Annotated in this window: 57 protein-coding genes and 18 tRNA genes (1 of these 75 running past the window's edge); 72 read left to right on the top strand and 3 right to left on the bottom strand. The window is 42.3% G+C overall.

Features of this window, described 5'->3' with window-relative positions; all coding sequences use genetic code 11:
• Positions 1-111: 111 nt before the first annotated feature.
• The 35 genes from K1I56_RS06400 (at position 112) to purH (ending at position 20245) form a co-directional block, all read left to right on the top strand.
• Positions 112-184: transfer RNA gene (locus K1I56_RS06400), tRNA-Val, on the top strand.
• 2 nt (positions 185-186) lie between these two features.
• A tRNA-Asp gene (locus tag K1I56_RS06405) sits at positions 187-259 on the top strand.
• Positions 260-283: 24 nt separating this feature from the next.
• Positions 284-356: transfer RNA gene (locus K1I56_RS06410), tRNA-Lys, on the top strand.
• A gap of 6 nt (positions 357-362) precedes the next feature.
• A tRNA-Leu gene (locus K1I56_RS06415) sits at positions 363-444 on the top strand.
• 17 nt (positions 445-461) lie between these two features.
• Positions 462-534: transfer RNA gene (locus K1I56_RS06420), tRNA-Thr, on the top strand.
• A gap of 23 nt (positions 535-557) precedes the next feature.
• Positions 558-629 (top strand) — tRNA-Gly (locus tag K1I56_RS06425).
• A 7-nt stretch (positions 630-636) separates the two neighbouring features.
• A tRNA-Leu gene (locus tag K1I56_RS06430) sits at positions 637-722 on the top strand.
• Positions 723-741: 19 nt separating this feature from the next.
• Positions 742-815: transfer RNA gene (locus K1I56_RS06435), tRNA-Arg, on the top strand.
• 36 nt (positions 816-851) lie between these two features.
• Positions 852-925 (top strand) — tRNA-Arg (locus K1I56_RS06440).
• Between the two features lie 19 nt (positions 926-944).
• A tRNA-Pro gene (locus tag K1I56_RS06445) sits at positions 945-1018 on the top strand.
• A gap of 6 nt (positions 1019-1024) precedes the next feature.
• Positions 1025-1098, top strand: a tRNA-Met gene (locus K1I56_RS06450).
• A 16-nt stretch (positions 1099-1114) separates the two neighbouring features.
• A tRNA-Ile gene (locus K1I56_RS06455) sits at positions 1115-1188 on the top strand.
• 10 nt (positions 1189-1198) lie between these two features.
• A tRNA-Ser gene (locus K1I56_RS06460) sits at positions 1199-1288 on the top strand.
• 9 nt (positions 1289-1297) lie between these two features.
• Positions 1298-1371: transfer RNA gene (locus K1I56_RS06465), tRNA-Met, on the top strand.
• Positions 1372-1374: 3 nt separating this feature from the next.
• Positions 1375-1447 (top strand) — tRNA-Phe (locus tag K1I56_RS06470).
• Between the two features lie 16 nt (positions 1448-1463).
• Positions 1464-1534: transfer RNA gene (locus K1I56_RS06475), tRNA-Gly, on the top strand.
• 33 nt (positions 1535-1567) lie between these two features.
• A tRNA-Ile gene (locus tag K1I56_RS06480) sits at positions 1568-1641 on the top strand.
• 4 nt (positions 1642-1645) lie between these two features.
• Positions 1646-1733: transfer RNA gene (locus K1I56_RS06485), tRNA-Ser, on the top strand.
• Positions 1734-1795: 62 nt separating this feature from the next.
• Positions 1796-2614, top strand: a complete 819-nt coding sequence (mreC, locus tag K1I56_RS06490; RefSeq protein ID WP_195529595.1) for a rod shape-determining protein MreC — start codon at positions 1796-1798, stop codon at positions 2612-2614.
• A 1-nt stretch (position 2615) separates the two neighbouring features.
• Positions 2616-3116 carry a rod shape-determining protein MreD gene (gene mreD / locus K1I56_RS06495; RefSeq protein WP_195529594.1) on the top strand — a complete coding sequence of 167 codons (501 nt, stop codon included), beginning with the start codon at positions 2616-2618 and terminating at the stop codon, positions 3114-3116.
• Positions 3117-3209: 93 nt separating this feature from the next.
• On the top strand, positions 3210-4451 hold the full coding sequence (gene pcsB, locus K1I56_RS06500; protein ID WP_223325566.1) for a peptidoglycan hydrolase PcsB: 1242 nt from the start codon (positions 3210-3212) through the stop codon (positions 4449-4451).
• Positions 4452-4629: 178 nt separating this feature from the next.
• The gene (locus K1I56_RS06505) at positions 4630-5604 is read left to right on the top strand and encodes a ribose-phosphate diphosphokinase (RefSeq protein ID WP_003002322.1); all 975 of its coding nucleotides are present in this window, start codon (positions 4630-4632) and stop codon (positions 5602-5604) included.
• A gap of 48 nt (positions 5605-5652) precedes the next feature.
• A complete protein-coding gene (locus K1I56_RS06510) occupies positions 5653-5793 on the top strand; it encodes a hypothetical protein (RefSeq protein ID WP_176744607.1) in 141 nt (46 codons plus the stop codon).
• A gap of 222 nt (positions 5794-6015) precedes the next feature.
• On the top strand, positions 6016-6636 hold the full coding sequence (abpA, locus tag K1I56_RS06515) for an amylase-binding adhesin AbpA (RefSeq protein WP_223325567.1): 621 nt from the start codon (positions 6016-6018) through the stop codon (positions 6634-6636).
• 89 nt (positions 6637-6725) lie between these two features.
• Positions 6726-7574 carry a class B sortase, LPKTxAVK-specific gene (srtB, locus tag K1I56_RS06520; RefSeq protein ID WP_223325568.1) on the top strand — a complete coding sequence of 283 codons (849 nt, stop codon included), beginning with the start codon at positions 6726-6728 and terminating at the stop codon, positions 7572-7574.
• A 154-nt stretch (positions 7575-7728) separates the two neighbouring features.
• Positions 7729-8910, top strand: a complete 1182-nt coding sequence (locus K1I56_RS06525) for a pyridoxal phosphate-dependent aminotransferase (protein WP_223325569.1) — start codon at positions 7729-7731, stop codon at positions 8908-8910.
• Positions 8894-9673, top strand: a complete 780-nt coding sequence (recO, locus tag K1I56_RS06530) for a DNA repair protein RecO (protein ID WP_223325570.1) — start codon at positions 8894-8896, stop codon at positions 9671-9673. Before K1I56_RS06525 ends, recO begins: the two co-directional genes overlap by 17 nt.
• Positions 9670-10665 (top strand): phosphate acyltransferase PlsX, encoded by a 996-nt coding sequence (gene plsX, locus K1I56_RS06535; RefSeq protein WP_223325571.1) that lies wholly within the window; start codon positions 9670-9672, stop codon positions 10663-10665. Before recO ends, plsX begins: the two co-directional genes overlap by 4 nt.
• A gap of 3 nt (positions 10666-10668) precedes the next feature.
• Positions 10669-10917, top strand: coding sequence for an acyl carrier protein (locus tag K1I56_RS06540; protein WP_021154192.1), 249 nt, complete (start codon positions 10669-10671; stop codon positions 10915-10917).
• Between the two features lie 150 nt (positions 10918-11067).
• Positions 11068-11775, top strand: a complete 708-nt coding sequence (gene purC, locus K1I56_RS06545; protein ID WP_070594691.1) for a phosphoribosylaminoimidazolesuccinocarboxamide synthase — start codon at positions 11068-11070, stop codon at positions 11773-11775.
• Between the two features lie 63 nt (positions 11776-11838).
• Positions 11839-15564, top strand: coding sequence for a phosphoribosylformylglycinamidine synthase (locus tag K1I56_RS06550; protein ID WP_223325572.1), 3726 nt, complete (start codon positions 11839-11841; stop codon positions 15562-15564).
• A 12-nt stretch (positions 15565-15576) separates the two neighbouring features.
• On the top strand, positions 15577-17016 hold the full coding sequence (gene purF / locus K1I56_RS06555) for an amidophosphoribosyltransferase (protein ID WP_003009289.1): 1440 nt from the start codon (positions 15577-15579) through the stop codon (positions 17014-17016).
• A gap of 29 nt (positions 17017-17045) precedes the next feature.
• Positions 17046-18068 (top strand): phosphoribosylformylglycinamidine cyclo-ligase, encoded by a 1023-nt coding sequence (gene purM / locus K1I56_RS06560; protein ID WP_223325598.1) that lies wholly within the window; start codon positions 17046-17048, stop codon positions 18066-18068.
• A complete protein-coding gene (gene purN / locus K1I56_RS06565; RefSeq protein ID WP_223325573.1) occupies positions 18068-18622 on the top strand; it encodes a phosphoribosylglycinamide formyltransferase in 555 nt (184 codons plus the stop codon). Before purM ends, purN begins: the two co-directional genes overlap by 1 nt.
• A 75-nt stretch (positions 18623-18697) precedes the next feature.
• A complete protein-coding gene (gene purH, locus K1I56_RS06570; protein WP_223325574.1) occupies positions 18698-20245 on the top strand; it encodes a bifunctional phosphoribosylaminoimidazolecarboxamide formyltransferase/IMP cyclohydrolase in 1548 nt (515 codons plus the stop codon).
• A 182-nt stretch (positions 20246-20427) separates the two neighbouring features.
• Here purH and K1I56_RS06575 read toward each other — a convergent pair whose 3' ends face one another.
• The gene (locus tag K1I56_RS06575) at positions 20428-20970 is read right to left on the bottom strand and encodes a TetR/AcrR family transcriptional regulator (RefSeq protein WP_134974827.1); all 543 of its coding nucleotides are present in this window, start codon (positions 20968-20970) and stop codon (positions 20428-20430) included.
• Between the two features lie 167 nt (positions 20971-21137).
• Between K1I56_RS06575 and K1I56_RS06580 the strand changes: the two genes are divergently transcribed.
• Positions 21138-21647 carry an HXXEE domain-containing protein gene (locus K1I56_RS06580; RefSeq protein WP_223325575.1) on the top strand — a complete coding sequence of 170 codons (510 nt, stop codon included), beginning with the start codon at positions 21138-21140 and terminating at the stop codon, positions 21645-21647.
• 176 nt (positions 21648-21823) lie between these two features.
• Here the strand turns inward: K1I56_RS06580 and K1I56_RS06585 are convergent, their stop codons facing one another.
• Positions 21824-22843, bottom strand: coding sequence for a GBS Bsp-like repeat-containing protein (locus tag K1I56_RS06585; RefSeq protein WP_223325576.1), 1020 nt, complete (start codon positions 22841-22843; stop codon positions 21824-21826).
• A 182-nt stretch (positions 22844-23025) separates the two neighbouring features.
• On the opposite strand from K1I56_RS06585, the gene purD reads away from it, so the two are divergent.
• The 7 genes from purD to purB all read left to right on the top strand — a co-directional run bounded on the left by purD (position 23026) and on the right by purB (position 28946).
• Positions 23026-24288: a phosphoribosylamine--glycine ligase gene (gene purD / locus K1I56_RS06590; RefSeq protein ID WP_049473297.1), complete on the top strand. Its 1263-nt coding sequence runs from the start codon at positions 23026-23028 to the stop codon at positions 24286-24288.
• Between the two features lie 189 nt (positions 24289-24477).
• Positions 24478-24966: a 5-(carboxyamino)imidazole ribonucleotide mutase gene (gene purE, locus K1I56_RS06595; protein ID WP_003015335.1), complete on the top strand. Its 489-nt coding sequence runs from the start codon at positions 24478-24480 to the stop codon at positions 24964-24966.
• Complete coding sequence (gene purK / locus K1I56_RS06600; RefSeq protein ID WP_049473298.1) at positions 24953-26044, top strand: 5-(carboxyamino)imidazole ribonucleotide synthase; 1092 nt, start codon at positions 24953-24955, stop codon at positions 26042-26044. Before purE ends, purK begins: the two co-directional genes overlap by 14 nt.
• Position 26045: 1 nt before the next feature.
• Entirely contained in the window at positions 26046-26303 is a 258-nt protein-coding gene (locus K1I56_RS06605; protein WP_223325599.1) for a hypothetical protein, read from the top strand.
• Between the two features lie 103 nt (positions 26304-26406).
• Positions 26407-27357 (top strand): ketopantoate reductase family protein, encoded by a 951-nt coding sequence (locus K1I56_RS06610; RefSeq protein WP_223325577.1) that lies wholly within the window; start codon positions 26407-26409, stop codon positions 27355-27357.
• A gap of 8 nt (positions 27358-27365) precedes the next feature.
• Positions 27366-27593, top strand: coding sequence for a hypothetical protein (locus K1I56_RS06615; protein WP_045613324.1), 228 nt, complete (start codon positions 27366-27368; stop codon positions 27591-27593).
• 54 nt (positions 27594-27647) lie between these two features.
• Positions 27648-28946 carry an adenylosuccinate lyase gene (gene purB, locus K1I56_RS06620; RefSeq protein ID WP_061604446.1) on the top strand — a complete coding sequence of 433 codons (1299 nt, stop codon included), beginning with the start codon at positions 27648-27650 and terminating at the stop codon, positions 28944-28946.
• A 338-nt stretch (positions 28947-29284) separates the two neighbouring features.
• Here the strand turns inward: purB and K1I56_RS06625 are convergent, their stop codons facing one another.
• The gene (locus K1I56_RS06625; RefSeq protein WP_223325578.1) at positions 29285-30001 is read right to left on the bottom strand and encodes a GntR family transcriptional regulator; all 717 of its coding nucleotides are present in this window, start codon (positions 29999-30001) and stop codon (positions 29285-29287) included.
• A 132-nt stretch (positions 30002-30133) separates the two neighbouring features.
• On the opposite strand from K1I56_RS06625, the gene K1I56_RS06630 reads away from it, so the two are divergent.
• The 29 genes from K1I56_RS06630 to K1I56_RS06770 form a co-directional block, all read left to right on the top strand.
• A complete protein-coding gene (locus K1I56_RS06630; RefSeq protein ID WP_223325579.1) occupies positions 30134-31921 on the top strand; it encodes a glycoside hydrolase family 35 protein in 1788 nt (595 codons plus the stop codon).
• Positions 31918-32394, top strand: coding sequence for a PTS sugar transporter subunit IIB (locus tag K1I56_RS06635; protein WP_003009322.1), 477 nt, complete (start codon positions 31918-31920; stop codon positions 32392-32394). The genes K1I56_RS06630 and K1I56_RS06635 overlap by 4 nt, the downstream gene beginning before the upstream one ends.
• 26 nt (positions 32395-32420) lie before the next feature.
• Positions 32421-33335: a PTS mannose/fructose/sorbose/N-acetylgalactosamine transporter subunit IIC gene (locus K1I56_RS06640; RefSeq protein ID WP_223325580.1), complete on the top strand. Its 915-nt coding sequence runs from the start codon at positions 32421-32423 to the stop codon at positions 33333-33335.
• Positions 33322-34140 (top strand): PTS system mannose/fructose/sorbose family transporter subunit IID, encoded by an 819-nt coding sequence (locus K1I56_RS06645; RefSeq protein WP_223325581.1) that lies wholly within the window; start codon positions 33322-33324, stop codon positions 34138-34140. The genes K1I56_RS06640 and K1I56_RS06645 overlap by 14 nt, the downstream gene beginning before the upstream one ends.
• A gap of 11 nt (positions 34141-34151) precedes the next feature.
• Positions 34152-34556 (top strand): PTS sugar transporter subunit IIA, encoded by a 405-nt coding sequence (locus K1I56_RS06650; protein ID WP_061455916.1) that lies wholly within the window; start codon positions 34152-34154, stop codon positions 34554-34556.
• Between the two features lie 82 nt (positions 34557-34638).
• Positions 34639-35808: an SIS domain-containing protein gene (locus K1I56_RS06655; RefSeq protein WP_223325582.1), complete on the top strand. Its 1170-nt coding sequence runs from the start codon at positions 34639-34641 to the stop codon at positions 35806-35808.
• Positions 35809-35889: 81 nt separating this feature from the next.
• Complete coding sequence (locus K1I56_RS06660; RefSeq protein WP_195190034.1) at positions 35890-36930, top strand: aldose epimerase family protein; 1041 nt, start codon at positions 35890-35892, stop codon at positions 36928-36930.
• Between the two features lie 499 nt (positions 36931-37429).
• On the top strand, positions 37430-38428 hold the full coding sequence (gene ruvB / locus K1I56_RS06665) for a Holliday junction branch migration DNA helicase RuvB (RefSeq protein WP_021154208.1): 999 nt from the start codon (positions 37430-37432) through the stop codon (positions 38426-38428).
• Between the two features lie 6 nt (positions 38429-38434).
• Entirely contained in the window at positions 38435-39001 is a 567-nt protein-coding gene (locus tag K1I56_RS06670) for a nucleotidyltransferase family protein (RefSeq protein WP_223325583.1), read from the top strand.
• 173 nt (positions 39002-39174) lie between these two features.
• Complete coding sequence (locus tag K1I56_RS06675) at positions 39175-39600, top strand: low molecular weight protein-tyrosine-phosphatase (protein ID WP_223325584.1); 426 nt, start codon at positions 39175-39177, stop codon at positions 39598-39600.
• A 28-nt stretch (positions 39601-39628) separates the two neighbouring features.
• Entirely contained in the window at positions 39629-40033 is a 405-nt protein-coding gene (locus K1I56_RS06680; protein ID WP_070586627.1) for an MORN repeat-containing protein, read from the top strand.
• Positions 40023-41825, top strand: a complete 1803-nt coding sequence (locus K1I56_RS06685; protein ID WP_049472667.1) for an acyltransferase family protein — start codon at positions 40023-40025, stop codon at positions 41823-41825. The genes K1I56_RS06680 and K1I56_RS06685 overlap by 11 nt, the downstream gene beginning before the upstream one ends.
• 402 nt (positions 41826-42227) lie before the next feature.
• Positions 42228-44879 carry a bifunctional acetaldehyde-CoA/alcohol dehydrogenase gene (adhE, locus tag K1I56_RS06690; protein WP_223325585.1) on the top strand — a complete coding sequence of 884 codons (2652 nt, stop codon included), beginning with the start codon at positions 42228-42230 and terminating at the stop codon, positions 44877-44879.
• 252 nt (positions 44880-45131) lie between these two features.
• Complete coding sequence (locus tag K1I56_RS06695) at positions 45132-45689, top strand: hypothetical protein (protein ID WP_223325586.1); 558 nt, start codon at positions 45132-45134, stop codon at positions 45687-45689.
• A 13-nt stretch (positions 45690-45702) separates the two neighbouring features.
• A complete protein-coding gene (locus tag K1I56_RS06700) occupies positions 45703-46008 on the top strand; it encodes a hypothetical protein (protein ID WP_049472664.1) in 306 nt (101 codons plus the stop codon).
• Positions 46008-46331, top strand: a complete 324-nt coding sequence (locus K1I56_RS06705; protein WP_223325587.1) for a hypothetical protein — start codon at positions 46008-46010, stop codon at positions 46329-46331. Before K1I56_RS06700 ends, K1I56_RS06705 begins: the two co-directional genes overlap by 1 nt.
• A gap of 163 nt (positions 46332-46494) precedes the next feature.
• Entirely contained in the window at positions 46495-47547 is a 1053-nt protein-coding gene (locus tag K1I56_RS06710) for a zinc-dependent alcohol dehydrogenase family protein (RefSeq protein WP_223325588.1), read from the top strand.
• Positions 47548-47626: 79 nt separating this feature from the next.
• Positions 47627-48538: a helix-turn-helix domain-containing protein gene (locus tag K1I56_RS06715; RefSeq protein WP_223325589.1), complete on the top strand. Its 912-nt coding sequence runs from the start codon at positions 47627-47629 to the stop codon at positions 48536-48538.
• 163 nt (positions 48539-48701) lie between these two features.
• Positions 48702-49025: a hypothetical protein gene (locus K1I56_RS06720; RefSeq protein ID WP_195487718.1), complete on the top strand. Its 324-nt coding sequence runs from the start codon at positions 48702-48704 to the stop codon at positions 49023-49025.
• 74 nt (positions 49026-49099) lie between these two features.
• Positions 49100-49594: a DUF6568 family protein gene (locus K1I56_RS06725; protein WP_205012044.1), complete on the top strand. Its 495-nt coding sequence runs from the start codon at positions 49100-49102 to the stop codon at positions 49592-49594.
• A 108-nt stretch (positions 49595-49702) separates the two neighbouring features.
• Positions 49703-50089: an ABC transporter permease gene (locus K1I56_RS06730; protein ID WP_223325590.1), complete on the top strand. Its 387-nt coding sequence runs from the start codon at positions 49703-49705 to the stop codon at positions 50087-50089.
• 170 nt (positions 50090-50259) lie between these two features.
• Complete coding sequence (locus K1I56_RS06735) at positions 50260-50958, top strand: N-acetylmannosamine-6-phosphate 2-epimerase (protein ID WP_003009406.1); 699 nt, start codon at positions 50260-50262, stop codon at positions 50956-50958.
• Between the two features lie 161 nt (positions 50959-51119).
• Complete coding sequence (locus K1I56_RS06740; protein WP_045760113.1) at positions 51120-51572, top strand: NanQ anomerase/TabA/YiaL family protein; 453 nt, start codon at positions 51120-51122, stop codon at positions 51570-51572.
• 113 nt (positions 51573-51685) lie between these two features.
• Positions 51686-53035: an ABC transporter substrate-binding protein gene (locus tag K1I56_RS06745; RefSeq protein WP_045760114.1), complete on the top strand. Its 1350-nt coding sequence runs from the start codon at positions 51686-51688 to the stop codon at positions 53033-53035.
• 53 nt (positions 53036-53088) lie between these two features.
• Entirely contained in the window at positions 53089-53973 is an 885-nt protein-coding gene (locus K1I56_RS06750; RefSeq protein WP_006595263.1) for a carbohydrate ABC transporter permease, read from the top strand.
• On the top strand, positions 53973-54806 hold the full coding sequence (locus tag K1I56_RS06755) for a carbohydrate ABC transporter permease (protein ID WP_201089639.1): 834 nt from the start codon (positions 53973-53975) through the stop codon (positions 54804-54806). Before K1I56_RS06750 ends, K1I56_RS06755 begins: the two co-directional genes overlap by 1 nt.
• 25 nt (positions 54807-54831) lie before the next feature.
• Positions 54832-55938, top strand: coding sequence for a Gfo/Idh/MocA family protein (locus K1I56_RS06760; protein WP_201089627.1), 1107 nt, complete (start codon positions 54832-54834; stop codon positions 55936-55938).
• Positions 55939-55969: 31 nt separating this feature from the next.
• A complete protein-coding gene (locus K1I56_RS06765) occupies positions 55970-56887 on the top strand; it encodes a dihydrodipicolinate synthase family protein (RefSeq protein ID WP_037608222.1) in 918 nt (305 codons plus the stop codon).
• 15 nt (positions 56888-56902) lie between these two features.
• On the top strand, positions 56903-57671 hold the 5' portion of the coding sequence (locus tag K1I56_RS06770; RefSeq protein ID WP_201089625.1) for an ROK family protein. The gene runs 119 nt beyond the window's last position; the window shows 769 of its 888 coding nt (coding positions 1-769); the start codon lies at positions 56903-56905; its stop codon lies beyond the right edge, outside the window.

Genomic DNA, 57671 nt, shown 5'->3' on the forward strand with positions numbered 1-57671 from the left:
CCGAACACAGCAGTTAAGCCCTAGAACGCCGGAAGTAGTTGGGGGTTGCCCCCTGTGAGATAAGGTAGTCGCTTAGCAAGAGATTGAGCCTAGTAGATACTAGGCTCATTTGGGAGTTTAGCTCAGCTGGGAGAGCATCTGCCTTACAAGCAGAGGGTCAGCGGTTCGATCCCGTTAACTCCCATAGGTCCCGTAGTGTAGCGGTTATCACGTCGCCCTGTCACGGCGAAGATCGCGGGTTCGATTCCCGTCGGGACCGTTAAGATAATGAAAATTATTTTAAGACTCGTTAGCTCAGTTGGTAGAGCAATTGACTTTTAATCAATGGGTCACTGGTTCGAGCCCAGTACGGGTCATATTTTGCGGGTTTGGCGGAATTGGCAGACGCACCAGATTTAGGATCTGGCGCTTTACGGCGTGGGGGTTCAAGTCCCTTAACCCGCATAGAAGAATAATAATGAGCCGGCTTAGCTCAGTTGGTAGAGCATCTGATTTGTAATCAGAGGGTCGCGTGTTCAAGTCATGTAGCCGGCATTTTTTTATATAAAGAAAGCAATGCGAACGTAGTTCAGTGGTAGAACACCACCTTGCCAAGGTGGGGGTCGCGGGTTCGAATCCCGTCGTTCGCTTGAGGAGGCCGGGGTGGCGGAACTGGCAGACGCACAGGACTTAAAATCCTGCGATTGGTAACGATCGTACCGGTTCGATTCCGGTCCTCGGCATAGACAAAGGTTGAAAGAAGCACCCTTAGCTCAACTGGATAGAGTACCTGACTACGAATCAGGCGGTTAGAGGTTCGACTCCTCTAGGGTGCATGGTCGCAAGGCTATGTAATAATTGAATAGGAACGAGCACCCTTAGCTCAACTGGATAGAGTACCTGACTACGAATCAGGCGGTTAGAGGTTCGACTCCTCTAGGGTGCATAAAGCGGTAGCTTTAGATCGGGAAGTAGCTCAGCTTGGTAGAGTACTTGGTTTGGGACCAAGGTGTCGCAGGTTCGAATCCTGTCTTCCCGATATTATGGCGGTGTAGCTCAGCTGGCTAGAGCGTCCGGTTCATACCCGGGAGGTCGGGGGTTCGATCCCCTTCGCCGCTATATTGTTGATCTTGTTGGACCTTTAGCTCAGCTGGTTAGAGCTCTCGGCTCATAACCGAGTGGTCGTAGGTTCAAGTCCTACAAGGTCCATTATTATCTTGGAGGATTACCCAAGTCCGGCTGAAGGGAACGGTCTTGAAAACCGTCAGGCGTGTAAAAGCGTGCGTGGGTTCGAATCCCACATCCTCCTTAATATTAACGCGGGATGGAGCAGCTCGGTAGCTCGTCGGGCTCATAACCCGAAGGTCGTAGGTTCAAATCCTGCTCCCGCAATTTGGCTCGGTAGCTCAGTTGGTAGAGCAATGGATTGAAGCTCCATGTGTCGGCGGTTCGATTCCGTCTCGCGCCATTTCTTTTAATAATAAGCGGGTGTAGTTTAGTGGTAAAACTACAGCCTTCCAAGCTGTTGTCGCGAGTTCGATTCTCGTCACCCGCTTTGAACATAGATTCATTACCAAGTTTTTAACTTGGGCGCGTAGCTCAGGTGGTTAGAGCGCACGCCTGATAAGCGTGAGGTCGGTGGTTCGAGTCCACTCGTGCCCATTTTGGAGAATTACTCAAGAGGCTGAAGAGGACGGTTTGCTAAATCGTTAGGTCGGGTAACTGGCGCGGGGGTTCGAATCCCCCATTCTCCGTATAATTTCGAAGTTTGAGATGTCATCTCAAACTATTTTTTATATTTTTGAAGGTTTTGTCTATGTTCTTGAATCGATTCTTTAAAATTTTTAGTTTTGTGTTTGTTTTAACTGTTTCAGGAATTTTATTTCTTTTTCCATCTGTTAGAACTTCGATTGTTTTAAAATCTTCTGATCTATTAGCTATTGTTGATAAGACAGTATCGGTACCATTTGTTTTTGTGGAATCTAAGGCAAAGGATTTAAAGAATTTATCTGAATTAAATGATGAAAACCGTTCGTTAAAATCACGTCTTTATCAAAAGGATATAGACCAGTCAAAACTTAACCGTTTGGAATCAGAAAATAGAGAATTAAAGGATTTGATGTCAATCAAGAATTCTGTATCGGGTTCTAAACAAGTCGTTAGTGAGATTATTGACCGTAATTATGGTTCGTGGGATCAGGAATTTGTTATTGATAAAGGTAGTTCAGATGGAATTTCTGATTCTATGTTTGTTCTTTCGTCTGGTGGCGTCATTGGTGTGGTAGAAAGTATAGAGAAACATTCTAGTAAAGTAAAATTATTAGTCGAAGATACTATTTCTTCACAACACCTGACGTTTAAAATTGAGAGTCAAGGTCAATCTATTTTTGCCTTATTAAATGGTTATGATGAGAAGACGGGTGAGTTTCGGTTGTTGCAAATTGGAGATCCAGTTGAAATTAAAAAAGGATCTCTGGTTTCAACAAGTGGTTTAGGAAAATATAAGAGTAGTGACTTACCTCTTGGTACAGTGACTTCTACTCAAAAGGCATCTGATCAGTTAGGGCAAGAAATTCGTGTGAAACCAAAGGCTAATTTAGATGTCAATCGTTATGTACTATTGATCGGAGAGTAGTGTGAAAGTCATACGTAAGTACCATTTTTTCCCTTTAATCTTATTCTTATCTTTATTTGTTGACGGGCAGATCTCTCTTCTTATTTCTCGTTTTTGTCCAAACTCCTTTGAACCTACTTCATTTTTATTTCTATATGGTTTTATGTTATTGAGTCTCTATTTCTCTGAGATAGCTAGTATTTGGTGGGGAGTCTTCTTTGGTTTTTGTTTTGATGTGTATTTTTTACACACTCTAGGAATTGCCTTCCTAGTATTTCCTTTACTTCAGGTGATTTTTTATCGGTGTAATCAGATTATTTTAGTCAATCGATTGACTCGTTTTTTTACATTTTTATTAACGATTCTATTATTTCAGATTTTAACAAACCTTCTTTTGGTTCTTTTTATCGGTATAAAATTTAACTGGATTACACTAATTATTTACCAAATTTCCCCAAGTTTAATTTTGAATGTACTTCTATTATTAGTATTACAGCCTTTACTTGAAAAGATTTATTTATAAACTCGCAATAAAAATGTAACAATAGCGTAATATAAAATTTCAAAAAATTTGTTATACTAGTTAGTGTCTTATTAGAAAGGGAAAATTTATCTAATGAAGAAAAAATTATTTGCCACAATCTTATTGAGTACAGTTGCTTTATCACAAGGTGCTGTCGTAGCTGGTGTATCAGCTGATTCAACAGATGATAAGATTGCTGCTCAAGATAACAAAATCAATAGTATTAATCAACAACAACAAAGCGCACAAGCTCAGGTAGATCAAATTCAAGGTCAAGTATCTGAAATTAAAAAACAACAAGAAATTCTTCAAGCTGAAAATGATCGTTTGAATGAAGAATCTGAACGATTGTCAGCTGAGATCGATGAGTTGTCAAAAAATATTGTTGCTCGTCAAGAATCACTTGCAAATCAAGCACGTAGTGCTCAAACAACTGGGACTGCAACAAGCTATATTAATGCGATTGTTAGCTCTGGATCTTTGACAGAAGCTATCTCACGTATTTCTGCTATGAATGAAATTGCAGATGCTAACAACAAAATGTTGCAAGAGCAAAAACGTGATAAAGAAGATATTGCACAAAAACAAAAAGAAAACAACGATGCTATCAATACTGTCATTGCAAACAAACAGCAATTAGAAGATGATGCGCAAGCTTTGTCAACAAAAGAAGCTGAGTTGAAAGTAGCACAATTGAACTTGGCTGCTGAAAAATCAACTGCTGAAAACGAAAAGAATGCTTTGTTGCAACAGAAAGCTGAAGCTGAAAAAGCAGCAGCAGCAGCGGCAGCAGCTGAAGCAGCTTACCGTGCAAAACAAAAAGAGCAACAAGCAGCTGTAAAAGCTTCTGCTAATACAACTCTTCAAGCACAAGTTCAGGCAGCGGCTCAAACACCTGCTGCAACACCAGCGGCGGCACAAACTCAAGCAGCAGCTCAACCTGCTGTTCAAACTCAAGCAGCGGCTGCACCAGTAGCAACTACTTCTCGTCCAACTTATAGTACATCTGCATCATCTTATCCAGTTGGTGAATGTACATGGGGTGCGAAGACATTGGCTCCATGGGCCGGTGATTACTGGGGTAATGGTGGACAATGGGCAGCAAGTGCAGCAGCAGCAGGATTCCGTACAGGATCTCAACCACAAGTTGGTGCCATTGCATGTTGGAATGATGGTGGATATGGACACGTAGCAGTTGTTACAGCCGTTCAATCTACAACAAGCATCCAAGTTTCTGAGTCTAACTATAATGGTATCCGTAGTATTGGTAACTACCGTGGTTGGTTTAACCCAACAACAGCACAAGGTACTGTTACTTATATCTATCCAAACTAAGAATTATACTGAAGCAGAACATTTGTTCTGCTTCTTTTTTGATAGAATTTAGGTAGTGATAGATTTTGTAATTTCCATAAATTAATATTTGAATATTTGCTTAAAAAGCGATAAAATGATTACAGGAGAAATTTGTGCTGACTGTACAATATGGTTTTAGATTTTACTGGAGGAAATCATGTCATTTTCTGATTTAATGCTCTTTGCTTTGTCGTCAAATCAAGAATTGGCTCAACGTGTGTCTCGAGAAATGGGACTACCGCTTGGAAAGTCAACGGTTCGTCAATTTTCTGATGGAGAAATTCAGGTTAATATTGAAGAATCAATCCGTGGGAAAGATGTTTATATTTTGCAATCCACTAGCTCACCGGTTAACGATAATCTAATGGAAATTTTGATTATGGTAGATGCGTTGAAACGGGCTAGTGCGCAATCCATTAATGTGGTGATGCCATATTACGGCTATGCTCGTCAAGACCGGAAAGCTCGGGCTCGTGAACCAATTACTTCTAAGTTAGTAGCCAATATGCTTGAGGTTGCTGGAGTTGATCGTCTGTTGACAATTGATTTGCACGCTGCTCAAATTCAAGGTTTCTTTGATATTCCCGTTGACCACTTGATGGGTGCGCCTCTGATCGCCGACTATTTTGAACGTCGCGGGATGATTGGAAAAGACTATGTTGTTGTCAGTCCAGACCATGGTGGGGTGACTCGTGCTCGGAAATTAGCTGAATTTTTGAAGACACCGATTGCGATTATTGATAAACGTCGAAGTGTTGATAAGATGAATACGAGTGAAGTGATGAATATCATTGGGAGTGTTGAAGGCAAGACTTGTATTTTGATTGATGATATGATTGATACAGCTGGTACAATCTGTCATGCCGCGGATGCCCTTGCAGAAGCAGGTGCTGTTGAAGTCTATGCGAGCTGCACTCACCCTGTTTTATCAGGTCCAGCGATGGATAACATCCAAAAATCAGCCATTAAGAAGTTGGTCGTATTGGATACGATTTATCTATCGGAGGATCGTTTGATTGACAAAATTGAGCAAATTTCGATTGCGAAACTTCTAGCTGAGGCTATTGTTCGCATTCATGAAAATCGTCCTCTTTCCCCTCTATTTGAAATCGGAAATGCCAAAAAATGTTAATAATAAGGAGGCTGGAGACCAGCCTCTTTTGTATAGGAGGAAATACAAATGGAAATCAGAAAATGGTTGGAAAATCTAAAAAAAGAAAAGAAAAGGAAAAAACTAGTTCGAGCAGCTAAAGAACTAGAAGCAAAGGCTGATCCTAGTTTGCCCAAGAAACGATTGCCAAAAAATGGGGTGGTAAAATAGGATAGAAAAGATTTCTATTTTTTAAATACATTTTTATATATGAATAAAGTGTCTTTCCAAGATGGTTTTAAATCCGTAGTTCTATATCTCAAATGGATCAAAAGCTTAAACTTTTTTAAAAAAAAAATGGAAAAAGTCTTGACATAGGCAGAATATCCTAGTATACTAGTCATAGTTACGAAGTAACGAATAATTTTTGAAAAGAAAAAAGGAGATAAAACAATGAAAAAAGTTTTATTATCATCAGTAGCAGCTCTTGCAGTATTTGCTGCAGCAGCACCAGTTCTTGCCGAAGGTGGAGTCAACGGTGGAGCTAACAATCCTAGAGGACCTCAAGATACTGACGTCGCTTCAAAATACTATGATCAATCTGAATTTGTAAGTGCTCGTACAGTTGAAGAATACCTTAACGGTCACATGGGAGAAATCCAAGCTGAAGCAGCTCAAGATCCAGCGGTAGTAGCAGCTAAAGCAGCTTTGGATGCAGTTGAAGGTGGAGACCACAAGTATACTGCAATTAAAGCAGCATACGATGAAGCATATAACAATGCATTCTTAAAAGTACGTAACGTATATGTACAAAAATTCCAAACTGTTCAAAACACAGCTAAGAAAGCTGAAGGCCGTTACTATATCTTGAATGAAACTCCAGAACAAGCTAACGCTCGTTACTTGAAAGAACATGGAATTAATCCAGAACAAGCTAACGCAGACGCAGCTAAAGCAGATGCAGCTAAAGCTGACGCAGCTAAAGCAGAAGAAGCAGCTAAAAAAGCAGAAGCTGGTAAAGCTGGTTCAAAACAAGCTGGTAAAGCTCTTCCAAAAACAAGCGCAGTTAAATAATTTGGTGATTAATTAGCTCGTAAAATATCACTGGACCTTCGGGTTCAGTGTTATTTTTTAGAAAAAATTATCAAAAGGAGATCAACTAAATGAAAAGAGCTGGGAAAAAAAGTTCAACTAAATTGGGTCTTGTGATTGCTGCTCTTGTTGCAGTTGTTGTTCTTGTTGCTGGATTTATTTTCTTTAATCCATTTGGAGGAACTAAGTCATCTAGCACGGCTAAAAAAACAACTGGAACAAGTTCAACCAAGCAAGAAACTAAATATGAACCAAGTCAAGAAGAAAAAGATTACTTGAAAAATCGTTTTGCTCAGTTAGCAGCTGTTAACCCTGAGACAATTGCTTATGTCTATGCACCGGGTACTGAGTTGGATGAACCTGTTGTACAAACCACTGATAATGAAACTTATTTGAATAAGACGTTTGATGGTGGAAATGAACCATACATGGGGACAGTCTTCATGGATATGGACAACAAGAAAGACTTCAGTGATCGTTTGACTTGGCTGTTTGGTCATGCTCGTGGTAGTAAGGTCGGCGATCACCGTATGTTTAACGATGTCAACTACTATGACAAACAAGAGTATTTGGACCAACATCCGTATGTTGTGATTGAGACACCAGAGCGGAAATACTACTATGAAGTAATGGGCTTGGTTATTGTCCCTGAGGATACTGCTTTCTACCGTACAAGCTTTAAAGATGATAAAGATTTCACCACTCAGTTGAAGAATATCTATGAGTCAGCTCGTACGAAGAATCCTAATATCAAGATCAAAGCATCTGATAAGTATTTAGTATTGTCAACTTGTCGTGAAGAGGATGAAACGATTCGTTCTAACCTCTACCTTCGTCGAATTCCTGATTCAGAAATGAAGGATTTTGTAGCAAAACATGCGGATCAATTGAAATATGTGGCAACACGTGGTCAACAATAATGGCTTGAAAGACTTAGCATTGCTAAGTCTTTTTTTCATGGAAGGATTTTTGAAATGTCCTTTGGTGGTAAGCAAAAGGTGGGGATCTGGCTTGTTCTTTTGCGATGGGGTCCTATTTATAGTATAATGAATATAAGTGTTTTGGAGGTGTTCTATGGATTTAACGAAACGTTTTAATAAAAATCTGAATCGGATCGAAGTTTCTTTGATTCGTCAGTTCGATCAATCAATTTCTTCCATTCCTGGTGTCTTGCGTTTGACTTTGGGGGAACCGGATTTTACAACTCCTGAACATGTAAAAGAAGCAGGAAAGGCTGCCATTGATGCGAATTTTAGCCATTACACTGGGATGAGTGGTTTGCTGGCTTTGCGTGAGGCTGCGAGTCAGTTTGTGGCTGATAAATATGGTATTTACTACCGTCCTGAAGATGAGATATTAGTGACGATCGGTGCGACTGAAGCCCTATCTGCCACCTTGACAGCAATCTTGGAACCTGGAGATGTAGTACTTCTTCCAGCACCGGCCTACCCTGGTTATGAGCCGATTATAAATTTGGTGGGAGCAGATGTTGTCGAAATTGATACGACAGCAGATCGTTTTGTCTTGACTCCTGAAAAGTTGGAAAAGGCGATTCTAGAGCAGGGTGAAAAATTGAAGGCTGTTATTCTCAATTATCCAGCTAATCCAACGGGTGTTACTTATTCGCGCGAACAGATGGCGGAATTGGCTGCTGTCTTAAAAAATTATGCAGTCTTTGTGATTTGTGATGAAGTCTATTCAGAGTTGACTTATACTGGAGAAGCGCATGTCTCAATGGCCTCCTTCATTCCTGAACAGACCGTTGTTATTAATGGCTTATCTAAGTCTCATGCCATGACAGGCTGGCGGCTTGGTTTTATCTTTGCGCCTGCTGCATTGACAGCCCAACTCATCAAGAGCCATCAATATTTGGTTACGGCTGCTGGAACCATGAACCAGTATGCTGCGATCGAAGCTTTGACGGAAGGTCGGGATGATGCGGAGCCGATGAAGAAGGAATATGTGAAGCGTCGCGATTATATTATTGAACAGATGTCCGCGCTTGGGTTTGAGATGATTAAGCCAGATGGAGCTTTTTATATTTTTGCTAAAATCCCAGCTGGTTATAATCAAGATTCCTTTGCTTTCTTGCAGGATTTTGCGCGTGAAAAAGCGGTTGCTTTCATTCCTGGTGCTGCTTTTGGTCAATATGGTGAAGGCTATGTGCGTTTGTCGTATGCAGCCAGCATGGAGGTTATCAAGGAAGCTATGAAACGCTTGAAGGAGTATATGGAAGAACATGCTGGAGTCAATTGAGACCCGGGGAATTGTCCTGTATAATCGGGAGTTTCGTGAGGATGACAAGCTGGTCAAAATCTTCACAGAGAAGTCAGGGAAGCGGATGTTTTTTGTGAAACATGCGGGAAAATCACGGTTGAATCCCATGTTGCAACCTTTGGTAACGGCAGATATGTTGTTGAAAATCAATGATGATGGGTTGAGTTATATTGATGATTTTCAAGATGTGCAGATTTATAAGAAAATTAATGCAGATCTTTTTGCCCTTTCTTATGCGACCTATGTTCTGGCGCTTGCAGATGCAAGTATTCAGGATAATCAGGTGGATCCGGCCCTGTTTGCTTTTTTGGAAAAGACCTTGTCTTTGATGGAAGAGGGACTGGATTATGAGGTTTTAACCAATATTTTTGAGATTCAGATTCTATCACGATTTGGAGTTGTCTTGAATCTGCATGAATGCTGTTTCTGTCATCGGGTTGGACTTCCTTTTGATTACTCTTTTCGCTATAGTGGGGTCCTTTGTCCGGATCATTATGATCTGGATGAGAGACGTGCCCACTGGCATCCGAATGTTCTCTATTTATTGGATCAGTTTCAAGCAGTACGATTCAGTGAGTTAGAGACGATTTCCCTACAAGCGGATATGAAAGTAGCTCTACGTCAGGCAATCGATCAGTTGTATGAGGAGTATGTAGGGATCCATTTAAAAGCTAAAAAGTTTATCGATTCCTTGAGTGATTGGGGAGCGATTATGAAAGATTCATCTGGAGGTGAAACATGAAAAAAATTGCAGTAGATGCAATGGGGGGCGATAATGCACCTCAAGCCTTGGTAGAAGGTGTGAATCAAGCTATTCGTGATTTTGATGATATTGAGATTGTCTTGTATGGTGATGAGGCAAAAATTAAAAACTATTTAACCGCTACAGAGCGTGTATCAATTGTTCATACGGAGGAAAAAATCGATTCAGATGATGAGCCGGCACGTGCTATTCGTCGGAAGAAACAGGCCTCTATGGTCTTGGCTGCCAAGGATGTGAAGGCTGGTGAGGTCGATGCCATGCTTTCTGCAGGGAATACAGGTGCTTTGTTGGCAGCAGGCTTCTTTATTGTTGGCCGTATCAAAGGGGTGGAACGCCCTGGATTGATGTCCACACTTCCGACAGTTGATGGTCGCGGGTATGACATGTTGGACTTAGGTGCCAATGCGGAAAATACACCAGAGCACTTGCATCAGTATGCTGTGATGGGGTCTTACTATGCGGAAAACGTTCGTGGGATTCAAAAACCGCGCGTGGGTCTATTGAACAATGGGACAGAAGCTAGTAAGGGAGATCCTTTGCGCAAGGAAACCTACCAATTGTTATCTGAGGATGAGTCGATTCATTTTGTTGGAAACGTGGAAGCGCGTGACTTGATGGATGGCGTTGCTGATGTCGTTGTGGCGGATGGTTTCACGGGAAACGCTGTCTTGAAAACGATGGAAGGAACGGCTTTTGGGATCTTGAAGCAATTGAAACAAGCAATTGCCACAGGAAACTGGAAGGCGAAATTAGGAGCTTTTCTGCTCAAGGACCGTTTGAAATCATTGAAGCAAACCTTGGATTTCTCAGATGTTGGAGGAGCGGTCTTGTTTGGTCTTCAAGCACCTGTTGTTAAAACGCATGGTTCGAGTGATGCCAAAGCTGTCTATAGCACGATTCGTCAGATTCGGACCATGTTAGAGACAGATGTTGTTGGAAAATCAGTGAAGGAATTATCGAAGGAAGGGTAATGTATGAGTAAACAAAACGAAATTTTAGTTACAATTGAGGAATTTCTCAAAGATCGCAAGGGTCCAGACTTTCAAGTATCTTTGGAATCTGACTTACGTAAGGATTTACAGGCGGATTCTGTTGAATTGATGGAATTTATTATCAATCTTGAGGATGAATACCAAATTGAGATTCCGGACAAGGCTATTGATGAATTTAACACAGTAGGGGATGTTGTCGACTATATCGAAAAACGAACTGCTGGTCACTAATGAAAAAGGGATCGTTCAGAGATTATTCTGGATGATCTTTTTTTCTGTCCTTTTTATTCGGATTCTGCTTATATTGTACGGAATTTTATTGAAAATACACTTTGTATGTGATAGAATGAAGGTGATAAAATACGAAAGGCGAACAAAGTCATGACCAATCAACTGATTTATACTGGAAAAGCTAAGGATATCTATACTACTGAGGACGAAAATGTGATTAAGTCGGTCTATAAGGACCAGGCAACCATGCTTAATGGGGCTCGTAAGGAGACTATTAAGGGAAAAGGTGTGCTAAATAATCAGATTTCGTCTCTTATTTTTGAAAAATTGAATGCTGCGGGTGTAGCTACTCACTTTATCGAACGTATTTCTGACACAGAACAACTCAACAAGAAAGTAAAAATTATTCCTTTGGAGGTGGTTCTTCGTAATGTGACTGCGGGTTCTTTCTCTAAACGTTTTGGCGTGGAAGAAGGTTTGGACTTGAAAACTCCAATCGTTGAATTTTACTACAAGAACGATGATTTGGATGACCCATTCATCAATGATGAGCATGTGAAGTTCTTGGATATTGCCAATGATGAGCAAATTGCCTATATCAAGGAAGAAACACGTCGCATCAATGAATTGTTGAAGGATTGGTTTGCACAAATTGGTCTTCGCTTGATTGATTTCAAATTGGAATTTGGTTTTGATAAGGATGGCAAGATCATCTTGGCAGATGAATTCTCTCCAGATAATTGCCGCCTTTGGGATGCTGAAGGGCACCATATGGACAAGGATGTTTTCCGTAGAGATTTGGGTAGCCTAACGGATGTATATAAGGTTGTGTTAGAGAAGTTGCAAGACTTGAAATAATTTGGTTGAAACGGAAAACCTTCGTCTTCAAGAGCATTTTTGAATAGAAGTAAAGGAACTAAAATGGATAAACGTATTTTCGTTGAGAAAAAAGCTGATTTTCGTGTGAAATCGGACTCTTTAGTAAAAGAATTACAGCATAATCTTCAGTTGAAAACCTTGAAGGATCTTCGGATTGTTCAGGTTTACGATGTTTTTGGTTTGGCAGAGGATTTGTTTGCGCGTGCGGAAAAACATATCTTCTCTGAGCAAGTGACCGATACTGTTCTGGATGAAGCTGCGGTTCAGGCTGATTTTGAGAAATATGCTTTCTTTGCGATTGAAAGTTTGCCGGGCCAATTTGACCAACGTGCGGCATCTTCACAAGAAGCTTTGCTTTTGCTTGGTAGTTCAAATGACGTAACAGTGAATACAGCGCAATTGTACTTGGTTAACAAGGATATCGATGCGAATGAGTTGGAAGCTGTTAAAAACTACCTTTTGAACCCAGTGGATTCTCGTTTCAAAGATATCACTGTTGGTATTGCGAAACAGGATTTCTCTGAGTCTGACAAGACCATTCCAAGCTTGGATTTCTTTGAAACTTATACGGCAGAAGATTTTGCCAAGTATAAGGCTGAGCAAGGCTTGGCAATGGAAGTGGATGACCTTCTCTTTATTCAAGATTACTTCAAATCTATTGGACGTGTACCAACTGAGACTGAACTTAAGGTTTTGGATACTTATTGGTCTGACCACTGCCGTCACACAACTTTCGAAACTGAGTTAAAAAACATCGACTTCTCAGCTTCTAAATTTGAAAAACAATTGCAAGCGACTTATGACAAGTATATTGCCATGCGTGATGAGTTGGGACGTACAGAAAAACCTCAAACCTTGATGGATATGGCGACTATTTTTGGCCGTTATGAGCGTGCTAATGGTCGTTTGGATGACATGGAAGTGTCTGATGAAATCAATGCCTGCTCAGTTGAAATTGAAGTGGATGTCAATGGTGTCAAAGAACCATGGCTTCTCATGTTCAAGAACGAAACGCACAACCACCCAACGGAAATCGAACCATTTGGTGGAGCGGCTACTTGTATCGGTGGTGCCATTCGTGACCCATTGTCAGGTCGTTCATACGTTTACCAAGCCATGCGTATCTCAGGTGCTGGTGATATTACAGCTCCAATTTCAGAAACCCGCGCTGGTAAATTGCCGCAACAAGTGATTTCTAAAACAGCAGCTCACGGTTATTCTTCATACGGTAACCAAATTGGTCTTGCCACAACCTATGTTCGAGAATACTTCCACCCAGGTTTCGTTGCAAAACGTATGGAGCTAGGTGCAGTTGTCGGTGCGGCTCCTAAGGAAAATGTGGTCCGTGAAAAACCTGAAGCAGGTGATGTGATTATCTTGCTCGGTGGTAAAACTGGACGTGACGGTGTCGGTGGTGCGACAGGTTCTTCTAAAGTTCAAACGGTTGAATCTGTTGAAACAGCTGGTGCTGAGGTTCAAAAAGGGAACGCCATCGAAGAACGTAAGATTCAACGTCTTTTCCGTAATGGGGAAGTGACGCGTCTGATCAAAAAATCAAATGACTTTGGTGCTGGTGGTGTCTGTGTGGCTATCGGTGAATTGGCAGATGGTCTTGAAATTGATTTAGACAAAGTGCCATTGAAATACCAAGGTTTGAACGGTACAGAAATTGCCATTTCTGAGTCTCAAGAACGGATGGCTGTGGTGGTTCGTCCAGAAGATGTAGACGCCTTCGTTGCTGAATGTAACAAAGAAAATATTGATGCTGTTGTCGTTGCAACAGTAACGGAGAAACCAAATCTTGTCATGCACTGGAATGGTGAAACAATCGTTGATTTGGAACGTCGTTTCCTTGATACAAACGGTGTACGTGTGGTTGTAGATGCTAAGGTGGTTGACAAGGATGTCAAGCTTCCAGAAGAACGTCAAACATCTGCTGAAACCCTTGAAGCGGATACTCTTGAGGTCTTGGCTGACTTGAACCATGCCAGTCAAAAAGGGTTACAAACCATCTTTGATAGCTCAGTTGGTCGTTCAACAGTCAATCACCCACTTGGTGGTCGCTACCAAATCACACCAACGGAAGCTTCTGTACAGAAATTACCAGTCCAACATGGCGTGACAACAACCGCTTCTGTTATGGCGCAAGGATTCAACCCTTATGTAGCAGAATGGTCTCCATATCATGGTGCTGCCTATGCGGTCATCGAAGCAACCGCTCGTTTGGTTGCTGCTGGTGCAAACTGGTCTAAGGCTCGCTTCTCTTATCAAGAATACTTCGAGCGGATGGATAAACAAGCAGAGCGTTTTGGTCAACCAGTAGCAGCTCTTCTTGGATCCATTGAAGCTCAGATTCAACTTGGTTTGCCATCTATCGGTGGGAAAGACTCTATGTCTGGTACCTTTGAAGAATTGACAGTACCACCAACCTTGGTTGCTTTTGGGGTGACAACTGCAGATAGCCGTAAGGTCCTTTCTCCAGAATTTAAAGCTACTGGTGAAAATATCTATTACATCCCAGGTCAAGCTTTGGCACAAGAAATTGACTTTGATCTTATCAAGTCTAACTTTGCTCAATTTGAAGCCATCCAAGCTGATCACAAAGTAACAGCAGCATCAGCTGTCAAATATGGTGGTGTGGTTGAAGCTCTTGCCCTTGCAACATTTGGTAACCATATCGGAGCTAATGTTGAATTAGATAATCTTGACACTAGCTTGACAGCCCAATTGGGTGGATTCGTTTTCACTTCGCCTGAAGAAATTGCAGGTGTTGCTACGATCGGACAAACAGTAGCTGACTTTACACTTACTGTCAATGGTGTAACGCTTGATGGACACAAACTTGACAGTGCTTTCCAAGGTAAATTGGAAGAAGTTTACCCAACGGAATTTGCACAGGCAACTGAGTTGGAAGAAGTACCAGCTGTGGCATCAGATGCTGTGATCAAAGCTAAAGAAACAGTTGATACACCAGTGGTTTACATCCCAGTATTCCCAGGTACTAACTCAGAATATGACTCCGCTAAGGCCTTCGAAAAAGAAGGTGCCAAAGTTAACCTGGTACCATTTGTCACACTGAATGAAGAAGCGATTGTCAAGTCTGTTGACACCATGGTTGACAACATCGAAAAAGCTAATATTATCTTCTTTGCAGGTGGCTTCTCAGCAGCGGATGAACCAGATGGATCAGCTAAATTCATCGTAAACATCTTGCTCAATGAAAAAGTGCGTGCAGCTATCGATCACTTCATCGAACGTGGTGGTTTGATTATTGGTATCTGTAACGGATTCCAAGCCCTTGTTAAATCAGGTCTTCTTCCATACGGTAACTTTGAAGATGCAAGCAGCACGAGTCCAACCCTCTTCTACAATGATGCCAACCAACACGTGGCTAAGATGGTTGAAACACGTATTGCCAACACCAACTCACCATGGCTTGCCGGAGTAGAAGTTGGTGACATCCATGCCATCCCAGTATCACACGGTGAAGGTAAATTTGTCGTGACAGCTGAGGAATTTGCAGAGCTTCGTGACAATGGTCAAATCTTTACCCAATATGTTGACTTCGAAGGGAAACCAAGCATGGATTCAAAATACAATCCAAATGGTTCTGTCAATGCGATCGAAGGTATTACAAGTAAGAATGGTCAAATTATTGGTAAGATGGGTCACTCAGAACGATTCGAAGACGGTCTCTTCCAAAATATTCCAGGAAATAAAGATCAACATCTCTTTGCATCAGCGGTTAAATACTTTACTGGAAAATAAAAGGTATACAAAATGACATACGAAGTTAAATCTCTTAATGAAGAATGTGGTATTTTTGGGATCTGGGGACACCCAGATGCTGCAAAACTGACTTATTTTGGATTACACAGTCTTCAACACCGTGGTCAAGAAGGGGCGGGGATCCTTTCGAATGATGCGGGTCAACTAAAACGGTATCGTGATACGGGTCTTCTCTCAGAAGTATTTCGAAATCCTGCTAACTTGGATAAGTTAACAGGAACGGGAGCGATTGGCCATGTTCGCTATGCGACAGCTGGGGAAGCTTCGGTGGATAACATCCAGCCCTTCCTCTTTCGCTTTCATGATACCCAGTTTGGACTGGCCCACAACGGGAATTTGACCAATGCTAAGTCCCTCAAACGGGAGTTGGAAAATAACGGAGCGATCTTTAGCTCAACTTCTGATTCAGAAATCTTGGCTCACTTGATTCGTCGGAGCCACAACCCTTCTTTCATGGGTAAGGTGAAAGAAGCCTTGAATACGGTGAAAGGTGGATTTGCTTACCTTCTCATGCTGGAAGATAAGCTGATTGCAGCCTTGGATCCAAATGGTTTCCGTCCTCTTTCGATTGGGAAAATGGCCAACGGAGCTATCGTGGTTTCATCTGAAACCTGTGCCTTTGAAGTGGTTGGAGCAGAGTGGATTCGGGATGTAAATCCGGGTGAAGTCGTGATCATCGATGATAACGGCATCACTTACGATAACTATACAACGGACACCCAATTGGCTGTTTGCTCAATGGAGTATATCTACTTTGCCCGCCCGGACTCCAATATTCAAGGGGTCAATGTCCATACAGCTCGTAAACGTATGGGGGCTCAATTGGCACGTGAATTCAAACATGAAGCAGATATTGTGGTCGGTGTACCGAACTCTTCACTTAGCGCAGCTATGGGATTTGCGGAAGAATCCGGCCTACCAAATGAAATGGGCTTGATTAAAAACCAATATACCCAACGGACCTTTATTCAACCAACACAAGAACTACGGGAGCAAGGGGTTCGGATGAAGCTCTCTGCCGTATCCGGTGTCGTGAAAGGCAAACGGGTTGTCATGATTGATGATTCTATCGTACGTGGGACAACATCACGTCGAATTGTGAAGTTATTGAAAGAAGCAGGAGCTACAGAGGTCCACGTAGCAATCGGTAGCCCAGCCCTTGCCTACCCATGTTTCTACGGGATCGATATTCAAACACGTAAGGAATTGATTGCTGCCAATCATACAGTAGAGGAAACACGCGATATCATTGGTGCAGATAGCTTGACGTATTTGTCAATCGATGGCTTGATTGATTCTATTGGAATCGATACAGATGCCCCAAATGGCGGTCTTTGTGTGGCTTACTTTGATGGAAAATATCCAACACCTTTGTATGACTACGAAGAACGCTATGTGGAAAGTTTGAAAGAACATACTTCTTTCTATTAAGATCAGTGCAGAAGAAAAAAGAGGAAAAAATTATGTCTAAAAATGCTTATGCCCAATCGGGTGTGGACGTTGAAGCAGGTTATGAAGTTGTTGAACGGATCAAAAAACACGTGGCTCGTACGGAACGCGCAGGTGTTATGGGAGCTCTCGGTGGCTTCGGTGGCATGTTTGACCTTTCAAAAACAGGTGTCAAAGAGCCCGTTTTGATCTCAGGTACAGATGGTGTCGGTACTAAACTCATGCTGGCTATTAAGTACGACAAACACGATACGATCGGTCAAGACTGTGTGGCTATGTGTGTTAACGATATCATCGCTGCAGGTGCGGAGCCCCTTTACTTCCTTGACTATATCGCAACTGGTAAAAATGAACCTGCTAAATTAGAGCAAGTCGTTGCTGGTGTTGCAGAAGGTTGTGTGCAGGCTGGTGCAGCCCTTATCGGTGGAGAAACGGCTGAAATGCCTGGTATGTATGGTGAAGATGACTATGATTTGGCTGGGTTTGCTGTCGGTGTTGCAGAAAAATCTCAAATCATTGACGGTTCAAAAGTAGCTGAAGGGGATGTGATTCTTGGACTTGCTTCAAGCGGTATCCACTCAAATGGTTACTCACTTGTTCGTCGTGTCTTTGCGGATTACACAGGTGAAGAAGTTCTCCCAGAATTGGAAGGGGAGAAACTTAAAGACGTTCTTTTGGAGCCAACTCGTATCTACGTCAAAGCAGCATTGCCACTCATCAAAGAAGAATTGGTCAACGGAATTGCCCACATCACAGGTGGTGGTTTCATCGAAAATGTACCACGGATGTTTGCTGATGACTTGGCTGCTGAAATTGACGAAAGCAAAGTCCCAGTTCTTCCAATTTTCAAAGCTCTTGAAAAATATGGCCAAATTAAACATGAAGAAATGTTTGAAATCTTCAACATGGGGATTGGTCTCATGCTTGCAGTGAAGCCAGAACATGTGGAGCGTGTCAAAGAACTTCTTGACGAACCTGTTTATGAAATCGGTCGGATTGTGAAGAAAGATGGCACAAGTGTGGTGATTAAATAATGGCTAAAAAAATTGCTGTTTTTGCCTCTGGCAACGGCTCAAACTTTCAGGTGATTGCAGAACAATTTCCAGTAGAATTTGTCTTTTCAGATCATCGTGATGCCTATGTCTTAGAACGTGCCAAAAACCTTGGCGTGGTGAGCCATGCCTTTGAACTCAAGGAATTTGGCAATAAAGTAGCTTATGAAGAAGCTATCGTCAAACTCTTGGATGAACACCAGATTGATTTGGTTTGTTTGGCCGGTTATATGAAAATCGTTGGCCCAACCTTGCTAGCAGCTTATGAAGGCCGTATCATCAATATTCACCCAGCTTATCTCCCTGAATTTCCAGGTGCTCATGGTATTGAGGATGCTTGGAATGCAGGCGTTGCTGAGAGCGGTGTGACTATCCATTGGGTGGATTCTGGCGTTGATACCGGGAAGGTTATTCAGCAAGTGCGTGTGCCACGCCTTGAAGGGGATACCCTTGATACTTTTGAAACTCGAATCCACGAAACAGAGTACAAACTCTATCCAGAAGTCTTGGAACGTTTGGGAGTAGTACGGAAATAAGGAAGCCATTGATCGGAAAGAACATTTTCGACTGTAGCAGATAAAGAACTTTTTTAAAAAAGGAAAAGAAAGAAAATGACTAAACGCGCACTAATTAGTGTTTCAGACAAAGCGGGCATTGTTGAATTTGCCCAAGAACTCAAAAAACTCGGTTGGGACATCATCTCGACAGGTGGGACTAAAGTTGCCCTTGACAATGCTGGGGTAGATACCATTGCCATCGATGATGTGACTGGTTTCCCAGAAATGATGGACGGTCGTGTGAAGACTCTCCACCCAAATATCCACGGTGGTCTCCTCGCTCGTCGTGATCTCGATAGCCACCTGGAGGCTGCTAAGGACAACAAGATCGAATTGATCGACCTTGTTGTGGTCAACCTTTACCCATTCAAGGAAACTATCCTCAAGCCAGATGTGACTTATGCGGATGCGGTGGAGAATATCGATATCGGTGGGCCATCTATGCTTCGTTCGGCAGCGAAGAACCACGCTAGCGTAACAGTTGTGGTAGATCCTGCTGACTATGCTGTGGTTTTGGACGAATTGGCAGCCAACGGCGAAACAAGTTACGAAACTCGTCAACGTTTGGCAGCGAAAGTCTTCCGTCACACAGCAGCCTATGATGCTTTGATCGCAGAATACTTCACTGCTCAAGTGGGTGAAGAAAAACCTGAAAAACTCACATTGACTTATGATCTCAAGCAACCAATGCGTTACGGTGAAAACCCTCAACAGGATGCAGACTTCTACCAAAAAGCTTTGCCAACGGATTACTCCATCGCTTCAGCGAAACAGTTGAACGGTAAAGAATTGTCCTTCAACAATATCCGTGACGCTGATGCCGCTATCCGGATCATCCGTGATTTTAAAGACCGTCCAACCGTTGTGGCTTTGAAACACATGAACCCATGTGGGATTGGTCAAGCTGACGATATCGAAACGGCTTGGGACTATGCTTATGAGTCTGATCCAGTATCAATCTTTGGTGGTATTGTAGTCCTCAACCGTGAAGTGGATGCTGCGACAGCACAAAAAATGCACGGTGTTTTCCTTGAAATCATCATTGCGCCAAGCTATACAGATGAAGCGTTTGAAATCTTGACAACTAAGAAGAAAAACTTGCGCATCCTAGCCTTGCCATTTGATGCTCAAGACGCTAGTGAAGTGGAAGCAGAATACACTGGTGTTGTTGGTGGTCTCCTCGTTCAAAACCAAGACGTGGTGAAAGAAAGTCCAGCTGACTGGCAAGTGGTGACGAAACGCCAACCAACTGAGACAGAAGCGACAGCTCTTGAGTTTGCTTGGAAGGCGATCAAGTACGTCAAATCAAATGGGATCATCGTGACCAATGACCACATGACCCTTGGGGTTGGCCCAGGTCAAACCAATCGTGTGGCATCTGTCCGCATCGCTATTGACCAAGCCAAAGACCGTCTTGATGGTGCTGTTCTTGCTTCAGATGCCTTCTTCCCATTTGCAGATAATGTGGAAGAAATCGCTAAAGCAGGGATTAAAGCGATCATCCAGCCAGGTGGATCAGTTCGTGACCAAGAGTCAATCGAAGCGGCTGATAAATACGGCTTGACCATGATCTTCACAGGAGTGAGACATTTTAGACATTGATGGGTATTTAAAAATTAGCTCATTATCAACTGTGATAAATGATTTATCGCTAACAACGAGAGAAGACGTAAGTTGTCTTCTCTTTTTGTATATCTAAAACAATAAGCATTTTAGTGTTAGAAATTATTAAAATGATTTGTTAGAGCTGTTCATGACGAATCTCGAAAAACTCAGTTTCTCACTTAACTATTTTTTATACGTTTTATGGTGTTTAAGGTTGTTGTGACTAGCTCGTTAATAGGCATGGCTTTATAATCTCCTTTTAACCATTCATCAAAAATATTGTAGAGACCGCCGGTAATGAATCTAATATCATAGTTGATTTGTCTTTGATCACTATTTGTGATGTGCCAAGGTGCCATGACAGTGGTATAAGTAGCAGGAAGCTTATCGTAAGACCTTTGCAAGATAAGCACGAGTAAGTTTGCGTCTTGCAAAATTTTTAATGGCTCAGTGTACTGGCTCCAATACTGAAAGAAAAGGTTCACTAAATCTTCAAAATTAGTCAGTTTTGCTGTTTGAAGTTCGATAATATAGTATTGAATTAAGCGGTCTAAATAGTTCGTAAGAACTTCGTCTTTTGAATGGTAATAACGATAAAATGTTCGTCTGGCAATCTGAGCATGCTCGCTGAGTTCAGCAATGCTGATATTTTGGAGAGACTTCTTAGTTGCTAATAAATCGAACAAGGCTTCCTCCAGCCATTGTCGCGTTTGATATTCCATGGTATTTTTCCTTTCCTGTCACACTTTTGGTCAAACTGTGCCAATATCTCTTAACCTCTTGTTTTTGTAACAGTTTATCTTTATACTAAAAGTGTTGCGCGTGATATATGATTATCATTTATTCTTAACATTGTACAATTGTTAGTTGTTATTAAGGAGGTAAAGGTATGAGCATTCTTTTTAATGTTTGGATGCTGCCTATTTTATTTATTTTACATGATTTTGAAGAAATAATTTTTATGCCCTTGTGGAAAACACGGCATCATCAAAAGTTAGAAACTTTTAAGAAACCGTTCTTTGGTTCCGTTACGCAAGGTTCCGCTTTTGCAGTAGGTGTGTTCGAAGAATTTATCATCCTGGTGTTTATTTCTGGATTCTGCCAAATAACTCACAACAGTTTACTCTATTTATCTTTTGTAATAGCTTATACAGCTCATTTCATAATCCATTATATCATGTGCCTGCAATTTAGGGGCTATGTTCCTGGAGTCGTCACGGTAACCCTAGAATTGCCAATGGTTCTAATGATTATTTTCCACTATTGGCCTTCTGACATTTCTTTGTTATCAGTCGTTGTCTATCTTTTATTGGCCATGGTAATAGCTTTTACGAATCTTAAAATCATGCATCTCATCATGCCAAAAATTCAAACACATCTAGAAAAATACGCGAAATGAAAAACGATTAAATGAGAGCTACTTTTTAACCTTTCTGATATAACTGGTTAATGACTATCGAAGCGGCGGATAAATACGGATTGGCCATGATCTTTACAGGCGTGAGTCATTTTAGACATTAATCAAAAAAGGCACTCATTCAACGATGAGTGTCTTTTCTGCTAATAAAGAAGACCTTAATCTGGATAGATATAGGTGACGGTTCCCCAGACGGGATTGGTCGGATCGAACCAACCACGGAAGTTGTCGATATAGCGATGGCCGTTGTAATTAGCCTCTTGGATCTGAATTTTTTGGTCATGTTCGACGTCCGTAACTAAGGCGACATGCCCATATCCCCCATTGTCCCAACAGGCGATGGCACCGACCTCTGGGATGTCTCCTGTCCGGAATCCCGCAGTGCGTGCACTAGCTGCCCACATGCCGCCATTTCCCCACCAGTTGTGGGCCCAAGGGGCTAATTCTTTGGCTCCCCAGGTACATTCACCGATCGGATAGGTGTTTCCCGGATGTGTCGCGAGTGGCGTGAGCTTTGGCCTTGTCTTTTCCACTTGAAAGGTAGTGGGGAATAGCCCTTTTAGTTGTCCCTGGCTTTTCTGGTAGACGTGGAGATGAAATAGCCCGCTTCCCTTGTGTTTTTGAGCTTGAAAGCGCAGTTGGAAATGTCCAGGTGCAATCTTCTTTGCGGGATACCAGACCAGATCATCCTGCCCATTTTCTTCAGACCAGATGGGGAAGACAATCTCGTCAACGTCTTCAAACAACTTTAGGTCTACCTCAAATTCTTGTGAGGAGATGGGTGTGATCGTAATCTTGGGTTGGGAGGAAGCCAGGTCTTTTTGCTGGACTCTGGTCGTGAGAGGGTAAAGTCCGGTTAGCTGCTCATTTGCCTCCACCCCATAGACATGGACATGATAAAGTCCGGCTTGATCAGAATGGTTGGTCAATGGCACTTGTAGGTCAAATCCCTTGTCACTGCGTTCCACAGGATACCAAATCAGGTCATCTTGACCATTTTGGTCAGACCAGACGGGAACTTGGATCTTTTGATACTTATCCGGGACGTTTCCAAGATGAATCACTAGCTGCCCTTTTTCGGCATAGATAGCATTGGTCGCTTGATCTGCATGGGCAATAGAGGCTTGCATCCCCCATGTCGCACAAGTCAGTACAACAAATTTTTTGATCGTTTGCATAATACTCCTTTTCGTCAATTAGTAGGTCTCACCTATACTATTCGGAAAAAAATGAGAAATAGGAGAAAATAGCAAAAAATGTTTGGATTCTACTGGGAATAGGAGACTTTTGCTGAAATCATTAGAATAAAACGAACGATTATGATATAATTTAATAAAATAATTCGCAAAAGAGGTTCGAGATGAAACTTTTGGTTGTTGGATCTGGCGGTCGTGAGCATGCGATTGCCAAGAAATTGTTGGAGTCTACAGACGTTGAGCAGGTTTTTGTGGCTCCTGGTAATGACGGGATGCGATTAGACGGTCTGGATTTGATCAATATCGGAATTTCCGAACATTCTAAGCTGATTGACTTCGCAAAAGCGAATGATGTTGCTTGGACCTTCATTGGTCCAGATGATGCCCTTGCAGCTGGTATCGTGGGTGATTTCAATGCAGCTGGTCTCAAGGCTTTTGGTCCGACCAAGGCTGCAGCTGAGCTGGAGTGGTCTAAGGATTTTGCTAAGGAAATCATGGTCAAATACGACGTTCCGACAGCAGCTTATGGAACCTTTTCAGATTTCGAGGAAGCCAAGGCCTACATCGAAGAAAAAGGCGCTCCAATCGTCGTCAAGGCAGATGGCTTGGCCCTTGGGAAAGGTGTCGTCGTTGCGGAGACAGTTGAGCAAGCAGTTGAAGCCGCTCATGAGATGCTTTTGGACAATAAATTCGGTGATTCAGGCGCGCGCGTGGTCATCGAGGAATTCCTTGACGGGGAAGAGTTCTCTCTCTTTGCCTTTGTCAATGGTGATAAGTTCTACATTATGCCAACGGCACAGGACCACAAACGTGCCTACGATGGCGACAAAGGCCCTAACACTGGCGGGATGGGTGCCTATGCGCCAGTTCCTCACTTGCCACAGAGCGTGGTTGACACAGCGGTTGACACCATTGTTAAGCCAGTTCTTGAAGGCATGATCAAAGAAGGTCGTCCGTATCTTGGTGTCCTTTACGCGGGGCTAATCTTGACAGCTGATGGACCGAAAGTCATCGAGTTCAACTCTCGTTTTGGCGATCCTGAAACACAAATTATCTTGCCTCGTTTGACATCTGATTTTGCACAAAATATTACTGATATTTTGGATGGCAAAGAGCCGGCCATTACTTGGACGGACAAGGGTGTGACACTGGGCGTAGTTGTAGCATCAAACGGCTACCCACTCGCTTATGAGAAGGGTGTCAAGCTTCCAGCCAAGACAGAGGGCGACATAATTACTTACTATGCTGGTGCCAAATTCGCTGAAAATAGTCAAGACCTCCTTTCAAACGGAGGACGTGTCTACATGCTCGTCACAACAGCAGATACCGTCAAAGACGGCCAAAACATTATCTACAACGAACTCAACAAACAAAACACAGAAGGCCTCTTCTATCGAAATGATATCGGTAGCAAGGCGATAAAGTAGAAGTACAAGAATAGCGCGACGAAGTCGCTAAACCCGATAATGGTCGCCATGGTGAAAAGACCGGAACAGCATCTGTTCTGGTCGGGGGAAACTTTGAGACCTTAGGCTCAAAGTTTAGGAATGAAACCGAAGGTTTGCTTCCGTCCCCACCACCTAAGAACATTATCAAAAAAAGAAAAAGGATTAAAAATGAAACCAGTAATTTCCATCATCATGGGCTCAAAATCTGACTGGGCAACCATGCAAAAAGCTGCTGAAGTCCTCGACAACTTCGGCGTCGCTTACGAAAAGAAAGTTGTCTCTGCTCACCGGACACCAGACCTCATGTTCAAACATGCGGAAGAAGCACGTAGCCGTGGCATCAAGGTCATCATCGCGGGTGCGGGTGGCGCTGCTCACTTGCCAGGTATGGTTGCTGCTAAAACAACCCTTCCAGTTATCGGGGTACCCGTCAAATCACGTGCCCTTAGCGGTGTGGATTCGCTCTATTCTATCGTTCAGATGCCGGGTGGCGTGCCTGTGGCAACAATGGCCATTGGTGAAGCAGGAGCGACAAACGCAGCCCTCTTTGCCCTCCGTCTTCTTTCAGTAGAGGACCAGGCTATTGCGACAGCGTTAGCGGATTTCGCAGAAGAACAAGGAAAAATCGCAGAGGAGTCTACCAATGAGCTCAACTAAAACCATTGGCATCATCGGTGGCGGTCAGCTTGGTCAGATGATGGCCATTTCTGCTATTTACATGGGTCACAAGGTCATCGCCTTGGACCCAGCAGCTGATTGTCCAGCCTCCCGCGTGGCGGAAATCATCGTGGCCCCTTACGACGACGTGGATGCCCTTCGTCAGTTGGCAGATTGCTGTGATGTTCTCACTTATGAATTTGAAAATGTGGATGCTGACGGTTTGGATGCTGTTATCAAGGAAGGACAACTCCCTCAAGGAACAGACCTGCTCCGCATTTCTCAAAATCGAATCTTTGAGAAGGATTTTCTTTCTAACAAGGCCCAAGTCACTGTGGCTCCTTACAAGGTCGTGACCTCAAGCCAGGATTTGGCAGATATTGACCTGTCGAAAAATTATGTCCTCAAGACTGCGACCGGTGGTTACGATGGCCATGGTCAAAAGGTTATTCGTTCAGAAGCAGACTTGGAAGAAGCATACACTTTAGCCGATTCAGCAGACTGTGTCTTGGAAGAATTTGTCAACTTTGACCTTGAGATTTCAGTCATCGTGTCTGGAAATGGCAAGGATGTGACAGTCTTTCCCGTTCAGGAAAATATCCACCGCAACAACATTCTTTCAAAAACCATTGTGCCTGCTCGCATTTCAGAAAGTCTAGCTGAAAAAGCCAAAGTCATGGCAGTGCGAATCGCAGAACAACTGAACCTTTCTGGTACACTTTGTGTAGAAATGTTTGCGACAGCTGATGACATCATTGTCAACGAAATTGCGCCACGTCCACACAACTCAGGTCATTACTCAATCGAAGCCTGCGACTTCTCCCAGTTTGATACCCATATCTTGGGCGTTCTCGGAGCACCACTCCCAGCAATTCACCTTCATGCACCAGCTGTTATGCTCAATGTTCTCGGCCAACATGTCGAGGCTGCTGAAATATATGTGACAGAAAATCCAAGCGCTCACCTCCACTTATATGGTAAACTAGAAGCAAAGCACAACCGCAAAATGGGACATGTGACTTTGTTTAGTGATGAACCAGATAATGTGGTTGAATTTGGGAAAGGGATTGATTTTTAAAATGGTAGAAGAATTCGATGATGTATTCGATGATGACATTACTACTCTAACATTTACTTATGCGGACGATGTAGAGATTCCAGAAATTCCTGATACAGAAGGGATTCATGTTGTAGAGATAACAAATAATCGACTAGTTATAAAGCATATCCTCGATGATGATGAGGTCTATGATTATATAAAGAGTTGTGGATTAACAAGTCGCCCTATAAAACTTTCGATTGAATTTTGTGTTTACGAAGATTCTGAGGAAGAATAGTCTTTAAATTGAATGTGGGAAATATATGATTCAACTCATCGTCAACTCTTTGTTTAAACAAGAGAAACCATATAACCACTGCTGGAAAGGGATTGATTTTTAAGTGAAAATAGCGATTCTAGGACTTGGAGTCATCGGAACCACTTATGCCTACGCCTTTCAAAAAGCAGGCCATCAAGTGGAACACGTGCTGAGAGATAGTAAGAAAAGCACAGCTCCGAAGGAGTTGTCGGTTGATCTGCTAGATGGTCGCTATCGTTCCAAGGGTGAGAACAAGCATGATACCTATGAGGTTCATGTGGCGGAAGCTGATTCGGAATATGATTTTATTTTTCTGAGTGTGCGTCATGGGTGTGTCAAAGAAGCTGTGGAGACCTTGCGAAAAAATAATATCAAAGGTACCCTTGTTTTCTTCTGCAATTTCTGGGATACTCGAAAAGAGGTCCAAGAGTGGGCAGGGGATTACGACTATATTCTGGCCTTTCCGACAGCTGGAGGTCACATGCAGGAGGACCATTTGGATGGTGTCTTGTTTGACCATTTAATGCTAGAAGCTGAGCAAAAAGCACACATTTCTAACTATTCTGATTTGACGACTTTACTGACTTCTGCAGATTTGAAGTGGGAAGTACCTCATGATATGGTCGAATGGATTTGGATTCACATGGCGATTAATGCGGGTGTCACTTCGACAGCTGCTCGTTCAGGAAATTTGGAAAAACCAGAAGAATTGGCTTTGAATTTGATGAATAGTTCATCGGAATTGTCATTGGCCATCAAGGCCATTCGAGAGGCTTTGAAAGTCGTAGAAGCGCGTGGCGTGAATTTGAAGCTTTACAAAGCTGAACTCTTACCTTACAAAATTCCCGCTTGGATAGCCGGCAAAGCCATGAAAGTCATGTTTGCGAAAAATGAGCTAACTCGAAAAATCATGACCTTGCACAATGACAAACAGGACATCTTCTATTGTTGTCAAAGTGTTTATCAGACTGGTCAGGAGTTAGGTGTCAAGATGCCTATTCTGGAAGCAAATATGAAGGGTATTTCGATTTAGGAGGTTTTATGATTCAACTCATTGTCAATGCTTTTGTTGAGAAGGACAAGACAGGAGCAGTCGTCGAAGTCTTGTATGCTAGTAGTGATCATGAAAAAGTGAAAGCTAAGTATGAAGAGCTGACTGCTCAATATCCTGAAAACTATTTAGCTATCTATGATGTTCCGCTGGATACGGATTTGAATACACTGGATCATTATCCATCTGTGTGGATTGGGAAAGAAGAATTTGAATAAAGCGACTGTCGGTTGCTAACTGATGTAAAACATCAAAAGAAAGGAAAATTAAACATGATTGATAGATATAGCCGCCCAGAAATGGCGAACATTTGGACTGAAGAAAATAAATACCGTGCTTGGCTTGAGGTGGAAATCTTGGCGGACGAAGCATGGGCTGAGTTGGGAGAAATCCCTAAGGAAGATGTGGCTTTAATTCGCGAAAAAGCGGACTTTGACATCGACCGTATTTTGGAAATCGAGCAGCAAACACGTCACGATGTGGTGGCCTTCACACGTGCGGTTTCTGAAACGCTTGGTGAAGAGCGCAAGTGGGTTCATTATGGTTTGACTTCTACTGACGTGGTGGATACTGCCTATGGTTACCTATACAAACAAGCCAACGACATCATCCGCAAGGACCTTGAAAACTTCCTCAACATCATCGCTGACAAAGCGAAAGAACACAAGTTCACTATCATGATGGGTCGTACTCATGGTGTGCACGCTGAGCCGACAACTTTTGGTCTTAAATTGGCAACTTGGTATAGCGAAATGAAACGTAACATCGAGCGTTTCGAGCATGCGGCTGCTGGCGTGGAAGCTGGTAAGATTTCTGGTGCGGTTGGTAACTTTGCCAACATCCCACCATTCGTTGAAAAATACGTCTGCGATAAATTGGGTATCCGTGCTCAAGAAATCTCTACACAGGTACTTCCTCGTGATCTTCACGCTGAGTACTTTGCAGTTCTTGCTAGCATCGCAACATCTATCGAACGTATGGCAACTGAAATTCGTGGTCTTCAAAAATCAGAACAACGGGAAGTGGAAGAGTTCTTTGCCAAAGGTCAAAAAGGGTCTTCAGCAATGCCTCACAAACGCAACCCAATCGGTTCTGAAAACATGACTGGTCTTGCGCGTGTGATCCGTGGGCACATGGTGACAGCTTATGAGAATGTCTCTCTTTGGCACGAACGGGATATCTCACATTCATCAGCTGAGCGCATCATCGCACCAGACACAACCATCTTGATTGACTACATGCTCAATCGTTTCGGAAACATCGTTAAGAACTTGACGGTCTTCCCAGAAAACATGATCCGTAACATGAATTCAACCTTTGGTCTCATCTTCAGCCAACGTGCCATGCTGACTTTGATTGAAAAAGGTATGACGCGTGAGCAAGCTTACGACCTTGTTCAACCGAAGACTGCCCAATCATGGGATAACCAAGTAGACTTCAAACCACTTCTTGAAGCGGATCCAGAAGTGACTTCACGCCTCACTCAAGAAGAAATCGACGAAATCTTCAACCCAACTTACTATACCAAACGGGTAGATGAGATCTTTGAACGCATCGGTTTGGGTGACTAATCGCAAGAAAAACGGGAATTTGAAAAATAGACGAAAGAGGCTGAGACAAAAGTCCTAGCCTCTTAATTGTTCTTGGATTGTCGAGCAAGACGCAGTGGTTGAGTGGGCTCTACTACGCTGATTTCATCAGCTTTTACAGCCCTACTCAACTGTGCGGAGGAGGGACGACGAAATCGAATTCTAACGAATTACCGATTTCTGTCCCACTCTCATTTTTAAACTTTTTATAGCTAAACTATCACTAATTATATATATTTTTAAAGAGGTCTTTAGAAACCGTTTTCAATATGTTACAATGTACATATAAAAAGACCGAGCTGTCTCAGTCTTTTTGCTTCTTAGTGATCGCGGTCACAGGAGATGAATTTAATCTTGTAGTAGTCACCGCGTTTGTAGGTTTCCGTGTATTCAAGGATTTGGCCAGTAGCTTCTAACTTGGTCGTCTTCACTTGTTTAACAGTTGGGAAATTTTCATCGATCTCCAAAACTTTAGCCACCTTGCTCGGTGTAGGAAAGACGATTTCATTGATTTCTTCGAAGTGCTCATCATTCATATGAATGTGATAGTCTTCTTTGAAGCGATCATAGATAGAGCTGTAGTATTCCAAATTTGGATAGTTTGGATTGATGTATTGTTCAGGAACATAGGTTTGGTGGAAGATATAGGTATCATCCCCAGTCTGGCGTGTCCGTTCGATCTTATAGTAAAATTGCGTTGGGTTGAGGCCTAGCTTGTCTAGGATACTCAAGGTATTTCCGCGTTTAATAGAGAGAACTTTGACTTTGGCCTTTTGGATTGGGAAGGTTTCAACATCTGAAAATTCAACCAGTTTGTGTTTTCGAGCACGAGAAACAAAGGTCCCTTTTCCTTGCTGGCGTACAATGTAGCCATCGGCAGCGAGGTCGTTCAAAGCACGGACAACGGTGATAGAGCTAACATCATAAATTTTGATGAGTTCAGCTTCAGTATAAAATTTATCTCCATTTTCAAATTTTCCTGAGATAATTTGCTGTTTCAATTCATCTTTGATGTGTTGGTACTTTGGAATTGCCATAGTGCTACCTCTCTTTAGATTTCTCTTATTTAACCCTATTTTAACATATTTTTTCTAAAAGTGTTGACATTTTTTAAAAAATTTATTATATTAATAACTGAAAAGGGTTACATATAAGAAAGGGGGGCGTTTATGGGAGTTTTTGAGATTCGCGATGCTTTCTATTTAAAAGGTCAACCCTTCAAGATTTTGTCCGGAGCGATCCATTATTTCCGAATTGACCCAGCAGACTGGTATCATTCCTTGTATAATCTAAAGGCTTTGGGTTTTAACACGGTTGAGACTTATGTCCCTTGGAATGCGCATGAACCTCGCAAAGGGGAATTTGACTTTAGTGGTCGATTGGATCTAGAGCGTTTCATCCAAACAGCCCAGTCCCTAGGACTTTACATGATTGTAAGGCCGTCGCCCTTTATCTGTGCAGAGTGGGAATTTGGTGGATTACCAGCCTGGCTCTTAGAAGAAGACCTGCGAATCCGCTCATCTGACCCAGCCTTTATCGAATCAGTGGATCGTTATTATGATCGCTTGCTTGGCTTGTTGACACCCTACCAAGTGGATCAGGGTGGTCCAATCCTCATGATGCAGGTGGAAAATGAGTACGGCTCTTATGGAGAGGATAAGGATTATCTTCGTGCCATTCGGGATTTGATGAAGGAAAAAGGCGTGACCTGTCCCCTCTTTACATCGGATGGTCCATGGCGAGCAACGCTAAGAACAGGAACCCTGATTGAAGAAGACCTCTTCGTGACGGGAAACTTCGGTTCCAAAGCAGCCTATAACTTTGGTCAAATGAAAGAATTCTTTGACGAATACGGCAAAAAATGGCCTTTGATGTGTATGGAATTCTGGGATGGCTGGTTTACCCGCTGGAAAGAACCTGTGATTCAAAGGGAGCCAGAAGAGTTGGCAGAAGCTGTCCATGAGGTCTTGGAGCTCGGCTCCATCAATCTCTACATGTTTCATGGCGGAACCAATTTTGGCTTCATGAATGGGTGCTCAGCTCGGGGGACGCTTGATTTGCCACAGGTGACATCCTATGACTATGGGGCTTTGCTCAATGAGCAGGGCAATCCGACGGAGAAGTATTATGCTATTCAAAAAATGATGGCGACCTATTATCCAGAATACCCACAGCAAGAACCACTCATCAAAGAGTGTTTGCCAGAACAAACCTTGCAATTGGCAGCCAAGACTAGTCTTTTTGGGAATCTGGACAATCTGGCTCAGGTTGAGACAAGCCTTTATCCCGAAAAGATGGAAGAGTTGGGGCAAACCACAGGTTATCTCCTATATGAGACAGACCTTGAGTTGGATGCGGAAGAAGAAAAATTGCGTATCATTGATGGTCGGGATCGGGTACAGATTTACCTAGATGATCAACATGTAGCAACACAATACCAAACAGAGATCGGTGAAGATCTTTTTATCAAAGGAAAAAAGAAAGCGGTTACGAATTTAAAAATCTTGCTTGAGAATATGGGCCGTGTCAACTATGGGCACAAGCTCTTAGCTGATAGCCAGCACAAGGGCATTCGCACAGGTGTCTGTGTGGATTTGCATTTCCACCTTCATTGGAAGCAGTACCCACTGGATTTACAAGATCTCAGTCAGCTCGATTTTTCAAAGGAATGGCAGGCAGGTGCTCCAGCATTTTACCGATATGATTTTCAGCTGGACCACACCCTTGACACTTATCTGGATATGACAGGATTTGGGAAAGGGGTCGTCTTTGTCAACGGCCACAACCTTGGCCGCTTCTGGGAGGTCGGACCGACCACTTCACTTTACGTGCCTCATGGTTTCCTCAAAGAAGGAGCCAATAGCCTGATCGTCTTTGAGACAGAAGGGCGTTACCAAGAGACACTTGAACTTGTTCAACAACCTACATTCAAAGAAGTAAAGGGGGAAAACTTATGACTATTGTAGGATGCCGTATCGATGGACGTTTGATCCACGGGCAGGTAGCCAATCTTTGGACTACCAAACTAAATGTTTCACGTATCATGGTGATCGATGATGAAGTCGCTCAAAATGATATTGAAAAAAGTGGCTTGAAACTAGCGACACCACCTGGTGTTAAGCTCAGTATCTTGCCAGTCGCAAAGGCTGCGGAAAATATCTTGGCTGGAAAATATGATAGCCAACGACTCTTTATCGTAGCTCGTAAACCTGATCGTTTCCTTCGTTTGATCGAAGCAGGCGTTCAGCTTGAAACGCTGAATGTCGGCAATATGTCTCAATCTGATGAGACACGCGCGATTACCCGCTCGATCAATGTGGTGGACGCGGATGTGGAAGATTTCAACAAGATCCACGAAAAAGGTGTAAAGATTACGTCTCAGATGGTGCCAAACGACACTGCAGAAGACTTTATGAAGTTATTAAAGTAAAAGAAAATTTTTAGGAGGAAATTGTCATGATACAATGGTGGCAAATTTTACTACTTACTTTGTACTCAGCTTATCAAATCTGTGATGAGTTGACGATTGTTTCATCAGCAGGATCACCAGTCTTTGCTGGTTTCATTACAGGACTTGTTATGGGAGATTTAAAGACAGGTCTATTTATCGGAGCTTCTCTTCAATTGACAGTGCTCGGTGTTGGTACTTTCGGTGGTGCTTCTCGTATTGACGCCACTTCTGGTGCCGTTCTTGCGACTGCCTTCTCAGTAGCGAAAGGGATTGATCCAGAGATTGCTATTGCTACAATCGCTGTGCCAGTAGCAACTTTGTTGACCTACTTTGATATTCTTGGTCGTATGACTACAACTTACTTCGCTCACCGTGTAGATGCTGCAATCGACCGCTTTGACTACAAAGGTATCGAACGCAACTACCTTCTTGGAGCGATTCCTTGGGCTCTTTCTCGTGCCCTTCCGGTCTTCTTCGCTCTTGCTTTTGGTGGATCTTTCGTAGAAACTGTTGTTACAGGTCTTGCTAATGTACAATGGTTGGCAAACGGTCTGAAACTTGCAGGTCAAATGCTTCCAGGTCTTGGATTTGCGATCTTGCTTCGTTACCTTCCTGTTCGTCGTAACCTTCACTACTTAGCACTTGGCTTTGGCTTAACAGCAATGTTGACAGTGCTTTATAGCAATGTTCAAAGCCTTGGTGCTGCAGTGTCTAGCATTGTTGGTTCTGAAGTGTTCGCTAAACTTCCAAAAGAACAAGCTATTACTTTTGTTAACAACTTCAAGAGTGTATCTATGATTGGGGTTGCCATCATCGGTATCTTCCTTGCAGTACAACACTTCAAAAACAGTCAACGTACAGTCGTAGCTGCTCCAGTAACTGAATCAGAAAGCGGGGAAATTGAAGATGACGAATTCTAATTACAAACTAACAAAAGAAGATTTTAAACAAATCAATAAACGTAGCCTCTTCACCTTCCAATTGGGTTGGAACTACGAACGGATGCAGGCTTCTGGTTACCTTTATATGCTTTTACCTCAGTTGCGTAAAATGTATGGTGATGGCACTCCAGAATTGAAAGAAATGATGAAATTGCATACGCAATTCTTCAATACTTCACCATTCTTCCACACCCTTATCACTGGTTTTGACCTTGCTTTGGAAGAAAAAGATGGTGTCAAATCAAAAGATGCGGTGAACGGGATCAAGACAGGTCTCATGGGACCATTCGCTCCTCTTGGAGACTCAATCTTTGGATCATTGGTACCAGCTATTATGGGTTCAATCGCAGCAACTTTGGCTGTTGCAGGAAACCCAGCCGGTATCTTCTTGTGGATCGCTGTGGCAGTTGCTTATGACATTTTCCGTTGGAAACAATTGGAATTTGCCTATAAAGAAGGGGTTAACCTCATCAACAACATGCAAAGTACCTTGACAGCTTTGATCGATGCAGCTGCCGTTCTGGGTATCTTCATGGTTGGTGCCTTGATTGCTAGCATGATTGGTGTTGAAGTTTCTTGGACTCCACACATTGGGGACAAAGCGATTGAAATTCAAGATATGCTCAACCTTATCTTCCCGCGTTTGGTACCAGCTATCATCACAGGTGTAATCTACTGGTTGCTTGGACGTAAGGGTATGAACTCTACAAAAGCTATCTTGCTCATCATCCTTGCAGCAATCGCATTCTCAGCATTTGGCCACTTCTTCTTTGGAATGGCATAATGGAGTAAGGTATGGCAAAACACCTAGTATTGGTCAGTCATGGTCGCTTCTGTGAAGAGCTCAAAGCCAGTACAGAAATGATTATGGGACCACAAGACAACATTCATACAGTTGCACTTTTACCAGAAGAAGGGCCAGAAGACTTTACTGCTAAATTTGAAGCAACAGTTCAAGGTCTAGAAGACTATATTGTATTTGCAGATCTATTAGGAGGGACTCCTTGCAACACTGTGAGCCGCTTGATCCTTGAAGGACGTGCGATTGACTTATACGCAGGGATGAATCTTCCGATGGTTATCGAATTCATCAATAGCAGTCTGACTGGTAGCGAAGGGGACTACCCTGAACGTGCAAAAGAAAGTATTGTCAAGGTCAATGACCTCTTGTCAAACCTTGATGATGATGAAGATGAGTAGGTTGGTAGGGAGTCTGGGAGTATCATCTCAGGCTCCTTTCCCATTTATCAATGTTAGATTGTAGAAAGGAACAACAGTTTCTATGTTAGACTATACAAAAGAAGACTTGCAGGAGCTAGGGGCAGAGATCACAACACGTGAGATCTACCAACAACCAGCAGTTTGGAAGGAAACGGCTCGCTTGTACCAAGAAAGACAAGCGGAAATAAAAGCTTTCTTAGATAAGATTGGCCAAGAGCATGCCTATATCAAGGTCATCCTGACAGGGGCTGGGACCTCAGCATATGTGGGGGATACTTTGGTTCCTTACTTGCAGGAAGTGCACGATGAACGGCATTGGAATTTCCAATCCATTGCGACGACCGATATCGTGGCGCATCCACAAACCTATTTCAAAAAAGAAGTGGTGACTGTCTTGGTTTCCTTTGCACGAAGTGGCAACTCGCCTGAAAGTGTTGCGACAGTTGAGTTAGCTCAAGACTTGGTCGATGAACTCTATCAGATTACCATTACTTGTGCGGAAGAAGGAAAACTGGCCCAGCATGCCCACGGAGATGAGCGCAACCTTTTGCTTCTCCAACCAAAAGAAACCAATGATGCTGGCTTTGCCATGACTTCGAGCTTTACCTCTATGCTCCTGACAGCTCTCTTGGTCTTTGATCCAAGTGAGGAAAAAACCAAAGAAAAACGGGTAGAAGAATTGATTCATCTGTCAGAGCAGGTCTTGGAGAAAGATCGCGAGGTCAAGGAAGTGGTCGATCTAGACTTTGAGCGCGTGATCTATCTAGGAGCGGGGCCTTTCTTTGGGCTAGCCCATGAAGCCCAGCTCAAGATTTTGGAATTGACTGCAGGAAAAATCGCGACCATGTACGAGAGTCCTGTCGGCTTCCGTCATGGACCGAAATCCCTCATCAATGATCAGACACTCGTCTTGGTCTTTGGATCCATTGATCCTTATACCCGACAGTATGATCTGGACTTGGTTCGAGAAGTTGCAGGGGATCAGATTGCCCGTCAGGTCGTCCTCTTGACCAATCAAGCTGCAGGGATCGAGCATGTACGAGAAGTGTTAGTAGAAGCTTCTGCAGACTCATTAGATATCTACCGTGCCTTCCCATACATTATCTATGGTCAATTGATTTCTCTCTTGACTTCGCTCAAGGTGCAAAATCGCCCAGACACACCTTCACCGACTGGTACCGTCAATCGGGTTGTTCAAGGGGTAATCATCCATCCATTTCATAAAGAATAGCCACTAATTTTCTATAAAAAGTGGAGTGTTTCTTCTTGTGAAACTGATACGATGGAGAAAAACAGTGAGAGGAGAAGGTTTGTGAAACAGTATCAAGAAAGCGTGTTTGGGGAATGGCAGAATCAAGAGGTTCGGGCTTATCGCCTCGAAAATGATAAGGGCTACCAATTATCTGTCATGACCTATGGGGCGACGATTTTAGAATATGTGACACCGGATAAAGAAGATCAGTTTACGAATATTATTCTAGGCTTTGATCGCTTTGAGGACTATGTGGGCAATAGCCCTAAATATGGGGCTAGTATTGGCCCGGTAGCAGGCCGGATTGCAGGGGCAAGTTTTGAACTTAATGGAGAGACCTATCATTTGGAAGCTAATAACGGTGCTAACTGCAACCACAGTGGACCGACGGGCTGGGACAGTGCCTTGTTTAGCGTTGAGTCGGTAACGGATCAGGAAATCACTCTGTATACAGAGCGTGCAGATGGTACCGGCGGTTTCCCTGGAAATCTCAAGATCTGGGTAACCTATGGTTTGACGGAAGATGGTGAACTTGAGATTGCCTATCGGGTAGAAACGGATCAAGATACCTTGGTCAACCCGACCAACCACAGCTATTTCAACCTATCTGGGAACTTCACCCAGCCGATCAATGACCATGTCTTTCAGATCAACCATCAAGGGCTTTACCCTATCCATCCAGACGGTGTTCCTCTTCAGACCGTGGATAGAGAAAGTCCGGTTGTCCAGCATCTCTACCAAGCCATGCTCTTGGAGGATCTTTTTAAGGACTCTGATCCGCAAATCCGCCTGGTAGAAGGATTAGACCATCCATTTGCTCTTCCAGAAGGGCATGAAAATGCTGGCTTTCTTTACCATCAGCCATCTGGACGTTTCTTGACCTTCAAGTCAGAAGCCCCAGCCTTGGTGGTATATTCAGCCAATTTCGTAGACGAAACGGTTCATCTGCAAGGCCAACCAATGGTGCAGCACAATGGCTTGGCTCTAGAATTCCAAACAGTGCCAGATGCCATTCACAGTGATCAGGCTGAAAAGGTCATCTTGAGAGCAGGTCAAGTCTTCACCAGCAAGACTAGCTACCATGCCATCGCTAAGAAATAAGGAGGAAAGGGGTGACCCAAACAAGAATGTGAAATCCTTGCTTGGGACATCCTCTTTTTCTCGAAAAAAATTTTTTAGAAAAACTATAAGGAAAGTTTAAGCTTCCTATCGTATACTAATACCATCATCAAAGACCTCCTAACTTTGAATGATAAAACTCCTAAAACTTTTTCATAATAATCTCCCTATAAGAGCCACCAAAACCGGTGGCTTTTCTATATCTCTTAATGAGGTGAACTCAGAGAGTTCAACCGAATTTAGAGATATTGATGCAGTTTGAGCGAAGCGAAAACTACGTTCCTTATTTTTTACAAACGTTAGTGAGCTTAGGTACATTGATGCAGTTTGAGCGGAGTGAAAACTACGTTCCTTATTTTTTACAAACGTTAGTGAGCTTAGGTACGTTGACGCAGTTCGAACGCAAGTGAGAACCAGGATCTTTAAAAAACACATTCTATTTATAGTACCGAAGGTATCATTTTTTGCTATAATAGACTGTATGAGTAGAATTTTAGACAATGAAATCATGGGCGATGAAGAGGCCGTTGAACGGACGCTGCGCCCGCAATATTTACATGAATATATTGGTCAAGATAAGGTCAAGGACCAGCTGAAAATCTTTATTGAGGCGGCTAAGCTTCGGGATGAAGCGCTGGATCATGTCCTTCTTTTTGGCCCTCCGGGGCTTGGGAAAACCACCATGGCCTTTGTCATCGCTAATGAACTGGGCGTCAATCTCAAGCAGACTTCTGGTCCTGTCATTGAAAAGGCCGGTGACTTGGTAGCTATCCTCAATGATCTAGAACCGGGGGATGTCCTCTTTATCGATGAGATCCACCGTCTTCCTATGTCAGTCGAAGAAGTGCTTTACAGCGCCATGGAAGATTTTTACATCGACATTATGATTGGCGCTGGGGAGAGCAGCCGGAGTGTCCATCTGGACCTTCCTCCTTTCACTCTGATTGGGGCGACGACTCGAGCGGGTATGCTGTCCAATCCCTTGCGTGCTCGCTTTGGAATTACGGGGCACATGGAATACTATGAACAAGATGATTTGACAGAGATTGTCGAGCGGACCGCCGAGATCTTTGAGATGGAAATTACCCACGAGGCTGCCGAAGAGCTTTCTCTTCGTAGTCGGGGGACTCCTCGGATTGCCAACCGATTGCTGAAGCGGGTGCGCGATTTTGCTCAGATCATGGGCGATGGCTTGATTGACGATACCATTACCGACAAGGCCCTCTCTATGCTAGATGTGGACCATGAAGGACTGGACTATGTCGATCAAAAGATCCTGCGCACCATGATTGAAATGTACGGCGGTGGCCCGGTCGGGCTTGGGACTCTATCGGTCAATATTGCCGAAGAGAGGGAGACCGTAGAAGATATGTATGAGCCTTACTTGATTCAAAAAGGCTTTATCATGCGGACTCGGACAGGGCGCGTGGCGACCCGCAAGGCTTATGAACACCTGGGTTATCCCTACAATGGAGACTAGAAGAAGATGCTGACGGAAGAAACATTAGTAGAACAGATCAAAGCGGATCCGGAGATGATGAAAGTCTTGGCTATTATTCGGGATCTCAACTTGGCAGATGCCTGGTTAGCAGCGGGTGCGGTGCGCAATTTCATCTGGAACCAGCTCTCTGGAAAACCAGGGTTTGACGCGACAACCGATATGGATCTGGTCTTTTATGACCCTGCGATCAGTTATGAGGAGACTCTGCAGATCGAGCAGGAATTAAAGAAGACCTATCCCCAGTACGCTTGGGAAGTGAAGAATCAAGTCTATATGCACCAGCATAGTCCTGGGACGGCTCCTTATCGCAGTGCCTGTGATGCGGTTTCCAAATACCCCGAGCAGTGTACAGCTCTTGCAGTTCGCTTAAGGAAAGATGGTCAGCTAGAGCTCTTTCTCCCTTATGGGACAAAGGATATCGAAGACTTCATCGTTCAGCCAACTCCGCATTTTTTAGCCAGTCCAGAGCGTTTAGCGGTTTATACAGAGCGGATGAAAAAGAAAAATTGGCAGAGTAAATGGCCTCCATTAGAGGTTCGTTTTCCAAAATAGAGAAACAGATCAGATTTGAAAAAGGAATCTGATTTTTCTTTAAAATGATGGAGCCACTTTGTCATCTTTCTGTCACATTTTTGTTATAATGGTAATAGTATGCTGGTTTTCCATAGTGGAAAACCAAGAGCTCAGCTAGGTTGGGCAGTCCGAACAAGGAGTTAGGTGGAATCATGAAAAAAATCGTCTTTGTCTGCTTAGGAAATATTTGTCGGAGCCCCATGGCGGAGTTTGTCATGAAGGACTTGACGGATCAGTATGAGATTGAAAGTCGGGCCACCTCGAGCTGGGAACATGGCAATCCCATCCATCAGGGAACCCAGAAAATCTTTCAACAACACCAAGTCCCTTATGATCCAGCCAAGACGTCCTTACAGATCAAGGAAGAGGATTTTTACAACTTTGATTTGATCCTAGGGATGGACGAAAACAATGTAGCAGATCTGAAGCAAATGGCTCCTGCGGGTACAGAGCATAAGATTCATCTTTTTGCTGCTGAAAGTGTGCCAGATCCGTGGTATACCGGTGATTTTGAGGAGACCTATTCCAGAGTCCTGAGCGGCTGTAAGGCTTGGTTAGATCAGTTAGCAACTTCTTAAGAGTTTGATATGTGAGAGAATACAGAATATGAAAGAATTTTATGAGACCTATAAGGTCTATCTGACACGAAAAAATTTAGAAATAGCAGCATTAGTCGTGATTATTCTATCTGCTTTGCTGGTTTTCCTTTCAGCCATTCCAGGTCAGGGTGTTTTGACCTTGGATAAGGGGGCGATCCGTTACGACGGAAGTTTGGTCCGTGGCAAGATGAATGGCAAGGGAACCGTCACCTTTAAAAATGGGGATACCTATACAGGTAACCTCGTCAACGGCTCTTTTAGCGGCTATGGTAAGTTTAAGTCCAAGGATGGTTGGACCTATGAAGGGCAGTTTGTTAACGGCCAGCCGGAGGGCAAAGGCACCTTAACCACAGAAGCCAACGTCGTATACAAAGGAACATTCAAGCAGGGGATTTATCAAAATGCGCATTAAATGGTTTTCACTAGTCCGTGTTACAGGACTCTTATTGGTATTGCTTTACCATTTCTTCCAAAAAGCCTTTCCTGGAGGCTTCATTGGGGTAGATATTTTCTTTACCTTCTCAGGATTTTTGATTACAGCGCTCTTGATCGATGAATTTGCGCGCAAGCAAGGAATCGACTACCTGGCATTCTTGAAACGGCGCTTTTACCGGATCGTACCACCCCTTGTCTTTATGGTCTTGGTCGTGATGCCCTTTACCTTTATGGTCCAACGGGACTACGTGGCTGGTATTGGGACTCAGATTGCGGCGGTCTTCGGTTTTGTGACCAATTTCTTTGAGATGGCAACGGGTGGTAGTTACGAAAGTAACTTCATTCCACATCTCTTCCTTCATACCTGGAGTTTGGCCCTAGAAGTGCATTACTATGTGCTCTGGGCACTTTTGGCATGGTTCTTGGCTAAGCGGGCTAAGACTGTTGGGAAATACCGAGGTATGCTCTTCCTGGCATCCAGCGGGCTCTTTCTCTTCACCTTCTTGTCCATGTTCATCCGTGCCTTTCTGACAGCTAATTTCTCCACCATCTATTTTTCTAGCTTCACTCACATCTTCCCCTTCTTTGCGGGATCGTGTCTAGCAACGGTGACAGGGATTGCCAATGTCAGCCCGAACTTTACAAAGCTGGTGCAGTCTTGGAGCATGAAAAAGACCTTATCGGTCTTAGGTGGAAGCTTTGCCTTCTTGTTCGTGCTCAGTCTTTTCTTACCATTTGATAGCTTGTGGACCTATCTATTTGGCTTTTTAGCAGCGACAATCGCAGCTTGTGCCATGATTCTGTCGGCCCGCATTCTCCATGAAAAGACGCCAGATAAAAAAGAACCAGCCATCCTCAATTTCTTGGCAGATACCAGTTATGGTGTCTATCTTTTCCACTGGCCTTTCTTTATCATCTTCTCTCAACATTTGGGAAATATGATGGCAGCCCTTGTGACGACGATCGTTTCCTTGATTCTAACGGCTCTGTCCTTCTATATTTTGGAGCCAACTATTGCAGGCAAGGAACCTCGTGTCTTTGGTATGAAGATGGATCTCAGCTTTTTGACCAAGCCGATCTTTTACCTCATGATTCCACTGGCTCTCTTGATGGTTGGAATCTCCGCCTTTGCACCAACCGTCGGAGCTTTCGATGAGAGTTTGGTAGTGAGTGGGCTCAATCAAGCAGACAGCAAAATGCAGGTCACACGGACGCAGGTGGATAATGCGACTGCAACAGACTATAACGTCTCAAATGGTGTGACCATGATCGGTGATTCGGTTAACTTGCGAGCGCAGGACTACCTAACTAAAGCGATCCCGGGCATCCAGATCGATGCAGTGGTGAGCCGTCAGTTGGAAAATGGAATGAAGGTCTTTGAGACCGATATCTCCAATAAAGTTCTCCTAAAAAATGTGGTCATTGCCCTAGGAACCAATACTGTAAGCAACTATAAAGAATTGCTGGATCAGTATGTTGAGAAACTTCCAAAAGGCCGTCGCTTGATCCTTGTGACACCATATGATGGGCGCTATGCCAACGATCAGTCCAGTGAATCGGTTCAAACGCGTCTTTATGAGTTGGAACTAGCTAAGAAATACGACTTTATCACCATTGCGGACTGGTACCAAGTAGCAATTGAAAATCCAAACATTTGGGTGGGAACAGACTCTGTTCACTTCAATATGGAAACCAATGGTGGGGAACTCTATGCTCAAACAGTCAAAGAAGCCCTTGATAAGGCCGAAAAGGGTCCGGTCAAGAAGTAACAATGCTTCTCTGAAACTGAAACAAAACAAATCCTAACAAAATAAAACAAAAAGCAACTTTTTACTTGTAAAAAGCTGCTTTTTTTAGTAAGATTAAGAAAACGCTTACAAAAATCAATTGAAAATATCACTTTGTGAAGAAAAAAATTTTTTAATTATTTCTTCACAATTTTGCTAAAGAATTGCTTTCACAGCAATAAGATTGATAAAGTTTTCACAAACTTCGAAAAATTCTTTGTGAAAGTTGCTTGGAAGTGTTTACAAAAATCTCAAAATAGAGTACAATTATATTGTGAAATAATTAACAAATCGAAATTTCTTACACTATTCTTGAAAATTTCCGAAAACATGAAAAAGTTCTAGAAAAGGATAAGGGTTTCAAACATTGGAGGAAAGCATCAAATGGCTGATAAAAAAACTCTCTCACCTGAAGAAAAGAAACTCGCTGCTGAAAAACACGTAGACGAGTTGGTGCAAAAAGCGCTGGTGGCGCTTGAAGAAATGCGCAAATTGAACCAGGAGCAAGTGGACTACATTGTAGCGAAAGCATCTGTAGCTGCTCTTGACGCACACGGTGAGCTTGCTCTTCATGCTTATGAAGAAACTGGTCGTGGGGTCTTTGAAGACAAGGCAACAAAAAACTTATTCGCTTGTGAACACGTTGTGAACAACATGCGTCACACCAAGACAGTTGGTGTCATTTCAGAAGATGACGTCACTGGTTTAACGCTGATTGCAGAGCCAGTCGGAGTTGTCTGCGGGATCACTCCTACAACAAACCCTACTTCAACAGCAATCTTTAAAGCCTTGATTTCATTGAAAACACGGAACCCTATCGTCTTTGCCTTCCACCCATCTGCTCAAGAATCATCTGCTCATGCGGCACAAATCGTACGCGATGCGGCAATTGCAGCTGGAGCACCTGAGAACTGTGTGCAATGGATTACCCAACCTTCTATGGAAGCAACTAGTGCCCTTATGAACCATGAAGGAGTTGCTACGATCCTTGCGACTGGTGGTAACGCCATGGTAAAAGCCGCTTATTCTTGTGGAAAACCAGCTCTTGGGGTCGGTGCCGGAAACGTACCTGCTTATGTTGAAAAATCAGCCAATATCCGCCAAGCAGCACACGATATCGTCATGTCTAAATCATTTGACAACGGTATGGTCTGTGCGTCTGAACAAGCGGTTATCATCGATAAAGAAATCTACGATGAGTTTGTTGAAGAATTCAAATCTTACCATACTTACTTTGTCAACAAAAAAGAAAAAGCCCTTCTTGAAGAGTTCTGCTTCGGCGTAAAAGCCAACAGCAAGAACTGCGCTGGTGCGAAATTAAATGCGGACATCGTTGGGAAACCAGCAGCATGGATCGCTGAACAAGCTGGTTTCTCTGTTCCAGAAGGAACCAATATCCTTGCAGCAGAATGTAAAGAAGTTGGCGAAAAAGAACCGTTGACTCGTGAAAAATTGTCACCAGTCATCGCTGTCTTGAAATCTGAAAGCCGTGAAGACGGAATTAACAAAGCTCGCCAAATGGTTGAATTCAACGGTCTTGGTCACTCAGCTGCCATCCATACAGCTGACGAAGAATTGACCAAAGAATTTGGTAAAGCAGTTAAAGCCATTCGTGTGATCTGCAACTCTCCTTCGACTTTCGGTGGTATCGGGGATGTTTACAATGCCTTCTTGCCATCATTGACACTTGGATGTGGTTCTTACGGACGCAACTCTGTTGGGGACAACGTTAGTGCCATCAACCTCTTGAATATCAAAAAAGTCGGACGCCGGAGAAATAACATGCAATGGATGAAACTTCCTTCAAAAACATACTTTGAACGTGATTCAATTGAATACCTACAAAAATGTCGTGACGTTGAACGTGTCATGATCGTTACAGACCACGCTATGGTAGAGCTTGGTTTCCTTGATCGTATCATCGAACAGCTTGACCTTCGTCGCAACAAGGTGGTTTACCAAATCTTTGCAGACGTAGAACCAGATCCAGATATCACAACTGTTGAACGTGGTACAGAGATCATGCGTGCCTTCAAACCAGATACTATCGTCGCTCTCGGCGGTGGATCTCCAATGGATGCGGCCAAAGTAATGTGGCTCTTCTACGAACAACCAGAAGTGGACTTCCGTGACTTGGTTCAAAAATTCATGGATATCCGTAAACGTGCCTTCAAATTCCCATTGCTTGGTAAGAAAACTAAATTCATCGCGATCCCAACTACATCTGGGACAGGATCTGAAGTAACACCATTTGCCGTTATCTCTGATAAAGCCAACAACCGTAAATACCCAATCGCTGACTACTCATTGACACCAACCGTTGCTATCGTAGACCCTGCCTTGGTATTGACAGTTCCTGGATTTGTTGCGGCTGATACTGGTATGGATGTATTGACTCACGCGACTGAAGCTTACGTATCACAAATGGCTAGCGACTTCACAGATGGTCTTGCTCTTCAAGCTATTAAACTTGTCTTTGAAAACTTGGAAAGCTCAGTCAAGAATGCGGACTTCCATTCACGCGAAAAGATGCACAATGCGTCAACCATCGCAGGTATGGCCTTCGCCAATGCCTTCCTCGGTATTTCTCACTCCATGGCCCACAAGATCGGTGCGCAATTCCACACCATCCACGGACGGACCAATGCTATCTTGCTTCCATACGTTATCCGCTACAACGGTACACGCCCTGCTAAGACAGCTACATGGCCTAAGTACAACTACTACCGTGCAGATGAAAAATACCAAGATATCGCTCGTATGCTAGGACTTCCATGCTCTACACCAGAAGAAGCCGTTGAAGCTTACGCAAAAGCTGTATACGAACTCGGTGAACGCTGTGGTATCGAAATGAACTTCAAAGCACAAGGCATCGATGAAAAAGAATGGAAGAAACATTCTCGTGAATTGGCCTTCCTTGCTTACGAAGATCAATGTTCACCAGCTAATCCACGTCTTCCAATGGTAGACCATATGCAAGAAATCATCGAAGATGCTTACTATGGTTACAAGGAACGTCCAGGACGTCGTAAATAAGACGCCAAGGAACAACTGATGTTTATCAGCTATCCCTCACTCGTAAAAGTGGGGGATTTTTGCTATTTGGGTCCAAAACTCGTTTTTTCATAAAAAATTAGACTTTTTTTCAAAAATTGTGTTATTTTTATAGCATTCCGAGCTATTTTATGTTACCCTATAGTGTATGAATCTGCCTGTAGCTGAAGGGTTATGATCCTTTTTCAGTTATAGGAAATGAAAAAACAAATCCAAGAAAGGAGGCCATCTCAAATGGAGTTAGAAGGTGACGTGCAAGGAAGACAAGATCAGGCACAGAAAATTATTGAAATGCCCCAACGAGATCGGGAAACACCCACTTCAGAAAATCAGCCATCATCTGCTTCGGTGGTCTCCATGTATGGGCAGGAAAAGCCAAGCATTTCTAGCCTCCATCAGCAACTAGCGAGCGCGTCTGGGACCCAGACCATTCAATTGCGGGAGGAATTGGTGCTAGCAGTAGCACAGAATGCTTCAGCGCAAGCAACTGCCTTTGAGGCAGAAGTCAAGGATAAGCTGGAAGAGGCTAAGGAGACGGTTTCCTATAAGGTCGCTGAGGTGTCACAAATGGCCCACAGCATGGCCCAATTTTTAACAGATGCAGAAGTGGAGCAACTATTAGGAGAGTTCTCCATGGATACTTGTTGGGACCAAGCAGTAGAGGCGGAAAACCTTGCCCAAGCAAAGGCCTACTCTACTCGCTTGTCAGACTTGGCAGGTCAGCTGGAGGCTGCATCAGCCCAATTGGTGGACTTGGACAAGGGACAAGCGACGGCCTTTGATTTTTCATAAGTAGGAGAAAAAGATGTTAGAGATCCTGGGAGAGGACAGAGAACGAATTGAGGAGCTCCATCGAGAGATTAAAAAGGAGCAAGAGCGGATTGCGATCAGAAGTTTGATTGCAACGCAGAAAGCCTTGATGATGTTGGAAGGGATGAGTTTGCAGGTAACCTTGGGCGGTCAATCCGAAAAGATGCGCTCTTTTGCTACAACGACCTTAGTTAGTGATTTGAAAGACGGATTTACAGGAGGAGCAGCGGACGCGGTAGAAACAGCACTGAAAGCAGTGAAGAAGCCGATTTTATTGAGTCCGATTAAAGGAGGTATGTGATGTACCATTCAGGAAATAGTGAATTAGAACAACTAGAAGATCGACATTACCGCTTCAACCAGAAACTTAGCGAGTTGGAGTGGGATTATGCGGATATGCGTATGGATGTCCGCCAACATACAGAAAATTTAGTAGACTGGCTGAGTGCCCTGCATTTTCAAGCCCCAAGTGCGGAGGCTCAAAGTGGCTTGGAGCGTTTATTTGCCTTGCAAGAAGAGTTTGAGGCAGAACTCAAGCGCTATGAAGAGCGTTTAGAAGAAGAGCGTGAGCGCGAGCAGCAAGAGTACTATAAGCAGCGCCAACAATTAGAAAAAGGTGATTGAAACATTCCTCTGGTAGAGATAAGAGGAATGTTTTTGTTTGCTCAAAAAACTTTTAAAAATGTGCTCATAAAATATTGTAAGCGTTTACTTAGTGTGTTATAATATTCACAAATAGACGAAAATAAAATGGTTTTATCAAACCAACAAAGAAAAGGAGTCGCTTATGAAAGCTGCAACTTATGTATCTGCAGGCAATCTGCAACTGCTTGATCAACCAAAGCCAGTGATCAAAAACCCAACGGATGCCATTGTGCGTGTCTTGAAGACAACCATCTGTGGGACAGACCTTCACATCCTAGGAGGAGATGTTCCGGCTTGTAAAGAAGGCACGATTTTAGGCCACGAAGGCATCGGGATCGTCGAAGAAGTCGGCGATGCAGTGAATAACTTCAAGGTGGGCGACAAGGTTATCATCTCTTGTGTCACAGCTTGTAATACCTGCTACTACTGTAAACGTAGTCTGCCTTCTCACTGTGAAGATGGTGGTTGGATTTTGGGTCACTTAATCAATGGGACCCAAGCAGAATATGTGCATATTCCACATGCGGATGGCAGTCTTTATCATGCGCCTGAAACTGTGGATGACGAAGCCTTGGTCATGCTCTCAGACATTCTCCCAACATCTTATGAAATCGGGGTGCTTCCATCTCATGTGAAACCAGGGGACAATGTCTGTATCGTTGGAGCTGGTCCGATTGGCCTTGCGGCTCTTTTGACCGTTCAATTCTTCTCACCAGCTACGATTATCATGGTGGACTTATCTGAATCTCGTCTTGAAGCAGCTAAGAAATTTGGGGCAACTCACACCATCTGCTCCAGTGATATCGCTGAAATTAAGGCCTTTATCAATGATGTGACGGATGGTCGTGGTGTCGATATTTCAATGGAATGTGTGGGTTATCCTGCTACCTTTGATGTCTGCCAAAACGTCATCTCTGTCGGTGGTCATATTGCCAATGTCGGTGTTCACGGAAAACCAGTTAGCTTTAATTTGGACGAATTGTGGATCAAGAACATTACCCTCAACACCGGTCTTGTCAATGCTAATACCACTGAAATGTTGCTCAATGTCTTGAAATCAGGCAAGATCGATGCAACCAAGCTCATTACCCACCACTTCAAACTTTCAGAGGCAGAGAAGGCATACGAAATCTTCAAACATGCTGGCGAAAACAATGCGCTTAAGGTCATTATCGAAAATGACATTAGTCAATGAAAGGTTAACTAATCTTTGTTCATAGTTTTTTTAGTAGGGCTGGGAGGTAACTTCTAGCCCTTTTTCAGAGGATTAAGAGATGAGAGATATAAAAAGTGAAATTGGGGAAAAACTAAGACGATTAAGAGAAGAAAAGGGGTTGACGAGAGAAGTACTTTGTAACGATGAAAGTGAATTAACAGTTCGTCAGTTAGTACGTATTGAAAAGGGGGAGTCTTTGCCTAGCTTAAAAAAATTAGAATATATTGCGAATATGCTGGGTATTCCAGTATCGAATATTGTAGATCATGATAAAGCGGTGTTACCTCGTAGATATCTAGAGTTGAAATTTCTAGTTACTCATTTTATGACATATGGGGATGAAGAACGGATAAGACTAAAGGAATCCTATTTTGATGAGATTTACGAATCGTATTTTGAAGATTTACCAGAAGAGGAACAAGTTGCTATTGAAGCTGTAGATGCAGCGTTAAATGTTTTTTCAACTGAGAAAGCTGAATATGGAGAAAATTTGATTGAGGAATATTTTGGGCAATTGATGACTAAAAAAGAATTTTCTCAAAATGATCTATTAATCATCAAATTATTTTTGTTCAAGTGTCTCGCGAGAGCCAAGGATAAAAGAGATGCCATGATTTTAGTTGATAAAATGATTGCAACCAAAGATTCATCTGATAAAACGAGCCTATATTTAATAACCAGAAATTTGATAGCGATGACTTCTATCTTATATCAAGATGAAGATTATGAACAGTTGGGTCCATATATAGATGAATTGGATAAATTGGTACAAGAAACTCAATATTTTCAACAACAGCCGGGTATAGATATGATGAAAGGAACCTATGCATTCTACGTGGAAAAAGATATAGAAAAAGCAAAAGTATTTTATCACCAAGCGATGGTTTGTGCTCATTCATTTGGCGAATTTGATCTTGAAAATAAAATAAAAAAAGAAATGGAAAAACATATAAAAATAAAATGGACATGACATTTATGTCATGTCCATTTTATTTTTAAAGTGATACTATTACTATCGAAAGCGAATAAAGGAGGATAAGCCAGATGTTGGGAGTAATTGTAACTGTACTATCTTTAGTATTTTTAGTTGATTAAAAATACTAATTTAACAATTAAGTAGAGAAGGTGATGATATGAAAAATATTAAAAAAATGATACTTCTTTCGATTATAGGATTCTCCTTAATAGGATCTTTTGTATCTCCAGTTAGTGCCAATGCTATAAAGCCCATTGAAGCAACAATTTCACGGGACCGTGGTGTTTGTGGAGATATGAATAAAAACAGTACAACCTATAAGCGCTATTGTCTCAAAGATGGTAATGCTTCAGCTCATTTGACTCAACGACAAATAGATTGTATTTGGTCTTTGTTTGGAGTTGCTGTGTCCCCAGCTGGTGGGTGGGTATCTGTAATTAGAGAACTTGGTAACGTAGCGTACAAGTGCTATAATGTATGATTAAAAGGAAATAGTTTATAAGATTACGTTAAAATAATCCTCCTTTGTTTGTTATTATTAATATGGTTCGTGAAATGAATTTTAAGAAATTTAGTAAATTAATGCTAGGTATTATTCTTCTATGCCAGTTAAATGCTTGTGTTTTATCATCAGGATTGGCTGATAAAGAAAATTTACAATTAACAAAAGTTGAAATCGATAAAGATTATGAATTAAAAATGAAAAGATTGTATCGCTCTATAGTAACAAATTATACAAAAGTAAGTGCTGGAAATATCATAGATAGAAATTTAAAAAATAACAGTTTTGTATATATAGGCAGAGAATCTTGTCCATTTTGTAGAGAGTTTGTGCCAATGTTAAATGAGCTTTTATTAAAGTCAAATAACAAAGTCTACTATTTAGATACTGAGTCAGATTCAAAAAATCCTAGAATACAGGAGTTTTATCAAAAATTTAGTATAGATGGAGTACCTGCTTTGTTATATTTTAAAAAAGATGGGGCATACGAAATATTACATGAAGATGATGTTTTATCTGAGTGGATTAATAAAATGATAGAAAATTAATATCATATATAAATTTATAATTTTCACTTCATATTGCTTGTAAATAACCTATTATAGTCTTATAATATAAGTGCAGAAAACGATTACATAATAGAAAGGTGTGATCTTATGAAAGGCTTTCGTTACCATCATGAATTCTGGATGGACTTCCATTTCTGGCTCTTGGTCTTGCTTTTAGCAGCTGTAGCTTTGATGATGCAGGCTCCGCTTTCGGTAGTTAGCCTAGCTTATCTTGCTTTTGTAGGGATTTTGATTCTGTTGCAGGTCTTTCAACCGCCTGTATCGACACGTCAGTACCCAGAAGGTAGCTACCATTTCAATTGGAACTTCTACCGGGATACCCGACTGTATATCGATCTCTTTTTATTATCACGTCTCTTGGCAGGGCCAATTGTTTCGTCAGATGTGCTCTATTGGATCTTGCTTGGTGCCGTCGTCGGCTCTATTGGCTTTGTATTTGTCGTAAAGGAAAAAGCGACTCAAAAGATGGCTTAGGGAATCACCATGTCCTAGATCTCTGAAACTAGTTTCAGAGATCTTTTTATTTTTGCCTAAAATGTGAAACTATAATCCAATTGCACGATTAATATTGTAAGCGCTTTAAAAATAGATTATAATCAATTTACAAGTACTCGAGTTGCCTTATTATCAAAGGAGAAGGAGTTATGTCAAAGATTACAAAAGATGAACTGATTGAACAAATCAAAGACGGCATCATTGTTTCTTGTCAAGCTCTCCCTCATGAACCGCTCTATACAGAAGCAGGAGGAGTCATTCCTCTCTTGGTCAAAGCGGCTGAACAGGGTGGAGCTGTCGGAATCCGAGCCAATAGTGTCCGGGATATCAAGGAAATCAAGGAAGTGACCAAGTTACCAATTATTGGGATTATCAAACGTGATTACCCACCTGAAGAACCCTTTATCACGGCTACTATGAAAGAAGTCGATGAGCTGGCAGCTTTGGATATCGCGGTCATTGCGCTTGATTGTACCAAACGTCCGCGTCATGATGGTCTTTCGATTAGTGACTTTATCCATCAAGTCAAAGAGAAATATCCTGACCAACTCTTGATGGCTGATATTTCGACTCTGGAAGAAGGATTGACAGCTGTCGAAGCGGGAGTGGACTTTGTCGGAACAACCCTTTCAGGATATACGGACTACAGTCCGAAGGTTGATGGTCCAGATTTTGAACTGATCCATAGTCTCTGCCAAGCAGGAGTGGATGTCATCGCAGAAGGTAAGATCCACTATCCGGATCAGGCCAAGAAAATCCATGATCTCGGGGTTCGCGGGATCGTTGTAGGCGGCGCCATTACCCGACCAAAAGAGATCACCGAGCGCTTTGTCGCAGCCTTAAAATGAGAAAACAAAACAGTAGATTGAAGGAGGAGGAGACCGAATAGAGAGTAGTCGAATTCATTTAATGAGAATGTTTCAGTGAAGGATAACGATGAAGATTTCAAGAAGGAAGTCATATTTGCTTAACTTTCTGCAACATAAATCTAGTGTAAAAGGAGAAATAGATGATATTTGATGATTTAATAAACATAAAATTGTACAAAGGGATTCATCCTAATCTGGATCAAGCGATTGATTTTCTCTATGAACACCGGAAAGATTCTTTTGAGCTAGGGAGATATGATATCGACGGTGACAAGGTCTTTCTCGTTGTCCAAGAAAACACCCTTAACAAAGATGAAAATGATCGCTTTGAACATCATCGCCGTTATGCCGACCTTCATTTATTAGTTGAAGGACATGAATTTTCTAGCTACGGTTCCCGTATCCTAGATGAAGCTATTCCATTTGATGAAGCAAGTGATATTGGCTTTGTTCATTGTGAGAAATTCTATCCACTTCATTTGGGCTATCATAATTTTGCAGTCTTCTTCCCTGGTGAACCTCACCAACCAAATGGCTATTCAGGTCAGGAAGAAATAGTCAGAAAGTATCTATTCAAAATTGCGATTGATTAGATATGTCAAATAGAAAATGGAGGAGATAAGCGATATAGTTAGTTTTTTCGGAGAAGTTAAGGCTTCAAAGCACTGATTACATATTTTGTATTAAAAATAGAAAGAGGAAAACAATGAAAAATAGTAAGAAAATTCTTTTCGCTTTGGTTCTCGCGTTATTCGCATTGTTTGTCACTGCATGTTCATCTTCAAAAAATGATGCAGAAGGAAGTAATAAATCTGGAGAATTATCTGGTGAAATTGTAATGTGGCACTCATTTACTCAGGGACCTCGGTTAGAAAGTATTCAAAAATCAGCTGATGAGTTCATGAAGAAGCATCCAAAAGTTAAAATTAAAATTGAAACCTTCTCGTGGAATGACTTTTATACAAAATGGACAACAGGTTTAGCGAATGGCAATGTTCCAGATATTAGTACAGCATTACCAAACCAAGTTATGGAAATGGTCAATTCAGATGCTTTAGTTCCATTGAATGATTCTGTTAAGAAAATCGGAGAAGATAAATTTAATAAAACAGCATTAGATGAAGCGAAGGTTGATGGCAATTTTTATTCCGTTCCTTTGTATTCACATGCTCAGGTCATGTGGGTTCGCACTGATTTATTGAAACAATATAATATTGAAGTTCCAAAAACATGGGACCAGTTGTATGAAGCTTCTAAAAAATTAAAAGAAAATGGAGTTTATGGATTGTCTGTTCCTTTTGGGACAAATGATTTGATGGGGACACGCTTCTTGAATTTCTACGTACGAAGCGGTGGTGGAAGTCTGTTGACAAAAGATTTGAAAGCTAACTTGACAAGCAAATTGGCTCAAGATGGAATTAAATATTGGGTGAAAATGTACAAGGAATTTTCTCCTAAAGATTCATTGAACTTTAATGTCTTGCAACAAGCTACTTTGTTCTATCAAGGAAAGACAGCCTTTGACTTTAACTCAGGATTCCATATTGGTGGTATCCAAGCAAATAGTCCTCAACTAATTGATGCGATTGATGCTTATCCGATTCCAAAAGTAAAAGAATCAGATAAAGATTATGGTATTGAAACTTCTAATATTCCATTGGTAGTTTGGAAGAATTCAAAACATCCAGAAGTAGCGAAGGCATTCTTAGAATCTTTGTATGAAAAGAAAGACTACATTCGTTTCTTGGATTCAACTCCTGTTGGAATGTTGCCTGCCATCAAAGGAATTAGCGATGATCCAGCCTATAAAGATAATGACATCCGTAAGAAATTCCAACATGCAGAAGAAGTTATTACAAAAGCAGCAGAAAAAGGTACAGCTATTGGATATGAAAATGGTCCAAGTGTTCAAGCTGGAATGTTAACAAACCAACATATCATTGAACAAATGTTCCAAGATATTATTACAAATGGTAAAGATCCAATGGAGGCTGCTAAGGATGCAGAAAAACAATTGAATGATTTATTTGAAACTGTAGCAGTTGATGTTAAATAATGATAGCAGAGGCTACAATTATGTGGCCTCTGTTTTTAGAGAGGAATAAGCATATGGTCAAAAATAGAAATTTGACTCGATGGGTGTTTGTATTACCTGCTATTATCATTGTTGGACTATTATTTGTTTATCCATTTTTCTCCAGCATCTATTTTAGCTTTACAAACAAACATTTGATCATGCCAAGGTATAAATTTGTAGGATTGGCAAACTATAAAGCAGTTTTATCGGACCCTAATTTCTACAATGCCTTCTTTAATTCCCTTAAGTGGACAGTCTTTTCTCTTTTGGGACAAGTGCTTGTTGGTTTTGTATTAGCACTTGCATTGCATAGAGTAAGACGCTTTAAGAAGTTATATAGGACATTGTTGATTGTTCCTTGGGCGTTCCCAACTATTGTCATTGCCTTTTCTTGGCAATGGATCTTAAATGGAGTATATGGTTATCTACCTAACTTGATTGTGAAATTAGGACTGATGAATCACGTCCCTGGATTTTTGACAGAAAGTACGTGGGCTTTCATCTGTTTAGTGTTTATTAATATTTGGTTTGGTGCCCCTATGATCATGGTCAATGTTCTATCTGCCTTACAAACGGTTCCGGAAGAACAGTTTGAAGCCGCTAGGATAGACGGAGCTTCCAGTTGGCAAGTTTTTCGATTTGTAATTTTACCTCATATTAAAGTAGTAGTCGGATTACTTGTTGTACTGAGAACAGTATGGATCTTTAATAACTTTGATATTATTTATCTGATTACTGGTGGTGGCCCTTCAAACGCAACAACAACATTGCCAATATTTGCATATAATCTCGGTTGGGGAACAAAACTTCTTGGGCGTGCCTCAGCGGTAACAGTCTTGCTATTTATTTTCTTATTGGCAGTATGTTTCATTTACTTTGGAGTTATCAGTAAATGGGAGAAGGAGGGTAGAAAATGATGAAGAGAAGAACAAATGTACTCCTTGATATTGGATCCCATGTTATTTTAGTTATTTCAACTATTATTGCAATTTTTCCTTTAGTTTGGATCCTCCTATCTTCTGTAAAAGGCAAAGGTGAATTAACCCAATTTCCAACAAGATTTTGGCCTAAACAGTTTACTCTAGATTATTTTACGCATGTCATTAATGATCTACATTTTATAAACAATATAAAAAATAGCCTGTTAATCGCATTAACGACAACAGTTATCGCTATTATCATTTCTGCAATGGCTGCTTATGGTATTGTTCGATTCTTTCCAAAATTAGGGGCGATTATGTCCCGATTGCTGGTAATTACCTATATCTTCCCTCCGATTTTGTTGGCAATTCCTTATTCAATTGCCATTGCAAAAGTTGGATTGACCAATAGTTTAATTGGTTTAATGATTGTTTATCTTTCATTTAGTGTTCCTTATGCGGTGTGGTTGTTAGTAGGGTTCTTCCAAACAGTTCCAATTGGAATTGAGGAAGCAGCAAAAATAGATGGTGCGAATAAATTTGTTACCTTCTATAAAGTGGTATTACCAATTGTAGCGCCAGGAATTGTTGCTACAGCGATCTATACCTTTATCAATGCCTGGAATGAATTTCTTTATGCATTGATCTTGATCAACGATACAAGTAAAATGACTGTTGCGGTGGCTTTGCGTTCATTAAATGGCTCGGAAATACTGGATTGGGGAGATATGATGGCGGCATCCGTAATTGTGGTATTGCCTTCAATTATCTTCTTCTCAATTATCCAAAATAAAATCGCAAGTGGTCTTTCTGAAGGATCCGTAAAATAGTAAAAATAGAAATAGGAGAAAAACAATGGTTGTAAATTATGGTGTTGTCGGCACAGGATACTTTGGTGCTGAATTAGCAAGATATATGAAAAAAAATGACGGTGCAGTAATTACAGTGGTGTATGATCCGGAAAATGCAGAAGCTGTAGCAGAAGAATTAGGAGCACGAGTGGCTTCGTCACTAGATGAATTGGTTCAAAGTGATGATGTAGACTGTGTGATCGTTGCCTCGCCTAATAATCTGCATAAAGAACCTGTTATTAAAGCTGCTCAGAATGGAAAAAATGTATTCTGTGAAAAACCAATTGCTTTATCATATGAAGATTGTAAAGAGATGGTAGAAACATGTAAAGAAAATGGTGTGATTTTCATGGCTGGTCACATTATGAATTTCTTTAATGGTGTCCATCATGCTAAAGAATTGATCAATCAAGGGGTTATTGGGGACGTTTTATACTGTCATACAGCTAGAAATGGCTGGGAAGAACAACAACCATCCATTTCATGGAAAAAAATTCGTGAAAAATCAGGAGGCCATCTTTACCACCATATCCATGAGTTGGATTGCGTTCAATTTTTAATGGGAGGTATTCCTGAAACAGTTACGATGACAGGTGGAAATGTAGCTCACCAAGGAGAAAACTTTGGTGATGAAGATGACATGATTTTTGTCAATATGGAATTTCCTGGTAAGCGATTTGCCTTGCTTGAATGGGGCTCTGCCTATCGTTGGGGAGAACACTATGTCTTGATTCAGGGAACAAAGGGTGCTATAAAATTAGACCTATTTAATTGTAAAGGTACTCTAAAAGTAGACGGAAAAAAAACTTATTTCTTAATTCATGAATCTCAGGAAGAGGATGATGACCGCACAAGAATTTATCATAGCACTGAGATGGATGGTGCCATTGCTTATGGTAAACCAGGGAAACGAACTCCATTATGGCTATCTTCTGTTATTGATAAAGAAATGAAATATCTTCATGACATAATGAATGGTGCTCCTGTATCAAAAGAATTTGAAAAACTATTAACCGGAGAAGCGGCGCTAGAAGCAATTGCGTCTGCTGATGCTTGTACTCGTTCCATTAATGAGGACCGAAAAGTTAAATTATCAGAGATCATGGGTTAATAACATTACTGATACGACAAAAGGAGGAAAAATGTCAGATTTAAAAAAATATGAAGGAGTCATCCCCGCTTTTTACGCCTGCTATGATGACCAAGGAGAAATTAGCCCGGAGCGGGTGCGTGCGCTGGTAGAATATTTTATCGCGAAAGGTGTGCAGGGCTTGTATGTCAACGGATCCTCTGGCGAATGTATCTACCAGAGCGTGGCCGATCGCAAGCTGATCTTGGAAGAAGTCATGGCAGTGGCTAAAGGGAAATTGACCATCATTGCTCACGTAGCCTGCAACAACACCAAGGATAGCGTGGAATTGGCACGACATGCAGAAGAACTAGGAGTGGATGCCATTGCGGCCATTCCACCGATCTATTTCCGCTTGCCAGAATACAGTGTGGCCCACTACTGGAATGAAATCAGTGCAGCCGCACCCAATACAGACTTTGTCATCTACAATATCCCGCAATTGGCAGGGGTCGCTTTGACACCGAGCCTTTACAAGGAAATGTTGAAAAACCCACGGGTGATTGGGGTCAAGAATTCTTCGATGCCTGTTCAGGACATTCAAACCTTTGCTTCTTTAGGAGGCGACGACCACATCGTCTTTAATGGTCCGGATGAACAATTCTTAGGTGGCCGTCTCATGGGAGCGCATGCTGGGATCGGTGGCACCTATGGTGCGATGCCAGAACTTTTCTTGAAGCTCAATCAGCTGATTGCTGAGAAAGACTTGGAGACTGCGCGTGCCCTGCAGTTTGCCATCAATGACATTATTGGAGTCTTGACGTCTGCTCATGGCAATATGTATGCGGTCATCAAAGCGGTTTTGCGCATCAATGAAGGTTTGGACTTGGGATCTGTTCGCTCCCCTTTGACGCCAGTAGTAGAAGCGGATCAAGAAGTGATTCAACGTGCTGCTCAACTCATTCAGGACACAAAAGCCAGATTCCTTTGATCAAAGGAGGTCTAGATGAATCCATATGTTGTAATTGATATCGGAGGGACCAGTATCAAGTATGGTCTAACCGATGCAAAAGGGCAACTCCTAGAGACCCATGAAATGCCAACGGAGGCCCAAAAAGGAGGACCTCACATTCTTAACACAACAAAGGAAATCGTAGCCCGTTATTTGAAGAAGCATCCCTTGGCAGGGGTTGCGATTTCTTCGGCCGGAATGGTCGATCCTGATAAGGGAGAAATCTTTTATGCAGGCCCACAAATTCCCAACTATGCAGGCACCCAATTCAAAAAGGAAATCGAAGAGACCTTTCAGATCCCTTGCGAGATTGAAAATGATGTCAACTGTGCCGGTCTCGCAGAGGTCACTACAGGCCATGCAAAAGGATCGAACAATGCTGTTTGCCTGACAATTGGGACAGGGATCGGCGGTTGCCTCTTGCTTGATGGTCAGGTCTTTCATGGTTTTAGCAATTCAGCCTGTGAGGTTGGCTATCTTCATTTGCCAGATGGTGCCTTTCAGGATCTAGCTTCAACAACTGCTTTGGTCGAGTATGTGGCAGAACATCATGGTGATCCTGTGGAACAGTGGAATGGTCGCCGGATCTTTAAGCGGGCAACAGAAGGAGATAAAATCTGCATGGCTGGAATTGATCGAATGGTGGCCTACCTCGGAAAAGGACTGGCCAATATCGCCTATGTGGTCAATCCAGAGGTCATCGTTCTTGGAGGGGGGATTATGGCTCAGGAAGCCATCCTCAAGCCAAAAATCTATCAAGCCC

The organism is Streptococcus parasanguinis (assembly GCF_019929185.1).
Classification (GTDB): domain Bacteria; phylum Bacillota; class Bacilli; order Lactobacillales; family Streptococcaceae; genus Streptococcus; species Streptococcus parasanguinis_O.

What these genes read in the sequence shown, in the direction of transcription:
- K1I56_RS06670 (WP_223325583.1), top strand. Translation starts at nt 38,435, where the DNA reads ATGCTGACGGAAGAAACATTAGTAGAACAGATCAAAGCGGATCCGGAG.
- K1I56_RS06550 (WP_223325572.1), top strand. Translation starts at nt 11,839, where the DNA reads ATGGATAAACGTATTTTCGTTGAGAAAAAAGCTGATTTTCGTGTGAAA.
- purH (WP_223325574.1), top strand. Translation starts at nt 18,698, where the DNA reads ATGACTAAACGCGCACTAATTAGTGTTTCAGACAAAGCGGGCATTGTT.
- mreC (WP_195529595.1), top strand. Translation starts at nt 1,796, where the DNA reads ATGTTCTTGAATCGATTCTTTAAAATTTTTAGTTTTGTGTTTGTTTTA.
- K1I56_RS06750 (WP_006595263.1), top strand. Translation starts at nt 53,089, where the DNA reads ATGGTCAAAAATAGAAATTTGACTCGATGGGTGTTTGTATTACCTGCT.
- plsX (WP_223325571.1), top strand. Translation starts at nt 9,670, where the DNA reads ATGAAAAAAATTGCAGTAGATGCAATGGGGGGCGATAATGCACCTCAA.
- K1I56_RS06505 (WP_003002322.1), top strand. Translation starts at nt 4,630, where the DNA reads ATGTCATTTTCTGATTTAATGCTCTTTGCTTTGTCGTCAAATCAAGAA.
- purC (WP_070594691.1), top strand. Translation starts at nt 11,068, where the DNA reads ATGACCAATCAACTGATTTATACTGGAAAAGCTAAGGATATCTATACT.
- recO (WP_223325570.1), top strand. Translation starts at nt 8,894, where the DNA reads ATGCTGGAGTCAATTGAGACCCGGGGAATTGTCCTGTATAATCGGGAG.
- purE (WP_003015335.1), top strand. Translation starts at nt 24,478, where the DNA reads ATGAAACCAGTAATTTCCATCATCATGGGCTCAAAATCTGACTGGGCA.
- K1I56_RS06710 (WP_223325588.1), top strand. Translation starts at nt 46,495, where the DNA reads ATGAAAGCTGCAACTTATGTATCTGCAGGCAATCTGCAACTGCTTGAT.
- K1I56_RS06635 (WP_003009322.1), top strand. Translation starts at nt 31,918, where the DNA reads ATGACTATTGTAGGATGCCGTATCGATGGACGTTTGATCCACGGGCAG.
- abpA (WP_223325567.1), top strand. Translation starts at nt 6,016, where the DNA reads ATGAAAAAAGTTTTATTATCATCAGTAGCAGCTCTTGCAGTATTTGCT.
- K1I56_RS06605 (WP_223325599.1), top strand. Translation starts at nt 26,046, where the DNA reads ATGGTAGAAGAATTCGATGATGTATTCGATGATGACATTACTACTCTA.
- K1I56_RS06575 (WP_134974827.1), bottom strand. Translation starts at nt 20,970, where the DNA reads ATGGAATATCAAACGCGACAATGGCTGGAGGAAGCCTTGTTCGATTTA.
- K1I56_RS06760 (WP_201089627.1), top strand. Translation starts at nt 54,832, where the DNA reads ATGGTTGTAAATTATGGTGTTGTCGGCACAGGATACTTTGGTGCTGAA.
- srtB (WP_223325568.1), top strand. Translation starts at nt 6,726, where the DNA reads ATGAAAAGAGCTGGGAAAAAAAGTTCAACTAAATTGGGTCTTGTGATT.
- K1I56_RS06625 (WP_223325578.1), bottom strand. Translation starts at nt 30,001, where the DNA reads ATGGCAATTCCAAAGTACCAACACATCAAAGATGAATTGAAACAGCAA.
- K1I56_RS06540 (WP_021154192.1), top strand. Translation starts at nt 10,669, where the DNA reads ATGAGTAAACAAAACGAAATTTTAGTTACAATTGAGGAATTTCTCAAA.
- K1I56_RS06695 (WP_223325586.1), top strand. Translation starts at nt 45,132, where the DNA reads ATGGAGTTAGAAGGTGACGTGCAAGGAAGACAAGATCAGGCACAGAAA.
- K1I56_RS06705 (WP_223325587.1), top strand. Translation starts at nt 46,008, where the DNA reads ATGTACCATTCAGGAAATAGTGAATTAGAACAACTAGAAGATCGACAT.
- K1I56_RS06675 (WP_223325584.1), top strand. Translation starts at nt 39,175, where the DNA reads ATGAAAAAAATCGTCTTTGTCTGCTTAGGAAATATTTGTCGGAGCCCC.
- K1I56_RS06765 (WP_037608222.1), top strand. Translation starts at nt 55,970, where the DNA reads ATGTCAGATTTAAAAAAATATGAAGGAGTCATCCCCGCTTTTTACGCC.
- K1I56_RS06510 (WP_176744607.1), top strand. Translation starts at nt 5,653, where the DNA reads ATGGAAATCAGAAAATGGTTGGAAAATCTAAAAAAAGAAAAGAAAAGG.
- K1I56_RS06715 (WP_223325589.1), top strand. Translation starts at nt 47,627, where the DNA reads ATGAGAGATATAAAAAGTGAAATTGGGGAAAAACTAAGACGATTAAGA.
- purD (WP_049473297.1), top strand. Translation starts at nt 23,026, where the DNA reads ATGAAACTTTTGGTTGTTGGATCTGGCGGTCGTGAGCATGCGATTGCC.
- K1I56_RS06585 (WP_223325576.1), bottom strand. Translation starts at nt 22,843, where the DNA reads ATGCAAACGATCAAAAAATTTGTTGTACTGACTTGTGCGACATGGGGG.
- K1I56_RS06740 (WP_045760113.1), top strand. Translation starts at nt 51,120, where the DNA reads ATGATATTTGATGATTTAATAAACATAAAATTGTACAAAGGGATTCAT.
- K1I56_RS06680 (WP_070586627.1), top strand. Translation starts at nt 39,629, where the DNA reads ATGAAAGAATTTTATGAGACCTATAAGGTCTATCTGACACGAAAAAAT.
- K1I56_RS06700 (WP_049472664.1), top strand. Translation starts at nt 45,703, where the DNA reads ATGTTAGAGATCCTGGGAGAGGACAGAGAACGAATTGAGGAGCTCCAT.
- K1I56_RS06630 (WP_223325579.1), top strand. Translation starts at nt 30,134, where the DNA reads ATGGGAGTTTTTGAGATTCGCGATGCTTTCTATTTAAAAGGTCAACCC.
- K1I56_RS06655 (WP_223325582.1), top strand. Translation starts at nt 34,639, where the DNA reads ATGTTAGACTATACAAAAGAAGACTTGCAGGAGCTAGGGGCAGAGATC.
- K1I56_RS06525 (WP_223325569.1), top strand. Translation starts at nt 7,729, where the DNA reads ATGGATTTAACGAAACGTTTTAATAAAAATCTGAATCGGATCGAAGTT.
- ruvB (WP_021154208.1), top strand. Translation starts at nt 37,430, where the DNA reads ATGAGTAGAATTTTAGACAATGAAATCATGGGCGATGAAGAGGCCGTT.
- K1I56_RS06615 (WP_045613324.1), top strand. Translation starts at nt 27,366, where the DNA reads ATGATTCAACTCATTGTCAATGCTTTTGTTGAGAAGGACAAGACAGGA.
- purF (WP_003009289.1), top strand. Translation starts at nt 15,577, where the DNA reads ATGACATACGAAGTTAAATCTCTTAATGAAGAATGTGGTATTTTTGGG.
- K1I56_RS06730 (WP_223325590.1), top strand. Translation starts at nt 49,703, where the DNA reads ATGAAAGGCTTTCGTTACCATCATGAATTCTGGATGGACTTCCATTTC.
- K1I56_RS06720 (WP_195487718.1), top strand. Translation starts at nt 48,702, where the DNA reads ATGAAAAATATTAAAAAAATGATACTTCTTTCGATTATAGGATTCTCC.
- purK (WP_049473298.1), top strand. Translation starts at nt 24,953, where the DNA reads ATGAGCTCAACTAAAACCATTGGCATCATCGGTGGCGGTCAGCTTGGT.
- K1I56_RS06725 (WP_205012044.1), top strand. Translation starts at nt 49,100, where the DNA reads ATGAATTTTAAGAAATTTAGTAAATTAATGCTAGGTATTATTCTTCTA.
- adhE (WP_223325585.1), top strand. Translation starts at nt 42,228, where the DNA reads ATGGCTGATAAAAAAACTCTCTCACCTGAAGAAAAGAAACTCGCTGCT.
- K1I56_RS06755 (WP_201089639.1), top strand. Translation starts at nt 53,973, where the DNA reads ATGAAGAGAAGAACAAATGTACTCCTTGATATTGGATCCCATGTTATT.
- K1I56_RS06640 (WP_223325580.1), top strand. Translation starts at nt 32,421, where the DNA reads ATGATACAATGGTGGCAAATTTTACTACTTACTTTGTACTCAGCTTAT.
- K1I56_RS06650 (WP_061455916.1), top strand. Translation starts at nt 34,152, where the DNA reads ATGGCAAAACACCTAGTATTGGTCAGTCATGGTCGCTTCTGTGAAGAG.
- purN (WP_223325573.1), top strand. Translation starts at nt 18,068, where the DNA reads ATGGCTAAAAAAATTGCTGTTTTTGCCTCTGGCAACGGCTCAAACTTT.
- purB (WP_061604446.1), top strand. Translation starts at nt 27,648, where the DNA reads ATGATTGATAGATATAGCCGCCCAGAAATGGCGAACATTTGGACTGAA.
- K1I56_RS06645 (WP_223325581.1), top strand. Translation starts at nt 33,322, where the DNA reads ATGACGAATTCTAATTACAAACTAACAAAAGAAGATTTTAAACAAATC.
- K1I56_RS06580 (WP_223325575.1), top strand. Translation starts at nt 21,138, where the DNA reads ATGAGCATTCTTTTTAATGTTTGGATGCTGCCTATTTTATTTATTTTA.
- pcsB (WP_223325566.1), top strand. Translation starts at nt 3,210, where the DNA reads ATGAAGAAAAAATTATTTGCCACAATCTTATTGAGTACAGTTGCTTTA.
- K1I56_RS06685 (WP_049472667.1), top strand. Translation starts at nt 40,023, where the DNA reads ATGCGCATTAAATGGTTTTCACTAGTCCGTGTTACAGGACTCTTATTG.
- K1I56_RS06745 (WP_045760114.1), top strand. Translation starts at nt 51,686, where the DNA reads ATGAAAAATAGTAAGAAAATTCTTTTCGCTTTGGTTCTCGCGTTATTC.
- K1I56_RS06735 (WP_003009406.1), top strand. Translation starts at nt 50,260, where the DNA reads ATGTCAAAGATTACAAAAGATGAACTGATTGAACAAATCAAAGACGGC.